Consider the following 57,671-nt stretch of genomic DNA (forward strand, 5'->3'; position numbering starts at 1 on the left):
AATCCGTCCTGCATGCCAAATATGTGGTAATTGACGATCACTGGGCCACCTTGGGCAGCACCAATCTGGATTATCTCAGCCTGTTCCACAACCGGGAAAGCAATTTGATGATTTACGAACCGGAAACCATCGCCACACTGAAACAGCTTTTTGAAAATGATCTGCAACTCTGCCGCCGGGCCAATCCCCGTTTCACACTGTTGCAAAGACTGTTTTTCCCCCTGACCCGGCGCCTGAGGAGGTTGTTTTGAGCAAAAGGACATGTTGACATGAGCTATAAGATCCTGTTCAGCAATATCGGCTACGCCAAAGGCATAGACGGTAGCCTCAAGTCCCATATGCGATATTTTCATCGCCATTTCTATGCAAATATTTCCGTCCAGAAACAGGTGCTCCATCAACTGAAAAATCTGATCGAAACGGAAATGCCCGATCTGTGCTGTTTTGTGGAAATCGACCGGGGGTCTGTTCATTCTGCCCAACTCAATCAGATCCACGAACTGATGGACGAGGAATATACTTATCACGACATTGCAGACAAATATGGCGAAAACAGCCTTCTGGGGCGGCTACCACTTCATGCGGGCAAAAGCAACGCCTTTTTGGCCAAAGCTCCGCTACCGTTTGAACGGCTGTATTTCGGATATGGCCGCAAGCGCCTGATTTATAAACTTATTCTGTCCGAAGACATTCATGTATTTTTTGCCCATTTTTCCTTAAATCAGAAAATACGCCTGCGGCAATTCGAGGAGGTCTATTATCTGGTCCGCGACCTTGACCAGGAGGTGATCCTGCTAGCCGATTTCAATATCCTGAAAGGTTTTCGCGAATTAAACCCGTTATTGGAAACCACGGCGCTCACGGTTCTGAACAAGGAAGAGGAGCCCACCTTCACCTTTCACCGCAAGCGCCACGCTCTGGATCTGTGTCTGTGCACCCCAGGAATTGCAGAACGCGCCGATCTCAAAATCATCCCCCAGCCTTTTTCCGACCATGCCGCCCTACTGCTGAACATTCATGTTCAGACATGAATTCCTTTTTCAGAGACTGGACTTTCATCCGTCAGGACGGATAGACTGCTTGGCGAGACTTTTCCCTCTCATAACAAATACATACAGATAGCATCAAATAAACATGCCAAAACAACATATGCAGACTTCCCCCTACGACATTCTGTTTGAACCGCTCAAGATCGGTCCCAAAACCATCCGCAACCGTTTTTATCAGGTCCCGCACTGCAATGGCATGGGCCACCGCTGGCCCCAGTCCATGGCAGAAATGCGCCGGATCAAGGCCGAAGGCGGCTGGGGCGCGGTCTGTACCGAAGAATGCGAGATTCACCCCTCCAGCGATCTGTCCGGCGGTACATTGATGCGTCTGTGGGATGACAGTGACATCCCGACCCATGCTCTGATGGTGGAAAAAGTCCAGGCCCACGGGGCGTTGGCCGGCCTTCAACTGGTCCATAACGGCTCCGCCGTCAGCAATCTGTTCACTCGTATTCCCCCCTTGGCTCCATCCGCCCGGGCGGCACGTTATTACGACCCTGTGCAGGCCCGCAGTATGGACAAGGCTGACATTCGCGCCCTGCGCCAATGGCACAAAGATGCTGTGAAGCGGGCCATGACCGCCGGTTACGATATCGTTTATGTTTATGCCGGACATAATCTCAGCCTGCTGATGCATTTCCTTTCGCCACGTTATAACCAGCGCACCGACGAATATGGCGGGCCCATGAAAAACCGCGTTCGCCTGCTTCGGGAAATTCTGCAAGACACCAAAGAGCTTGCCGAAGGAAAATGTGCCGTGGCGTTCCGGTTCGCTGTGGACGAACTTTTGGGCCCTGAGGGCCTCAGATGCGAGGAGGAAGGCCGGGAGGTGGTCGAACTTCTGGCGGACCTTCCCGATCTGTGGGATGTGAATGTGTCCGATTGGGCCAATGATTCCCTACCTTCACGATTCGGCCCCGAAGGCCATCAGGAACCTTATATAAAATTTGTCAAACAAGTGACCCGGAAACCTGTAGTCGGCGTCGGGCGTTTTACCTCGCCGGATACAATGGTATCGCAAATCAAACGTGGCGTGCTTGACCTGATCGGCGCCGCCCGGCCGTCCATCGCCGACCCATTCCTGCCCAATAAGATCCGCGACGGCCGCAGCGATGAAATCCGTGAATGTATTGGCTGCAACATCTGCATTACCGGTGACATGCAGGCGGTGCCCTTGCGGTGCACACAGAACCCGACAATGGGCGAAGAGTGGCGCAAGGGCTGGCATCCTGAACGAATCGACCCGGCCGGAAGCAAGGATAACGTGCTAATCGTCGGCAGCGGCCCCGCCGGTCTGGAAGCCGCGCTTGCCCTGTCCAATCGGGGGTATGAAGTCGTGCTGGCGGAGCAGCGGGATATCCTTGGTGGACGCGTGGTGCGCGAGGCCAGGCTGCCGGGACTGGCCAGTTGGCGGCGGGTGGTCGACTATCGCGAATATTTGCTGCAACAAAAGGCCAATGTGCAAATTTATAAAAACAGTCCCCTGAAGGCCCGGGACATTCTGGACTTCGGCTTTAATCACGTGGTTCTGGCAACCGGGTCAAGCTGGCGTAAAGACGGCGTGGGACGGGAAATCCCCTATCCCCTGCCGCTTGGCCAAATGGATGTTCTGGGACCCGATGACCTGATGGATGAAAAATTCCTAGAACAAAAAAAGTTCACGGGCCCGGTGGTGATCTTTGATGATGACCATTATTATATGGCCAGCGTTCTGGCCGAACGGCTGGTGCAACAAAAAGCGGAGGTTATTTTCGTCACGCCGGACTCAAAGGTGGCGGCCTGGACCGAAAACACACTGGAACAGAAACGCATTCAGCGCCGTCTGCTGGAGCTTGGCGTGCGCCTGATTTGCAATCGCACCGTAACAGCTGCGGATCGGGGAACCCTTACCCTTGCCTGTACCTATAGCGGACAGGAGGACGTCCTGGAAGCCGCGCATTTTCTGCCTGTAACCAGCCGCCTTCCACATGACAACCTGTATCATGAACTGCATCAGCAGGCAGACCGGTTTGCCGATCATGGCATCAAGTCGGTAACCCGCATCGGGGACTGCTATGCCCCTGCCTCCATTGCGGCGGCAGTCTATCACGGCCATCTTTACGCCCGGCAATTGGACCATCCCGGTGACCTCTGGACGGATTTCCGACGGGAAAATCGCTGGTCCTGAAGCTTATCCGCTTCAGGCCCTTTCGGGGGTAATTTTCTTCCCCGGTTTTATTTTCTGGGGCTCTATGTCCCGGGTCTGTCTGATTTTCTGGGAGACGTGGCAAAATAACAGCAACGGTGTTGCCAGACCCAGCCCCCAGTGAATATAGCCGGCCCACTGGCGCAAGGTTTCGTCTCCTGCATAATACAGCAAGTACCCGGTGCTGATCAGCACCCCGGCCACAGCCACCATCAGAAAACCTGTCTTGCGGCTGCGCCCGGTTTTCCACCAGCGCTGAATATGCATGCCCCAATACCAGCCAAACAAAATAAGCGCCAACATGGCCAAAAGCCCGTGCAGCTTCATCAGCCACGGCTCAAACGGATGCGGCACCGGGCCAAACATCCCCTCCACGCGGACGAAATAATGAAAAACAAGCCACAGCGCCCCGCTTATAAACAGCAGTGCGACAACGCCGTAAACCTGTTTCCCGAACTGTTTCACGCTAGTCTCCTGTCGCCGTCTGCCCGGTGATTTTCTGATCCAGGACCAGCGCCAGCCGCGCCAGACGTTTCATGGTATTGGTGGAAAGCGTTGCCCCGGAAATTCCATGAATGGTTTTGTCCAGTTTCCGATCTCCTGTCAGGCTCGCCCCCTCGAACTGTTTTCGAAAAGCAGGGTAGCGTACCTCAGCGCCGTGGCTTTCCCGATATATCAATACGGAAATGTCATAAATCCGTCCCCCCTTGACGGTAACACCAGCGGTGATCGGGTAAAGCTTCCCCAGGTCATTCAAGATCCAGACGCTCATATCCTGTTTCTGCCAATACGGAATCCGTAGCGGCGCCGGATATTTAATGATCCCGCCAATAACATCCCGAAGGTCCTGATCCACCCAAAGGGTCCGGGACTCCGGTACCGGCGTTCCCAGCATCCCGGCCACATAGCTGTCGATCTTCTGGAAGACCTGCTCTTCCGCCGTCAGACCGGAAACACCGCCCAGCAGCCACAGCAGAACCACAACCGGGCAACTTTTTATGTGACGTAAGATTTTCTTCTGCATAAACCGCTCTCTTTCAAATCGGTCATATCATTCAGCGGCCTTTCAGGCAATATATTTTAAGAATTAATTGCAAAAAAAAGGAAGACACAATGCCGTGCCTTCCTTCCGTAAAATTGGGACGGCCACCTCCCCCTTACCGAAGGCCGTCCTGACACTCATAGACGTAATTAGAATTGCAGACCGATGCCCAGATTGATGCGGTTGTCTTCCTTAGCCTCGTTGGCAAAATCATCAATCTGATAATCCATTTTCAGCACCACATCCTCATGTGGCCAGTAATTGATACCGATATTGGTCTGTTTATAGGCACTGTCAATCTCGTCCCCGGCTTCATTGTCCCAGACACTATAGCGGGCAAAAACGCCCACGGCGGACTGTTCACCGATGGAGAATTTATAAGACGGCTCCACAAACCAGCCCCGTTGTTTGTCCCGGCCGAAGGCTTCGGGGGCATCTCCGCTCAGATCCCATTGGGCAAACAGCGCCCGCAGACCGAAGGATCCATTGGCTGTTACCTGGCGATTGATATCTGTATGCACCTCGATCAGTGTAGCGGAAGTATCCGTTGCGCCTTGGGTCAGATCATCCTGATATTGCACGGACGCCGCAACCTTGACCCCCGGAAGACCGGCCCAGGTCAGCCGACCCGTAAAAGCAGAATTTTTCCAGTCGGCTTCCGCCACTTTTTGCCGGCCATTACGGATTTTAAAGGCATTTCCCCCTTCTGTTGGGGTCTCCAGGCCGGAGTGCATCATCAGATCATAGGTCACATCATGCCCCAGATTTCCGCTCAGTCTCACACCGGCTTCCCACCACGTAGTGGGAATGATATTTTTTTCCACATTGTTGCGTTCCACGCCATAGAAGGTCGGCGGTTCATGGGTTTCATTCAGGATCCCCACTGGAATAAGCTGTAACCCCACGGCGGCGCGATGGTTCTTGTTGAAATCGAATTCCACATAAGCTTGTTCCAGCTCAACCTCACCCGGTGCATCGTCACCGGCCAGGGAGTGTTCCAGCTCCAGTTCACTGAAGAAACGGATGCTGTCTGTGAATTCATGACCCAGGAACAATACAAAGCGGTGGAAATCAATCTGATCCTTGTCTCCACCGTTATAATGCAGTTCCGCATATCCCCCAAGCGTGGTGCCCTGCTTGCCGCCAGCCTGCTCCTGCACCACCTGCTCCAGGGCTGATCCCGTTGCTTCCACCTTCTGATCGGTGATCGCCACCTGCTTTTGGGTTTCTTCAACCTTTTTCTCAGTCGCAGTTACTTTTTCCGTAGTCTGGCCTACGGCAGCTTTCAGTCTTTCAATTTCCTTTTGTTGCTGCTGGATGATTTCCCACATTTGTTCCGGGCTCGGCATATCCTGTGCCTGAACCCCGGGGACAAACAGCGCCATAGAAAGCGCAACGGCTGATACCGTGGACAGATATTTCATGATTTCCTCCTGATTTTCTTTGAATACGCAGCGTAACTCTTAAAGGCATAATAAAAATGATAAGCATTCTTAAGAATGCCGTGAATATCAGATATGATTTGCATTATCAATATTAAAAAGATAGAAATGAGGAAATTACCAACCTTCGGGATCAGCCCATTTTTCAGTGGACCCATTTTTTCAGTGAGCCGTAAGATGCCTTTATCTTTATCACGACGCCGAACCCTGAAACTGGTTGCCGCTGCGGCAGGACTGGCCTCTGCCCCGATGCGAGCTTTTTCCATCCCTAACAAAACGCGCTATCACCCTGTTTCCTGGAACGGGCGCCTGATGGGCCTTGACGCCTCCATACAGCTTTTCCATCCTGACCGGGCTGAGGGGGAAAAGATTCTTCATGACACCGTAGCCCTGGTGCGCCAGCAGGAAACCCTTTTCAGCCTGTATCAGCCCGGCTCAGCTCTCCGGTGCCTCAACAGCACCGGTTTTCTTGAAAATCCCCCCCCGGATTTCATACGGCTCCTAAGATACGCCCGACGAATAAGCACCCTGACCCGGGGAAAATTTGATGTGACCGTCCAACCGCTTTGGGCGTTCTATCAGAACCATTTTCTTGACCCTTCCCAGACGGAACCACCCCAAAGGGCAGCAATTGACGCTGTTCTGGAACATGTGGGCTATCAGCACCTCTCCCTTGAAGGTCACCTGATACAGCTTACAAAACCCGGCATGGCCCTTACCCTCAATGGTATTGCCCAAGGATTTGTCACCGACATGGCGGCGGCGCATCTGCGGCGTAACGGCCTTGAGCATGTTCTGGTGGATTTTGGTGAATTGCGCGCCCTTGGCCCCCAACCGTATGGTGCAGCCTGGAATATAGGGCTTGAAGATCCGCTGGCTCCCCTGTCCCTCGCAGAAGTCGTCCAGTTGCGCAAAGGTGCCTTGGCGACATCCGGCGGGTATGGCGACAGATTTGATTCGGAAGGCCGGTTTCACCACCTTCTGGACCCCACTACCGGCCTCAGCAGCCACCACTACCGCGCCATCACGGTGCAGGCCCCGACGGCGCTGGAGGCGGATGCCCTATCCACGGCCTTTTACGTCATGTCGCCCGAAGAGATCAAAACCCTGCTGACGCAATACCGCCATCTCACGGTCAGACTGACCTTGCCTGACGGCACCCTGCTGCGGCTGGCGTCCTGAAATTCCTGTCCCTGCCGGCTCCCTAGAGTGAATTGTGAAGAGGTTGACCCATTCTGCCGGTCAGGTCTGGTTCAGGAGCCAGGGGTTTGGCGCAGGCCATACTGGCGGTACGGCCAAGCCAAACCCCGCCGGAACTGGACCAGATCGGCCCGGCCCTTCGGGTTGGCGGCTTGGGGCCGCTCACCTTGTCAGACGCCTGGCCCGATGCCCCGCATCGCCCGGCGCCGTCTTCCGCGTGAGGCGGGCCACAATCCGCCAACAGAATTGAGCCAACCTCTTCACAATTCACTCTATCAGCAAGGGGGGTTATTTCATACTTTTATACGCCGCAAGCGCCCGTTCCCGGGCAGCGGCATGATCCACAATCGGTGCGGGATAGGTTTTACCCAGCACAACACCGGCCTCCATTAACACCTCTCGCGGCGCCCGCCATGGGGCGTGTACATATTTATCCGGCAAGGCCCCAACCTCCGGCACCCAACGCCGCACATACCGCCCATCGGAATCAAATTTTTCTCCCTGCATCACGGGATTGAAAATCCGAAAATACGGGGATGCATCGGCACCGCATCCGGCCACCCATTGCCAGCCAGCCGAATTGTTGGCCAGATCCGCATCCACCAGCGTGTCCCAAAACCAGCGTGCCCCCGCCTGCCAGGGAATAAGAAGGTGTTTGGTCAAAAATGACGCCACGATCATACGCACCCGGTTATGCATAAAACCCGTATGCCACAATTCCCTCATCCCGGCATCCACGATCGGATATCCGGTCTGCCCCTTCTGCCAGCGGCGCAAGGCCTCCTTGTCATCACGCCAGGGGAAATTTACAAATTCCGGGCGAAAGGGACGTTCCGGCAAATGAGAAAAATGGAACAGAAGATACGTGCCAAATTCCCGCCAGCCCAGTTCGCTGCGAAACTTGGTCACTGAGGTGGCGGTATCTGAAAGGTCTTCGAACAGGCGCAGTTTGCGCCAGATGTCGCGAACACTGATTTCCCCGAAATGCAAATGCGCCGAAAGACCGGAAATGGCTCCTGCGTCGGGCCTGTCGCGTTTTGTGGCATAATATGGCAGCCCTTTTTCCAGAAACGCCTCAAAACGTCGTTGGGCCCCCTGCTCCCCCGGGGTCCAGCGCCAGGCCAGCCCCCCGGACCAGTCCGGGGTCCCGGGCAACAGGCGCCAGTCTCCAAGATCATCCGACTTTGGCAGAGAATCAACTGTCCCCAGGTCCGGCACCGGGTATGACGTGGAATCGTCAATTTGCCCGCTGGCCTGACGCCAGTACGGGGTGAAGACTTTATAAGGCGTCCCCTGTCCGGTCAGGATTTCCCACGGTTCGGTGAGCAAAGCACCATTGTGGCTGGTGACGCACAGTCCCTTGTTCAGAAAATAGTTCTTGATCGCCTTGTCCCGGACAACGCTATGGGGGTCATAGCTGCGATTCCAGGCGATGGCCGTCACACCCGTCTTTTCAACCAGATCTTGCAACACCTTAAGCGCCGGGCCCCGGCGCAGGATGAGCCGTGTCCCCTTGCGGGCAAACTGCTGCTGCAGGGAACGCAGGCTGTGATACAGCCACCAGCGGCTGGCCCCGCCCGGACGCCACTCCCCGCACCCCTCTTCATCCAGAATAAATACGGGGATGACAGGCCCCCGCTGTGCCGCCTCGAACAAGGCCGGATTATCATAAAGACGCAGATCCTGCCTAAACCAGACCAGAGTTTTCATGCCGATTTCCATTCGGGGGCCATCTCATGACAATTCACTCTCTGTCGCGCCTAAAACTCATAAAAAACCGCCTATTTCCCCACGGAAAAGGCGGTTCATCACTCTATCGGAATTTTACAAAACCGGGCAAATCAGCTTTTGCCTTCCGCTTTCAGTTGCAGACGGGCCTCTTCAAGAAACTCATCCATCGCCTTCCGCAGGCGATGTTCGGAAATCTCTACGCCTTTGGCCTCGAAGTCTGTCTTGATTTTACGGTAAACATCTTCATGACCGGTTTCCTCAAAATCCGCCTGCACCACTTCCTTGGCATAATTCTGGGCGTCTGCCCCGGAAAGCCCCATCTTCTCTGCGGCCCACAAACCCAGCAATTTATTGCGGCGCATGGCGACCTTGAACTCGAATTCCTCATCCTTGGCGAATTTGTTTTCAAACGCCTTTTCCCGGTCATTGAACTGGGTCATATTTACAAACTCCTGTCTTAAATCCTGTCCTCAGATTGCTGCCCGTTACCGCACATCTTGCTTTCAAGGCGGTCCCGGCCGGCTCAGTATTATTTGGTGCCATATGTACGTCATTCAAAAAAAGGATTCCACCTTATTTTACACCAAAAAACCATGTTTCATTTTCGACGGCCGTTTTCTGCTTTTGGCGCATTGTATTTGACAATTTTATGATATATGTTCGCCACGCTTGATTCTCAAATTTTCAGATTAAGGTTCCCCCATGACGTCTGATGTCCCCAAGGGTGAAAAACTCTACGAAGGCAAAGCCAAAATTCTGTTCCGCGGTCCCGAACCCGGCACGCTCATTCAGTATTTCAAGGATGATGCCACCGCTTTCAACAACCAGAAAAAAGGCACCATTGCCGGCAAAGGCATTATCAACAACCGGATCACCGACCTGATCATGACCCGGCTTGCCGGCATCGGTATCCCGACTCATTATATCAGACGGTTGTCTGATCGGGAACAACTGGTTCACGAAGTCCAGATCGTACCGCTGGAAGTCATTGTGCGCAATATCGCGGCGGGGTCCATGTCCAAAAAGTTCGGCGTGGAGGAAGGCACGCGCCTGGCCCGGCCGCTGGTGGAGTTTTCGCTGAAAAATGATGATCTGGGGGACCCGCTGCTGGCCGAGGAACACATTCTGATTCTGGGGCTGGCGACGGAAGAGGAACTGGACGAAATTTTTGAAATGTCCCTTAAGATTAATGACTTTCTGCGCGGCATGTTTGCGGCCGTGGGCATTGATCTGGTGGATTTCAAACTGGAATACGGGCGTCTTGCCGAAGAAGACGGTTATACGCTCGTTCTTGCTGATGAATTCAGCCCAGACAACTGTCGTCTGTGGGATATGAGAACCGGTGAGAAAATGGACAAGGACCGTTTTCGCCGTGATCTGGGTGGTGAGGTGGAGGCCTATCAGGAAGTGGCCCGCCGCCTGGGGATTTCCCTGGACGCCGGCGACTGAAAAGACCGACTAACATACATGACTTGAGACAGAAAGGGATACATCGTGAAAGCACGTGTATATGTCACCTTGAAAAACGGCGTCCTGGACCCCCAGGGCAAAGCCATCCAGCATGCCCTGACCGCCCTCGGTTTTGAGGGCGTGGATGATGTGCGCCAAGGCAAATTTATCGAACTGGACCTCGCAGACAACGACCAAGAACAGGCCAAGGCCAGGGTCGAGGAGATGTGTCGAAAACTACTCGCCAACACGGTGATTGAAAACTACACCATCGAAATCGACTGACAGAAACAAACTGACGCCCTCTCCTGAGGGCTTTATGCTTCATAAGCCCCGGTCAGGGACGCAGGATAGATTGATTAAAATATGGGAATGCGTCGATGAAAAGCGCTGTTATTGTGTTTCCCGCCTCCAATTGCGATCGCGACATGATCGTGGCACTGGAGAAAATTACGGGTCAAAAACCGCACGTTGTCTGGCATCAGAACAGGGAAATTCCCGATGTGGACCTGATCGCCCTGCCCGGCGGGTTTTCCTTTGGCGACTATCTGCGCTGCGGGGCCATGGCGGCCCGCTCGCCGGCCATGAAGGAAGTGATCAGCAGAGCAGAACAAGGGGTCAATATTATCGGGATCTGCAACGGCTTCCAGATTCTCACCGAAACCGGGCTGCTGCCCGGCGCGCTGATGCGCAACAGAAGCCTGAAATTCATCTGCAAACACGTTCCTCTGAGAGTGGATAACAACGATACCGTCTTCAGCAATGCCTACAAGCAGGGACAGATCATCCGGATCCCTGTAGCCCATCATGACGGCAATTATTTTGCGGATGAGGAAACGTTGAAAAAGCTGGAAGACCAGAATCGCGTTGTTTTCCGGTATGTGGACGAGACGGGCGAGGCCAGTAAAGCCGGCAACCCCAACGGGTCGCAGCATAACATAGCCGGAATCATTAACGAACGCGGCAATGTGTTGGGCATGATGCCGCATCCGGAACGCCTCATTGAAGACGCCCAAGGCGGCACCGACGGCCGCGGTTTCTTCGAAAGCATTCTGAATTCATTAAAATAGGACCCGGGATATGGCGTGGAACAACAATATTGAAATCACCGATGAACTGGTGGCCGAACACGGTCTGACCCAGGAGGAATACAAGCTGGTTCTGGACATTCTGGGCCGCACCCCTACTCTGACGGAACTGGGCATCTTTTCTGTGATGTGGAGCGAACACTGCTCCTACAAATCGTCAAAATTACATTTGAAAAAACTGCCCACCAAGGCCCCCTGGGTGATCCAGGGCCCGGGGGAAAATGCCGGGGTGATTGACATAGGGGATGGCCAGGCCGCCGTTTTCAAAATGGAAAGCCACAACCACCCCTCCTATATCGAACCTTATCAGGGCGCGGCCACCGGCGTGGGCGGAATCCTGCGGGATGTGTTCACCATGGGCGCACGTCCCATCGCCAATATGAACGCCCTGCGCTTTGGCCGGCCGGAACACCCCAAAACCCGCCATCTGTTAAGTGGCGTGGTGGACGGCATTGGCGGCTATGGCAACTGTGTCGGCGTGCCCACAGTGGGCGGGGAAACCAATTTCCACCCCTCCTATGACGGTAATATCCTGGTCAACGCCATGACCGTGGGATTAGCGGATGCGGACAAGATTTTCTATTCCGCGGCCGCTGGCGTCGGGAATCCGGTGGTTTATGTGGGCTCTAAAACCGGTCGCGACGGCATTCACGGCGCCACCATGGCGTCAGCGGAATTTACCGAGGACAGTGAAGAAAAACGCCCCACAGTGCAGGTGGGCGATCCGTTTACGGAAAAACTTCTGATTGAAGCCTGCCTTGAGCTGATGGCCACTGACGCCATCGTCGCGATTCAAGATATGGGCGCGGCGGGATTGACCTCTTCTTCCGTCGAAATGGCTTCCGGTGGCGGCGTGGGCTTTGAGTTGAACCTGGACAAGGTGCCCCAGCGCGAAGAAAACATGACCCCCTATGAAATGATGCTGTCGGAAAGCCAGGAGCGCATGCTGATGGTGCTCAAGCCCGGCCGGGAAGCCGAGGCCGAGGCCATCTTCCGCAAATGGGATCTGGATTTCGCCGTGATTGGCAGAATCACGGACACCGGTAACCTTACCCTGCTGTATAAAGGGGCAGTTGTCGCAGACATCCCGGCTGGACCGCTGGCGGACAAATCGCCGGAATATGACCGGCCGTGGATCAAACAGGATCCTGCGCCTTACCTGCCCCCTGAAAAAATCGCCGCCCCGGATGACCTTGGTGCGGCCCTGATCAAGATGATCGGCTCGCCCAATCTGTGTAGCCGGGCCTGGATCTGGGAACAGTATGATCATCAGGTAATGGCCGATACCATCCAGAAACCGGGCGGCGATGCCGCTGTGGTGCGGGTGCATGGCACCGATAAGGCACTGGCCATTTCCACCGACTGCACCCCACGTTATTGTTATGCGGACCCGGTCGAAGGCGGCAAACAGGCTGTGGCCGAAACCTGGCGCAATATTACCGCTGTTGGCGGCACCCCGCTGGCCATTACCGACTGCATGAATTTCGGCAATCCCGAACGGCCGGAAATCATGGGCCAGTTTGTTGGCTGCATTGAGGGCATGAAGGAGGCCTGTACGATGCTCAACTACCCCGTCGTCTCCGGCAATGTCTCGCTCTATAACGAAACCAACGGTACCGGCATTTACCCGACCCCAGCTATCGGCGGTGTGGGCCTGCTCAAAGACAGCCGCAAAATGGCCACCATTGCCCCCAAAGAAGAAGGCGAAATCCTGATTCTGATTGGTGAAACCAAAGGCCATCTTGGCGCATCGCTTTATCTGGATATCATTGAAGGTCGCGAGGAAGGCGCGCCGCCGCCAGTAGATCTGGAAACAGAAAAGAAAAACGGCGATTTTGTCCGCGCCCAGATTGAAAATGGCACCGTGGAGACCTGTCACGATCTTTCAGACGGCGGGCTATTTGTGGCACTTGCGGAAATGGCCATGGCATCCCGGATGGGCATGGATCTGACCTTAGACCCCGGGGGACTTTCCCTACATGCCTTTGGCTTTGGGGAAGACCAGAGCCGGTATGTGCTGTCCGTTGCTGAAACAAAAGCCGACGCCCTTCTGAAGGCTGCAACACAGGCCGGCGTGAAAGCGCAAAAAATTGGCGTTACCGGCGGTACGGAATTGAAAATCGGCGATGCAGCCACCATATCAGTAGCGGAGCTTCTTGACGCGCACAGCGGCTGGATGCCAAACTATATGGGGCTAGAGTAAGTAACTAGGGATCAAGTGGAGTAACATTCAAATGAGCATGGATGCGGCAGAGATTGAAAGACTGATCAAGGAAGGCATTCCCGACGCCAAAGTCACCATTCAGGATCTGCGCGGTGACGGCGACCATTATGCCGCCCTTGTGGTTTCAAAAGCCTTTGCCGGGAAAAGCCGCGTGCAGCAACATCAGATGGTGTACAAGGCGCTGAAAGGCAAAATGGGCGGGGATCTGCACGCCCTGGCATTGCAAACTTCGGTTGAATAAGCGCCGTCAATCAACAGACGAAAAAGATTTATCAGGAATTTAAACACATGAACAATCCGGTTTTCGCCCGAATTGAAGAAGACATCAAAAACAACGATATCGTGCTGTATATGAAAGGCAGCCCGATGTTCCCCCAATGCGGTTTTTCCGCCGCCGTGGTTGAAGTGCTGAACTATTATAACGTGGATTATGAAGCCTTTGACGTGTTACAGGACCCTGCCCTGCGCGAAGGCATCAAACAGTTCAGCGAATGGCCAACTATCCCGCAGCTTTATGTCAAGGGAGAGTTTGTCGGCGGCTGTGACATTGTGCGCGAAATGGCCGCCAATGGAGAGCTCATCCAGCTCTTTGAACAACACGGCATCCGCCCCAAAAGCTAGCGTAGTTTGCGCATTGAAGACTGCGTCATCTACCATGTTTTAGGTTTTCATTCAGGGTAACATGGATTGCATCGCGTCCCCTCGCGATGGCGAAAAACAACGTCATCGCGATCCCCTGTCATAATCTTGAAAACGGGCGTGGCGATCCATTCTCCTGGTGCCCTGGATTGCCGCATCCTGCGGTTTTATCTAATATCACCCCCAATAATCCGTTCTGACTAATCTGTCTGGCTAATCCATCTGGCTAATCCGTTTTGACTGGCAGCTTCGTCAGGGCGAGGCTGAAAAATTTATTTGGCAACGCCGGTCAATTAAAATACACTTTCGGGGAAGGCTCTTTTTTCATCATTCTTTATATCAGGGCCTTGAACAAAGGGGGTGGAAATTTTGATCGGCTTTGAGGATGTGCAGGATTTTATTTCCGACATCTCGTCCGCTAGAAATGCGGACGAAATTCAGGCCGCTTTCAGCAAAAAAACCGCCCCTCTGGGGTTTGACAAGCATACCTGTCTGAGTGTTGTGGACTGGACCAATCCGCCCCCGGAATCGCTCCTGTTGTTTGCGTTTCCGCAAAAATGGGTCGATTATTATACCGAACAGCGTTATTTCGAACATGATGTTGTGTTGCAGCGAGTTTTTACGACCTCCAAACCCTATATCTGGTCCGATCTTTCTCTGCCCGATAAAATCAATCAGCAGATTTTTTCAGAAGCCAGTGAATTCGGCATCCTTAACGGCATGACCATCCCGATCACGGTGCCGGGACAGCCCCCCTGTACCGTGAACATCGCCGGGGAGAACCTTGATGTGCCCCCTCGGGTGTACCATATCCTGCATATCATGGCCGTTCATTATCATGATGCGGTTCTCACCCTGAAACTGAAAGACCTGAATGCCGATACGCCTGTTCCAAAACTGACCGCACGGGAACGGGAATGCCTGCACTGGGCCGCAGCAGGCAAAAGCGATCAGGATATTGGCGATATCCTTTATATCAGCGCGCGCACGTCTCATTTTCATATTGAAAACGCCAAACGCAAACTCGGCGTCTCCACACGCCAGCAGGCCATCGCCCGCGCCGTATTAAACGGTATTATCCGCCCCTGACCCGCCTAAGACGCACCTCTCAATCCTACACTACAATCATGGGTTAACCTCTACGAGGGAACACACCTGTATATTCTTCGTCAACCTGTCTGCCTAGACAGGTTTCTTGTGCCCCGTCTCTCATCATCATGAACCTCATAACGTTCGGAAAGATAAGAGTTATCAGGATGATCGTCTTGGTTACAAAAGAAAACCGCAGGCAATATGCGGCCCAGCTGCGGCAGATGTATCAGCAACGATATCAAGTTTTTGTCGAAATGCTGAACTGGGATCTGCCCTTGGCCAAGGACGGCCTGGAAATGGATCAATATGATACCAGTGACACGCTTTATCTGCTGAAACTAGATCATAACGGGGAGGTTCTGGGCTCCAAAAGAATGAACCCGACAATGCGCCCCCATCTTATGGTTGATCTGTTCAGCCACCTGGTGGAAGGCGCTGTGCCGCGCGGCAGGAACATCTGGGAAAGCTCCCGCTCCTGTGTTCCTCCTTCACAACAGGACCAGGGGATAATCGGGGAGTTGTTCCTGGGGATGGCCGAAGCGGCCCTGATTTTTCATATCACCCGGATCACCTTTGTGGTCGGGATGAAATTTTACCCGACAGTTCTCCATGCCGGATGGGGGATCACCCCGTTAGGCATTCCCCATAAAGATGATAATGGAGAAGAACTCATTGCCGGAATGTTAATTATTAACCCCAACTCCCTGAACATGATGCGCTGGAAATACAAAGTCACCAGACCCGTTTTGGATACAACGCCGGCCTTGCCGGAAAGAAAGGTAGCTTAACAATGGAACAGAAAATGACTCTTGGCATTCTTATGGGCGAACTTGGTTATGCGCTTGCCCCTCTCAAACCTCTTGACAGAAACATGCTGGTTGCCCGCCTCATCGAAGATGCACAAAGGCTGAAATGCACCTACGAAACCGGCCCGGCATATGAAACAGATATCACGATGGAAAAAGAAACCTGGAGCCGCATCACCGACACCTGTCCCTGATAATGCCCTGATAATGCCCTGATAATGCCCTGATAATGCTATGATTAATCTTTGGCCTGCAAGTGCCTCCCTACAGCACTGGGAAGGGGTGATATACCCCCTTCCCGTTTTTTTCTGCCTGATCTTTTTTGCTGCCCCCTGTCCTTCTCTAAAGGGAAATGGTATTAGACCTAATCCGGGTTAATGATGCCCATTCTGCGCGACGCCTTTCAGGTTGTCCCCCCGGGCCCATTGGAGAAACCTATATGAGAGAGATTGAAACCCCGCGCCTGATCCTGCGCCCTTTCCGCGAGGAGGATATTAACTTCCTTGATGAATTACACAGCGACATGGATGTCATGCGTTATCTGACCGGACGGGTGAGAAGCCACGAGGAAAACCGCGAATTTCTTGACACGGTAATGAACTGGTATGCCACGGAAGGCGTTGGCCTGTATCTGGTGGAACGAAAAGCAGACAGCCGGCCCATCGGACGATGCGGTTTTAACTTTTTTTATGGTTATGAGCAGGACGGTATAGAACATTATGCGTGGGGCCCGCTGTATGACGGACCGGAAGGGCCGGAAAAGCTGGTGAAAAGGGAAATCGGCTATACTTTTGCCAAAAAATTCTGGGGACAGGGGTATGCCTCGGAAGCGGCAACTGCGGTGCGGGATTACGGGTTTGACGCATGCGGTTTTCCGAATATATGTTCCCTGATCATGAAGGAAAACACCGCCTCCGTTGCTGTAGCAAAAAGGATGGGGTTTCGATATGCAGGCGATCTATATGTCCATGGACAGCCGGCGGCAGAATATCGTATGACGCGTAAGGAATGGATGGAATGTCGTAAAGAAGGACACAAAGATCAATGACCTCCCTCCTGAAACTTCTTGCCATAATGGAACGCCTCAGGGATCCGCAAAAGGGATGCGCCTGGGACCGGGAGCAAGATTTCCACAGTATTGCTCCTTACACCATAGAAGAAGCCTATGAAGTGGCCGAGGCCATCGAACAGCAGGACATGGCGGCGCTTAAGGAAGAACTGGGTGATCTTTTGCTGCAAGTGGTTTTCCATGCCCAAATGGCACGAGAGCAGGGCGCCTTTGATTTTGAAGATGTGGCCCGGGGCATCTGCGAAAAAATGATCCGCCGTCATCCCCATGTTTTTGGTTCAGAAAATATCCGCACGGCGGAAGAACAAACCCGGGCCTGGGAAGAGCATAAAGCCAGGGAGCGACAGGAAAAAAATGGATCCCGCCCCTCCAGCGCCCTTGACGGGATCACCCGGGGATTGCCTGCACTGACCCGCGCGGTGAAACTTCAGAAACGGGCCGCACGGGTCGGTTTCGATTGGCCGGAAACCCATCAGGTCCTGGACAAGCTGAATGAGGAAATGGCTGAGCTTTCCGCCGAGCTCGTCAAAAACAAGGCTGAACAAAACCGCGAATTAATTGCCGAGGAATTCGGGGACATGATGTTTGTTTACGCCAATCTGGCCCGACATCTGGACATTGACCCGGAAAGCGCACTCAGATCCGCCAATGCAAAATTTGAACGCCGTTTCCGCCGGATTGAGGAAATCCTGCGCGAACAGGGGAAAAAAGCTGAACACTGCACTCTGGAGGAACTGGATCGTTGCTGGGACCAGGCCAAACAGGAAGAAAAAGACACTTCTGCAAAACCGGCTCTCTCAGAAAAAGCCGGGAAATAAAAGCTCACGCACCTGCCCCCATTGCGCCGGTGTACAGGCCGAAATCAGCCCTTTATCCTGGTCATGAATGGTATAGGCACCGCCGGAAAGATGTTGGCTCACCCCCCCGGCCGCCTGAAAAATAAAGCTGCCCGGCAGGTGATCCCATGGCAAGGTCCGGAAATAGACCGAAAAATGTTTTTTGCCTTCAAGCAGCGCGATATAATCATATCCGGCACAGAAGGCCGGCCGGTTGGCGGCGAATTTTTTCAAATTTTCCCGCGCCGTGTTGCGCATTTTTTCCGGCATGCGCCGAAGATGGGCCGCCGCGATCCATTGCGCGGGATTCTGCGGGGGGGCGGGAAGGTCGACAACTTGCTCATTAAGCAGGGCGCCGCCGCCCCGTTCGGCCATCGCCATTCTCTCCAGGGCCGGTAAATAAATCCATGCCGCGGCAACTTCCCCTTTTTTCAGGGCCGCCATCATCAGGGCAAAGCGCGGGTTGCCCTGAACAAAGTTTTTGGTTCCGTCCACAGGGTCGATCAGAAATGCCAGATCAGCCTGTACAATCTGTCGCAGCAGTTCGGGATTGCGGGAGATACTTTCTTCACCGGCAATCACGGCCGACGGATAACGGGCTCTCAGGCGTCGCGATAGGTGTTTTTCAGTTTCCAGATCCGCGGAAGTGACCAGATCCCCCGAAGACTCCCCGGGGGATTTGTCCTGAATTTCATGAGATTCAAGCCGGCGATAGCGGGTTAAAATCTCCTGATGACTGATTTCTCGGATGTCCTGCGCAATTTCTTCAGGGGCGATCCTTTCCGAAACAATCATCCCGCCATCCTCTCGGCAAGATGCAACCCCTTCTTTTCCAGAAATCCAACGGACTTATCATTAAGTCTCACCCGCACATTGATGTGATCCGGTCCATCAATACGTTCCAAAACTTCCCCGTGCTGGTACAACCACGCAATCTCGGCCCCCTGATCGGGACGGAAGGCCAGGTCGTAAATTTGCTCTCCCTCAGAAAGCAGGTCGGATAAATTCTGCAACAGATCATCACATCCCTCGCCGGTTACGGCCGAAATCAGCGAAATGTTCTTCCGCCAGGCGGCGCTGTTTTCCCGGGCCTGGCGTTCTTCGGGGGGCAGCAAATCAATTTTATTCCAAAGCTCATAAATCGGCCGCTCGGGCCCCTCTTCCACTCCCAGAGATTTCAGAACCTCAATTACATCCTGGCGTTGGTCATCTGTTTCGGGATGGGAAATATCCCGCACATGCAGAATGATATCGGCCTCCACAACTTCCTCCAGCGTCGCCCGGAACGCCGCCACCAGATGGGTAGGCAGGTCGGAAATAAATCCTACCGTGTCTGAAAGGATGATCTTCTTGCCACAGGGAAGCCGCACCTGTCGCATGGTCGGGTCCAGCGTGGCAAAAAGCAAGTCTTCGGCCATAACGTCCGCCCGGGTCAGCCGGTTAAACAAGGTGGACTTGCCTGCATTGGTATACCCCACCAGCGCCACCACAGGAAAAGGCACTTTTTTGCGTCCCTTACGGTGCAATTCCCGGGTCCGGGTAATGGTGGCGAGTTGTCGGCGGATTTTGGCGATCCTTTCGTCGATCATACGGCGGTCAGCTTCGATCTGTTTCTCACCGGGGCCGCCCATGAACCCAAACCCGCCCCGTTGACGTTCAAGGTGGGTCCAGGACCGCACCAGGCGGCTTTTCTGATAAGAGAGGTGAGCAAGCTCCACCTGCAGAGCCCCTTCCCGCGTGTGCGCCCGTTCGCCAAAAATTTCGAGTATCAGCCCGGTGCGATCAATGACCTTGCAGCCTAGGCTTTTTTCCAGATTACGCTGCTGCCCTGGGGACAATTCACAGTCCGCCACCACCAGTTCGATGGCATTATGTTTAATATAGTCCGCCAGTTCCTCCACTTTTCCCCGCCCCAGATAGGTGGCCGGGCGGATGTTCTGAACAGGGATAGCAACGGCCTGACACACATCCAGATCCAGAGCAGCCGCCAGAGAAATGGCTTCTTCCAGTCGCGCGCGAGGCGACCTGGAAGCAACGGGTTTATTCTGTCGGATACGAAGATAGGGATGGAATATCAGAGTATGCGCCCCGGCCGTGTGAGCCGGGAGCGTCAAATCTTTACTGTTCGGATCATCCCAGACGGAACTGTAGCTTTTTTTGCGAAATGTGAGTTCGTCAGAATTAATCCTCTGGGTCATTTAAATACGTCTTACCCATTTCCTTCCGATTCATCGGGATCAAACAGCTGGATCGGGCCACCCGGCATAATGGTAGAAATAGCGTGTTTGTAAACCAGCTGCACATTTGCATCCCGGCGTAAAAGAATACAGAAGTTATCAAACCAGGTGATGATTCCCTGCAGTTTCACACCATTGACCAGGAAAACCGTAATAGGGGTTTTGTTTTTTCTTATGTGGTTCAGAAAAGCATCTTGTAAGTTATGGTTTTTGTCTGACATTTATTTATTTCCATTTATTGTTTTTGGTTCAAGCTTGGTTTCAAAACTTTGAACAGATAAGCGGTCAGGCATAACCCCCTGACCTGGCGGTGATGATAACATACCTCAAACATTCATGAAACCAGCTATCAGTTGCTCCATACGCTTTTTAATTTCTCCAGAATGACGGCATAAAAAGCACCATCAACGCGATCACTTCCAGCCGCCCCATAATCATGATGAGAGAGGTCAGCCACTTCCCCGCCATCGACAGGCTGTGATATCCCACAAAGTCCGGCGCAAAAATGGCCACCAGTCCTCCGGCACTATATAAATTTGCCAGCGAAATTCCCAGACCGGACTGCAACCCCTGCCCCATCATCGCATATCCAAGTGTAGCAAGGGCGATTGCAGATATCACCACGAACAATAGTGTCCAAACAGCATATAAGACCGGTTCCTGGACATTCAAGTCACGCATGCGCACCGGAACGATGCTGTGCGGATGGATCAGACGGCTCAATTCACGGTTGGCGTGTTTGAGCAAAAGATGCACCCGCAATATTTTGAACCCGCCGGCTGTGGAGCCTGTTGTTCCGCCAATAAACAACAAGGCGCTACACAAAATTACAACCGAAAGCGGCATGAGGCCCGCCATATCCGGGGCAAAGCCAGTGGTTGTGGAGACCGAAGCCACCGTAAAGGCCGCCAGACCCACAAGCCGCCACAGGCCGGTCTCCCTAAGCTCCGGGGACATCATAAAAGAAAACAGCAGCAGCAGAAAGCCTACCGCCATGAAATAAAGAAAATAGCGGATTTCCAGGGATTCTTTATAATATCGAACCTTGTGCCCGCCCATAAGGAAGGCCCAGTGATACGTAAAATTCATGGCCGCCAAAAGCATGAACGGAATCAAAATAAATTCTGTCCAGCCTGAAAACGGGTTATCACCTGTGCCACTATGGGTCGTAAACCCGCCGCTTGATAAAGTGGCCATGGCGGTGGTCAACGAGTCAAACAGACCTATTCCGGAAAACAGCAGCAATATTGTGCATATCAGGGTAAGGATCATATACACCTTGCTTAAGGGCACTACGGCATACAGCAAACGCGACCGCAGGCTTCTCCAGCCCCGGTTTCGTACTTCACGGCGTGGCAGCGCACTGTTAAACAGTTCAAGCCCGCCAATTTTTGCCGGCGGCAGAATTGCCACGGCAAGCGTAAAAACGAGTATCCCCCCTTCCCATTGCAGCAGCGCCCGCCAGAACAGCAAGGCACGAGGGACGAGATCCAGATTCACAAGCACCGTTGATCCCGTTGTGGTCAGGGCGGAGGCAGCCTCGAAATACGCATCCGTCAGTTTTGTCAGCAGGCCTGAGGTCATAAACGGCATACTGGCAAATAACGGCAGGCCGGTCCATATGACAATGAGCAGCAGCAGCAGTTCGGCATTGCTGGCTTCCACATCCAGATCCTTAAAGGAAAAGAAAAGCGCCCCCCCGATAAAAATCGTCACCAGCGCACTGATCATGAACGGCATGATCAGCTCATATTCCTCATAATAGGCCGCAACACCTATGGGCACAATTTCACTAAACCCCAGGAGGATCAGAATGTACCCGACAATATTTCCGATCCGTGCAAACATGCTCAGAAATATTCCAGCTTGACGGAGAAAAGTTCCTCGACCTTGCGGATCATGTCCGCTCGGGTAAACATCACGACCGTATCACCGGGTCTGATAACGGTGCCCCCCCGGGGCACAACGACCTGATCATCCTGTACAATGGCGCCGACCACAATGCCCGCCGGCAAACGAATGTCCCGCAACGGCTTACCCACCAATGGCGAAGTATCCAGGGCCACGGCTTCAATCACCTCCGCCCGGCCACCGGCCAGACTGTGCAGGGATCTGATCCGGCCCTTGCGCATATGTTGAAGAATGCCCGATACGGTCGTCTGGCGCGGTTCCACATAGGCATCAATCCCCACAGAAGCTGTCAACGGCCCAAATTCCTGATTGTTAATCAAAGTGATCGCCCAGCTACAGCCTTGTTGCTTGGCCAGGGTGGAAGCCAGAATATTCACTTTGTCATCATTGGTAACCGCAATGATGGTTTCTGTTCCGGCAACATTGGCTTCCCGCTGAATTTCCAGATCCAGAGCATCTCCATGAAGCACGACCGCTTTGGGAAGACGTTCGGCCACAAAAGTGGCCCGTTCCTGATCAAGCTCAATAATCTTGATCTGAATTTTGGGATTTTCCGCTAACAACTGTTCAGCGATAAACAGCCCCACATTCCCGCCGCCGACAATAATGATACGCCGGGCCTCTTCTTCCTCATGGCCGAAAACATTAAGCGCCCGTCGGACATGATTTTTTTCGGCCACGAAATAAATATTATCCCCGGCCAGAAGCTGGTCATCACCACCTGGGACAATCACCTTGTCGGCCCGCAAAATACCGGCCACCAGAATGTTGAGATCCGGGAACAGTTCCGTCAGTTGCCTGAGCGGCGTATCAAGTACCGGGCAGTCTTCGTCCAGACGCACACCAACCACCTGAACCCGGTCCCCCACAAAGGGGATCATGTCAAAGGCGCCCGGCACCTTGAGACGGCGTATGGCGGCCCGCGCCACTTCGATTTCCGGAGAAATAATCACATCAATGGGCAGGTGTTCACGGCTGAAAAGCTCTCGCCAGGTGGGTTGCAAATAATTCTGGGCCCGGACCCGGGCGATTTTTGTTGGAACATCAAACAGGGAATGCGCCACCTGACAGGCCACCATGTTCACCTCGTCAAACAACGTGACCGCGATAATCATATCCGCATCCCGCGCCCCGGCCTGCTCCAGAAGATCGGGATGGGAGGCATATCCGACGATGGCATGCACATCAAGGGAATTGCGGATTTTGCTGATCAGCTCCGGAGACCGGTCTATAACCGTAACGTCGTTATTTTCATTGGCCAGGTGCCGCGCAATGTTAAAGCCGACCTGTCCGGCACCGCATATTATGACTTTCATATCCCTCCACCTTTATTCATGACCCGTGCCATTCCACCCGGCCGCCGGATCAACCAAATTATTTGCGGTCCTGCCCGGTGATGCCCAGGCTTTTTAGTTTTCGATGCAAAGCCGAACGTTCCATACCAACAAATTCGGCCGTTTTCGAGATGTTTCCGTCAAATCGGCTGATTTGAACTTTCAGATATTCCGTTTCAAACTTCTCACGGGCATCCCGGAGTGACAAGGACATGATTTCGTTATGTCGATGAGGGCTGAGAATTTCCATATCAGCAATAATTTCCGCCGGCAACATGTCCACCGTAATAGGCTCATTGTCGGAAGACAGAATCAGAAGACGTTCAATGATGTTGCGCAGCTGACGCACATTTCCTGGCCAATCATGGGCCTGCAACGCGGCCATGGCTTCCGGCGTGATCTGTCGGGGCTGGCGGCCCGTGGCCGCGGAAAGTTGCCCCATAATCTGATGCACCAAGGCCGGAATATCGTCGCGACGCTGTGTCAGGGGCGGCACCATAACCGGCACCACATTCAGACGGTGATACAGGTCTTCGCGAAATCTTTGTTGTTCAATCTCTTCCCGCAGATTGCGGCTGGTGGCACTGACCACGCGCACATTAACATGCACGCGGGTCGTCCCTCCTACCCTCTCGAAACTCTGATCCGTCAGCACACGAAGGATCTTGGCCTGGGTGGTTTGCGGCATGTCCGCCACTTCATCAATAAACAACGTCCCGCCATGGGCTTCTTCAAAAACACCGGTTTTCTTGACAACGCCGTTTTCTTCAGTGCCAAACAGTTCATGCTCCATGGTATCCGGCGACATGCTGGCGGCATTGACCACCACAAATTTGCCATTGGCGCGTTTGGAATGTTTATGGATCAGGCGGGCGACCACCTCTTTGCCGGAGCCCGGCGGACCGGAAATCAGCACCCGGCTCCCGCTCGGCGCCACTTTTTCAATGGTGTTGCGCACTACATTGATAGCGGAAGAATTACCCGTCAGCTCCAGGTCAAAGCCATATCTTTCCTTGAGCTCGGTGTTTTCCCGTCTCAATCGCTCCATTTCCGTGGCTCGCTCGACAAGGATCAGGAGCTTGTCAGTCTCAAAGGGCTTGCTGATAAAGTCATAGGCCCCGCGTTTTATGGCTGAAACCGCAGTTTCAATGTTACCGTGCCCGCTGATAATGATGACTGGCATGTCTTTATGGCGTTGTTTGACAACCTCCAATAACTCCAGCCCGTCAAGACGACTTCCCTGAAGCCAGATATCAAGAATCAGCAACGACGGCCGCCGGGCCTCGATTTCCGCCAGCGCCGTGTCGCTGTCACCCGCAACCCGGGTCTCATAACCTTCATCTTCCAGAATGCCGGCGATCAATTCACGAATGTCAGCTTCGTCGTCAACGATCAGGATATCAAGCGCCATGTACGATCCTCATTTTTTTCGGTTGGGAGGCGATGTCTGCCGCTTCCGTTTCGGAAGCAAAGATCAGTGTTGCCGTGGCCCCGCCTTCCTTGTTATTCACTAGAATCAGATCCCCCCCATGATCCTTCATGATCTTTTTCACAATGGCGAGCCCCAGGCCGGTACCTTTTATCCTTGTGGTAACATAAGGCTCCGTAAGACGATCGATCAGTTCTTCTGGCAACCCCTTGCCATTGTCCATAACACTTACTCTGGTTTCTCCTTCCTCCCCATCGGGAATAAAAATTCTTATCTGTCCTTTGATGGCACTGTTTTCTTCCCGCAACACCTCAATGGCTTCAGCGGCGTTTTTGATCAGATTGGTCAACGCCTGGCCGATCAGTCGGGCATCGCAATTAATCTTCAGATCCTCCTCGGGCAAATCCACCACGAATTCAATATCATGGTGGGCGACCTCCATCAAAAACACCGCTTGGGAAATAATCTGCCGGAGATCTTCGGTCTTCAGAACCGGGGCCGGCATGCGGGCGAAGGAGGAAAATTCGTCCACCATACGCCGCAGGTCCCCCACCTGACGGATAATGGTTTCCGTGCACTGGGTAAAAATCGCCGGATCAGAGGTAATCTGCCGACCATATTTGCGTTTCAGACGTTCCGCCGCCAGTTGAATGGGGGTTAACGGGTTTTTGATTTCATGCGCAATGCGTCGGGCCACATCTGCCCAGGCTGCGGTTCTCTGGGCGGCAACCTGATCCGTAATATCATCAAAGCTCATCACGAACCCCTCCACCTTCTTGTCCTTCATTTCCGCCGTGATGCGTACCAGAAGATTAAGTTTGATATCGTCGCGGTTTATGGTGATCTGGTCCTGTACGGATTTGCTCTTGGTTGTCCGAATTTTTTCGAACAGTTCTGCCGCTTCCGGCATAACATCACGAAGGCGCCGATCCTTGAGATTGCGCGGTTCGGTATTCAAAAGCCGGGCGGCGGAGCGGTTGGGCAGCGTAATAGTGCCATCCGGATCCAGCCCCATAATTCCCGCCGTCACACCGGACAGAACCGTTTCCGTAAACCGGCGGCGTTCATCAAGCTGCATATTGGCCTTTAGCAGGGCCCGCTGTTGCTGTTGTAACTGCCGGGTCATATTGTTGAACGCCTTGGTCAGCCCGCCCAAGTCGTCATATGTATTCTCGATTGGCGCCCGTGCCGACAGATCTCCTCTGCCGACTCTGGCTGAAGTGTCAATCAGATTACCAATCGGTTCCATCAGCTTATTGGCCAGTCCCAGGCCCATCCACACGGCTGCAAACAGGATCAGCAGCGCCACAACGATAAAGGTCAGGTTGAACCATAACCGATATTGAGAAAGATCCTGCAACACCCGCATATAGTCATCCCGGGCAGAAAGTGTCTGATGCACCAGTGTCAGAGCGCGGGTATCAATAAACCGGCTGATATACAGAAACTGATCCAGATAACCGTCCAGCTTTACAAGCGCCCGGATCATGCTGTCATCTTCCTTGCCGGCCAGAAACACCACTTTTCCCTCTGCCGCGGATTCCAAAGCCCTGAGGGGGAAAGGGTCGCTCATCAGGGAAATAGTGGAGCGGGCCCGGGCGGTCACCTGCCCGGTGCGGTCAAAGACAATCACTTCCGACAGGGACAGGATCTGCGCCATACCGGTGAGCGCCTGTTCCAGAAGCTCCGGATTGGAAGACAGGGTAAAAGCCTGGGTATTCAGGTCCTTGGCCATGCCCAGAATGTCTGCTTTGATCACCTTTTTATGTTCGTCAATATAGGCTTCGGCCACCCGCTGGGAATTATCAAGAACCGTCTGCACCTTATCGCTGAACCATGACTGTAGCCCGAACTCAAAAAACAACGCCGAAAAAATCGCCACAATGATGGTGGGGGTGATCGCCACAATGCTGAACAGGGTAATGATCCGGCTGTGCAGTCGCGCGCCGGCAGCACCGGCTTTCTGGGCTGCAAAAAGCCGGACCATCTGCCGAGAGACCAAAGCCCCCAGCACGAGCAGCAACACCAGATTGAACAACAGCAGTCCATAAAGCGTCGTCGGCGTCGGCGCAAATGGCCCCATATTGGAAAAACTGGCATAGGTGATAATGCCCGACAAAAAAGCCCCCAGGGCCAGGGCATAGGCGATTTTGTTGGTCAGCTTGATTCGTTTGGCCCATAAGGCAAAACGGAAAAAAGGCCGCGCATTTCTGGTCCTGCTTGCCTCGCTCATCATATTTCGTGCGGCTTTATCCATAAATTAGTTCTCTGGAACCCAGAGTATCATATTGTTGCATAATTGCAACATCCACAACTTACCCACCCCGCACAACTTCAATTTCCAGTTCCTTGATCTTTTTTCTCAGGGTGTTTCGATTGAGCCCCAAAAGATCAGCCGCCTTGATCTGATTACCCCGCGTCGCCGCCAGGCTCAGCTCAATCAACGGTTTTTCCATCTCCTTCAAGACCCGTCCATAGAGACCGGCCGGTGGCAGTTCATGCGGCGCATGCGCATCAAAATATTTTTTCAGATGCCGGAAAATCGCCTCCTGCAAGGTTTCGTCCCCGAAACTCTCGGATGCCATATCCAGCTTGCTGTCCGGCATGGTGGTCAGTTCTGTCCGGACAATTTCCAGGTTGATCACATCCTCCACATACAGCGCCGCCAAACGATGGGCCAGATTCTCCAGCTCCCGCACGTTGCCGGGCCAGTTATGCTGTTTCAGATAGTTCAGCGCATCATTGTCAATCAGTTTGGGCGGCTGATTGTTTTCCTGGGCATAGCTGTTCAGGAAATGGCGCACCAGATCAGGAATATCTTCCTTGCGCTCCCTGAGCGGTGGAATACGCAAGGGCACCACATTCAGGCGGTAATACAGGTCTTCGCGGAACAGTCCCTGATTGATCAGCTGTTTCAGGTCCCGATGGGTGGCGGCGATAATGCGCACATCCGTTTTAATCGGTCTGTGCCCGCCAACCGTGGTATATTCTCCTTCTTGAAGTACCCTAAGTAGGCGGGTCTGGGCATCTTTGGGCATATCTCCAATTTCATCCAGAAACAGGGTGCCGCCCTGCGCCTGTTCAAAGCGACCGATATTCCGACTGTCAGCGCCGGTAAAAGCCCCTTTTTCATGACCGAACAGTTCACTTTCAATCAATTCCCGTGGAATGGCGGCCATATTCAGTGCGACAAACGGGGCGTTACGACGTTTTCCGAAATCATGCAACGCCCGGGCAACAAGCTCCTTGCCGGTTCCCGACTCTCCCGTAATGGTCACGGTTAGGTCCGTATTCATCAGACGCGCCATGGTGCGATAAACTTCCTGCATGGCCACAGACCGGCCGATTAAAGGTAGATCGTCCGTCTCCTGCGTCTCCGGTCCCGGCGCTTCCACCTTCAGTTTCCGGGCCAGCCCCTTCTGGACCACGGCCTTGACCTCATTCAGGTCAAAAGGCTTGGGCAAATATTCATAAGCCCCCCGCTCCGTTGCCTTGACCGCCGTCAACAGGGTATTCTGGGCACTCATTACAATAATCGGCAAATCCGGGCGAATTTTCTTGATGCGCGGCAACATATCAAGCCCGTTTTCATCCGGCATCACCACATCCGTAATTACCAGATCCCCTTCCCCATTGGCGATCCAGCGCCAGAGGGTAGAGGCGTTACCGGTGACCTGCACATTATATCCTTCCCGTCCCAAAGCCTGGGACAGGACGGTGCGAATGGCTCGGTCGTCATCCGCGATCAATATGTTTTTTGCCGCCATCTTCCATACCCCTTCATGTTCCTAATGAACCGCAATCGGCAGCAGTACCCGAAACAGGGTTTTTCCGGGTTCCGAATCGCATTCGATAATGCCGCCATGATCCCCGACAATCTTCGCCACCAACGCCAGTCCGAGACCGGTGCCGCAGGGTTTTGTTGTCACAAAAGGATCAAAAAGGTGCAGTTTCAGATCTTCCGGAACCCCTGGCCCATTATCAATTACGCAGATTTCCAAAGGCAGATGCAATCGTTCCCGCCCGCCAGGAGCTGTTACCCGCACCCCGTGCCGATAGGCGGTGGTCAGGGTGACTTCGCCGCCTATGGCTGGCGCGGCCTCCGCCGCATTCTTGACCAGATTGAGAAATACCTGAATGAGCTGGGCCCGGTCCCCCACAGTGGCGGGGAGAGACGGGTCATAATATTCGTGAAAACGGACATGTTTGCCAAAACCGTTTTCTGCCAGTTTTTTGACATGTTCCAGTACACTGTGAATGTTTACCTCCACGGGGTCAATCGGCTTGCGGTCAGAGAAGACCTCCATCTGATCCACCAGCGCACAAATCCGGTCCGTTTCTTCACAAATTAACCGGGTGAGTGTTTTTTCCTCCTCCGTGGCGTCCTGTTCCAGGAGCTGGGCCGATCCCCGGATCCCGGACAGCGGGTTTTTAATTTCATGGGCCAGCACCGCGGCCATGCCGGTCACGGACCGGGCCGCCCCCCGATGGAAAAGCTGCTGGTTGATTTTCTGGGCGATACTGCGTTCCTGAAGCTGAATCAGGATCTGGTTCTCATCATCCAGCATCGGGCTTACATGAATATCCACCTTGTGTTCCGGGTTGCGGGGATTGGCCAGCAAAACATCATATTCCGAAATGACCTGGCGGGTCTGGCGACTTTGTTCAATCAGCGAGGCCAGCGGACTGTCAGAAGGCACCAAATCCGTCACCCGTTGCCGCAGCAATACCTTGGCCCCCTGATAAAACAGGGTTTCAGCGGCACTATTGACAAATATGATCTTGTCGTTTTTGTCCACCACAAGAATGCTGTCCGGTAGGGAATCCAGAAGTGCATCCAGATTTACCCCTTTACGGCGTGATTTTTCCGTGGTGGCATGTTTTCCCATCAGGCCGCCATTTCCTCAATCAGAGGATCATAAAAACGATGTATAAGCTCCCGCACCTGCCCCACATCCGCAAGGCTATTAACCAGCTGCCGGAAACTCGCAGAATCCCTTAATCCCTTGGTGTACCAGGAAATATGTTTACGGGCGATTTTCTTACCGGTGTGTTCGCCGTAATGGGCCAGGATCGCCTCATAATGTTCCATAAGGATGTCTTTTTGTACCGATAAAGGCGGATCGGGAAGTTTTTCCCCGGTTTTCAGATAATGGATCACCTGGGAAATAAACCAGGGCCGCCCATAGGTTCCGCGCCCGATCATCACCCCGTCCGCTCCGGACTGGCGCAGCGCCTCTTTCGCGTCTTCTAGGGACGTGATGTCACCATTGGCAATCACCGGAATTTTCACAGCCTCTTTCACCTTGCGAATGAAAGACCAATCGGCGCTCCCCCGATACATCTGGCAGCGGGTTCGGCCATGTACCGTCAACATCTGAATCCCCACGTCCTCGGCAATACGTGCCAGTTCCGGCGCGTTGCGATTCTGGTCGTCCCAACCGGTACGCATTTTCAGCGTCACAGGCACATCCACCGCCTTGACGGTTTTTTCCAGAATCTGCCGGGCCAGACTCAGATCCTTCATCAGCGCGGAACCGGCATATCCATTGACCACTTTTTTGGCCGGGCATCCCATATTGATGTCGATGATCGGCGCCCCCCTGTCTTCATTGATGCGGGCAGCTTCGGCCACCACATCGGGCTCACAGCCGGCAAGCTGGACCGACATCATATATTCATCGCTTTCCGGCGCCGCCATTTTCAGAGTCCGGTCATGAGCCCGGATCAGGGCTTCGCTGGCAATCATCTCAGAGGTGACCAGACCAGCGCCAAAACGTTTGACCAGACGTCGATACGGACGATCCGTCACCCCGGCCATCGGACACAGCAAAACCGGGTCCTCAATCAGTATACTTCCGATTTTCATGATTAAAATCTATGCAACTTCACCAAACACCCCTAGGGTGACCAAAAAATAATCACTTTGAGGCGGAATATACTCGAAAAGCGACGCCGGGTCAAAGGCTGATCCATACAAGAAAATTACAGACAAGGCCCGGATGGGGTGATAGGGTCTGCCTGACTAAAACATCGTCCCATATCCGTCTGAAGATTAGAGGGTTAAGAGAATGAAAATCGCTGCCGTTATCGTCGCCGCCGGGCGGGGGCACCGGCTGGGCGAAAAAATGCCCAAACAATATCTGCCACTTGCCGGCAAGACGATCCTGCGCAGAACCGCAGAAGTTTTTGCCGCACATGATGCCATCAGCCTGATTCAGGTGGTGATCCATCCGGATGATCTGTCGCTGTATCAACAGAGCATAACGGGCCTTGATCTGCCGCCTCCGGTTTTTGGCGGAACAAGCCGTCAGGAATCTGTACGTTATGGCCTTCAGGCACTAAAGGAACACCGACCGGACCTGGTTTTGATCCATGATGCCGCCCGGCCTTTTCTGTCCCATGAGCTGGTTAACCGGGTCATTGCTGCCGCCCGGGATCATGGCGCTGCCCTGCCGGCGCTGGCGGTGACGGATACGCTGAAGCGGGCCCGCGACAAGACCGTTGAGGCCACAATAGACCGTAACCACCTCTGGCGCGCCCAAACACCGCAGGCGTTTCGTTTTGATCTCATTTTAGACTCCCATGACAAACTGGTCACGCATAACCTGACCGATGATGCGGCCCTGGTGGAGAGCATGGGGCATCCGGTGCATATAGTGACCGGGGAAGAGCGAAATTTCAAAATCACCACAGCAGAGGATCTTGCCAAAGCGGAACGGATGATGCGCAGCAACCTTACCGATGTCAGAACGGGGTACGGCTTTGACGTGCACGCCTTCGAGTCCAAAGGAGAGGCCGTTATTCTGGGCGGTATCTCCATCCCGTTTGACAAAAAACTGAAAGGTCATTCGGATGCGGATGTGGCCCTGCATGCGCTGACCGATGCCATACTCGGCGCCATTGCTGCGGGGGATATTGGTGATCATTTCCCCCCCGGAGAGGATCGCTGGAAAGGCGCCCCCTCGAAGATTTTTCTCAAAGAGGCCATGCGGCTTGTAAGCGAAAAAGGCGGGATCATCGCCCATCTGGACCTGACGCTGATTTGCGAAGCGCCAAAAATCGGTCCACATCGGGAGGCCATGCGTCAATCCATCGCCTCGATCTGCGGTCTCGACCTGTCTCGCATCAGCATCAAGGCGACCACCACCGAAAAACTCGGCTTTACCGGTCGCGCGGAAGGCATCGCCGCCCAGGCCGTTGCCACGGTTCGACTGCCGGAAGAGTGCCCATGAACACTTCCCTGAAAAATTGGCCCAATTCTCCGCTGCACCCGGCCTTTATGCTTTCCACATGGTTTTTCAGCGGTCTGTTGCCCAAGGCACCGGGCACCTGGGGCAGCCTCGCCGCCCTGCCCTTCGCCTGGTTGTTATGGACTTACGGTGGATATTGGGCGATGGCTCTTGGTATCGCCGGTGTTTTCCTGCTCGGTCTTTGGGCGACAGGTAAATATATGCAGCTCAGCGGCACACAGGATCCGGAAGAAGTGGTCATTGACGAGGTCGCAGGGGTCTGGATTACCTGTCTCGCCTTACCCCTTTCGCCCGAAATCAAGGATTACGTTCTGGCCTTTATCCTGTTTCGGCTGTTTGATATTCTGAAACCCTGGCCCATCCGGATCTTTGACCGGCGGCATTCGGCCTTTGGGGTGATGATGGATGACGTGGTTGCCGGCATTATGGCCGCCGCCATATTATGGGGAGTCACACAATATGTTTGATGAAGAATTGCTCGATCTGGCCCGCAACGTTCTGACCCGGGCGCGAGAGCGGAATATTCATCTGGCCACGGCGGAATCCTGCACCGGCGGCCTAGTCATGGGGTGCCTGACGGAAATTGCCGGATCTTCAGACGTCGTTGATCGGGGGTTTATCACCTATACCAATCGGGCCAAGGCCGAAATACTTGGGGTTTCCATTGACACCCTTAGCCGGTATGGTGCGGTAAGCGAGGTCTGCGCGCGGGAAATGGCCGAGGGCGCCGTGCGCAAATCCGCCTCGACCATTGCCGTGGCAGTGACTGGCATCGCCGGACCCGGCGGCGGTACGACAGATAAACCCGTGGGGCTTGTGCATATGGCGGCCCACCGGCGGGGCGGCATCACCCGGCACGAAGAACACCGTTTCGGCGATATCGGGCGGGAGCAAGTGCGCCGTGAAACCATTGCTGCCGCCCTGAAACTTGTTTTGAGTATTATGACCTGAGTTGTTCACTGGAAAGTGTCAAATAATTTTACACCTTCCCCTTTCTTGTGACGAAACTTCTTGGGAAAAAGGCGAGTTTCTGCGGTTTTTCCGGAATGGCATGGCTTTTGCTTAGAGAACCGCGAAGTTCGAAACATCTGTAATAAATATATAGTAGGGTTTAAAATGAAAGTCCTTTCCTTAAAATCACTGCGCCGTCTGGTCATGCTTTCTCTAATCGGTTTTGCCAATTTATGGGTCGTCCAGTCCGCGTCGGCTCTGGTTCTGGATATCGGTACGCCGGGCAGCGGCGGCTGCTGCAGTTTCGGCACCCGCGGCTACTGGTTCGTCGCACCCACCGATTTCACCCTGACAAAACTGAGCCTGCCCAACGAGACCGTGACCGACAGCACCATTGAAGTGCTGAAGTTCAATGTCACCCCGCCCGAGTTTTCTGCAACAACCAATGATTTCACCTCTCTGGGCTATTGGGAAGATGTCGCCTCTGTGGCCACCTCCCTGTCTTTTTCCGCCGGGGATATTGTGGGCATTCTGGGCTGGGCCGACGGGAAAACAACTTACCGCGACAGTTCAGGGGATTACAATACAACACTGGGGGGTGAAGCCTTGGCCCTGTCACGTCTCGGCTTCCAGGATCTGGGGCAGGCCTATGATGTTTGGGCCGAAAGCAATGGGTCTATCGGTATGATTTTCATGGAATATGAACTCACACAGGTTCCCGAGCCTGCACCGCTGGCGCTTGTGGGGCTGGGACTTTTGGGCCTGGGTCTGGTTAGAAAACGCCGGAACTGATTGAAAATTCCCGAACAGATATCCTCAAAGGGCCTCCTGATTTTTCAGGGGGCCTTTTATTATTCAGGAAGCTTTTTATTATTAAGAACAGGCTCGGGTCCCTTCGCCATACAGTTCATTGGCGCGGGTTTCAAAGGCGTTGATCATTTTATGTACAGCCTCTGTAAACAGGCCGCCGACCATTTTTTCAAACAGCTTGTTCTTAAATTCAAAATCCACCAGAAATGTGACTTCGCTACCGCCATCGTCGGTCGGCTTGAATTCCCAGCTGTTTACCAGATATTTCAGGGGGCCCTTGACATATTCGACCTCAATCCGGTTTTCCTTGAGCTGAACATGAGACGTAAAACGCTCACGGAACATCTTAAAGCCAATGATGAGATCCGCATAAAAGCTGCCCGGTTTGCGGTTATAAATGCGCGTACCCTGACACCAGGGCAGAAAATTCTGGTATTCGCCCACATTGGCAACCAGCTCATACATCTGGTCCACCCGATACGGTAATTTGCGCTGATCGGTGAATTTGGGCATGGGATATATGGCCGGTTTAAGAGGATTGATTGGGGTTCAGGCGCACCATTTCCTCAATATCAACCGGCGCATCAGTGGACTCGAGGGATCCCGTCCCCTCGCGGGCGAGTTTTTCCGCGCGGGCCGCTTTCAGTTTTTCAAAATCCTCGCCCGCATGGTGCGAAGACCGCGTGAGCGGAGAAGAGGAAACCATGAGGAACCCCTTGGCCCGGGCCATTTTGGCGTAAGCTGCAAACTGATCCGGTGTAATGAATTCTTCAACCGCAGCATGGCGCGGGGTGGGCTGAAGATATTGACCAATGGTGATAAAGTCGATCCCCGCCGAACGCATATCGTCCATCACCTGATGCACTTCCTGCCGGCTTTCACCAAGCCCCACCATAATGCCCGATTTGGTAAAAATGGTGGGATCCGCCTGTTTCACCTTGTCCAGCAGGCGCAGGGAATGATAGTAGCGTGCCCCCGGACGGATCCGCGGGTACAATCTGGGCACGGTTTCCAGATTGTGGTTAAACACGTCCGGTTTGGCCTCGATAACTTTTTCCAAAGCCCCCGGTTTGTTGCGGAAATCAGGCGTGAGGATTTCGATGGTGGTCTCGGGAGCTTCTTCCCTGAGCCGCCGGATTACCTTGACAAACTGATCCGCCCCCCCGTCCGGCAGATCATCCCGATCTACGGAAGTGATAACAATATGGTTGAGCCCCATCTTCCCGGCCGCAATAGCCACATTGTCCGGCTCAAACGGATCCACCGGATTCCCCTTGCCGGTTTTGATATTACAGAACGCGCAGGCCCGGGTGCACGTATCCCCCAGGATCATCACAGTGGCGTGTTTTTTCTGCCAGCATTCACCGATATTGGGGCAGGCCGCCTCTTCACAAACCGTGTGGAGACTGAGATCCCGCATCATTTTGCGGGTCTCGTGATACCCCTTGGAGACCGGCGCTTTCACCCGGATCCAGTCCGGTTTGCGCAGACGGTTTGCATTATCCCTCAAGGTTGTGACTTTTTTGCGTTCTGTACTCACAGTCCTGCTTTCTTCAAGAATTTAAGTCCGCCCTAAAAATTAAGTCCGCCCTAAAAATGGAGAGCTTTGCCATAGGCGTCAAGTACTGATTCATGCATCATTTCAGAAAGTGTTGGATGCGGGAAGACAGTATGCATCAGTTCGCTTTCCGTGGTTTCCAGGGTTCGCGCCACGGCATATCCCTGAATAAGTTCGGTCACTTCCGCCCCTACCATATGCGCGCCCAGCAATTCCCCGGTTTTTTCATCAAAGACGGTTTTAATCATGCCTTCGGCTTCCCCAAGGGCAATAGCCTTGCCATTGCCGATGAAAGGAAAGCGTCCCACTTTGACCGTATAGCCCTTTTCCTTGGCGGCCTTTTCCGTAAGCCCCACGCTTGCCACCTGCGGCCGGCAATAGGTGCACCCCGGAATATTGGACTTATCCAGGGGGTGCAGGTCCCTAATTTCCTTATGTCCCTCATCGCGTGCAATTTTTTCCACGGCGATAACCCCTTCATGACTGGCCTTGTGGGCAAGCCAGGGTGCCCCGGTGAGATCGCCAATGGCATAAATTCCCTTGATCCCGGTATATCCCCATTCATCGGTCACCACATGACCTTTTTCGACCTTGATGCCATTTTCTTCCAGCCCCATATTTTCAACATTGCCGGTGATCCCGATCGCCAGAATCACCCGGTCCACTTCCAGGGTCTGTGGCCTGCCTTTTTTGTCTTCGATGGTACAGACCACGGACTTTTTCTTTTTATCCAGCTTGGTCACCGAAGCGCTGGTGATCAGTTTCATGCCCTGATCCTTGAAAGACTTGGCGGCAAAGGCAGAAATTTCCTCATCTTCCACTGGCAGAATACGGTCCAGCATTTCCACCACCGTGACATCCGCCCCCAGTTCATTATAGAAACTGGCGAATTCAATACCAATGGCCCCCGAGCCGATCACCAGAAGGGACTTCGGCATTTCTTTCGGGGTCATGGCGTGTTTATAGGTCCAGACCAGTTCCCCGTCTGCCTTTAGATGCGGCAATTCCCGCGCCCGGGCCCCGGTGGCAAGAATGATGTGCCTGGCCTCCACATCAGCCACGGCCTTCCCGTCTTTTTCCACCTTCAGCTTGCCGGGCTTTTCCAGCCGGGCAAAACCGTCAATTACCGCAATTTTATTCTTTTTCATCAAGTGCTTGACGCCGGAATTGAGCTGGCCGGCAATTTTGCGGCTGCGTTTGACCACCTGCGATAGGTCAAAATCGACATTTTCCGCACTCAAGCCGAAGTCCGCAGCGTGTTTCATAGTGTGAAAAACTTCAGCTGACCTCAACAACGCTTTGGTCGGAATGCAACCCCAGTTAAGACAGATCCCGCCCAAATGTTCCCGTTCGATAACGGCAGTTTGATATCCCAGTTGCGCGGCCCGGATGGCCGCCACATATCCGCCGGGACCGCCGCCCACCACCACAATATCAAATTTTTGCTGAGACACAGGCTCCTCCTCTTACAACAGCATGGCGGTCGGGGTTTCCAGATAGGTCTTCAGCGCCTGAAGGAATCTGGCCCCCACGGCCCCGTCAATGGCCCGATGATCACAGGCAAGGTTCAGCGACATGAGGGTAGCGACGCTGAGCTCGCCATTTTTCACCACCGGGCGCTGCTCTCCCATGCCAACGGCCAGAATAGCGGCCTGCGGCGGGTTGATGACGGCCTGAAACTGCTTGATGCCGAACATGCCCAGATTGGAAACGGAAAAGGTGCCGCCCTGATACTCTTCAGGGGCAAGTTTGCCTTCCCGGGCTTTTGCCGCAAGCGCCTTGCTTTCTTCGGAAATCTGTTGGAGCCCTTTTTGATCCGCCCCCCGGATCACCGGGGTCACCAGGCCGCCGTCAATGGCCACTGCTACAGATATGTCCGCTCTCTCGAACTGGCGCATGACGTTCCCGGCAAATTGTACATTGGCCTCGGGCACTTTTCTAAGCGCCAGCGCACAGGCCCGGATGATGAAGTCATTGACCGAAATCTTATACTCATCACTCATGCTGTTAAGTTGTTTGCGGGCGGCCAAAAGATTGTCCAGTTCCACATCAATGTGCAGATAAAAATGCGGCACGGTCTGTTTGGATTCCGTAAGACGCTTGGCAATGGTTTTACGCATGCCGGAAAGCTTGATTTCCCGATATGGCGCATCACCTTCAAGGTCCGCTCCCGCCGCTACTGCTGCTGCCGGTTTCTCAGCGGGAGTGAACGCTTCCACATCCCGTTTGACAATGCGCCCGCGCGGCCCGGAGCCCTTGATGTCCGCAAGGTCATACCCTTTTTGTTGGGCCAGCCGTCGCGCCAAGGGAGAAGCAAAAATCCGTTCTCCCTTCCCCTCACCCTTATGAGTTTTATTTTCTTCTGACGCTTTCTCCGGCTGGGACGAAACGGCTTTTACATTATCAAGGCTTTCTTGAGTAGCCCGATCTTCCTGTTTCGGGGTTTCTTCTGCAGCCGGCATTTGACCGGTCGATGCAGCGGGTGTGTAATCGTCAAGAACAGACCGATCTTCTCCCTCTTCCAGAAGCAGCGCAATCACCTCGCCGACTTTGACATCTTCAGTGCCTTCCGCTACCAGGAGCTTGCCCACAACCCCTTCATCAATACCCTCAAATTCCATGGTGGCTTTATCGGTTTCGATTTCGGCAAGGATGGTGCCGCTTTCCACGGCGTCCCCTTCCTTTACCGTCCATTTGGCCAATGTCCCGCTTTCCATTGTCGGGGACAGGGCCGGCATACGAATTTCAATAGGCATGTTTCCTCTCCCCTTTGATTAATCCCTGTAACAGACAGCCTTGGCGGCCTTGACCACGCTGTCCACGGAAACCAGCGCCAGCTTTTCCAGATTGGCGGCATAGGGCATGGGCACATCCGCATCGGTGCAGCGCATCACTGGTGCGTCCAGATAGTCAAAAGCCTCTTCCATAAGACGGGCAGAAAGTTCCGCCGTCACCCCGCAGGTGGCCCAGCCTTCATCCACACACACAGCCCGGTTGGTTTTTTTCACCGATTTGATGACCGTGTCGATATCCATCGGGCGGATAGTTCTGAGGTCCACGACTTCAGCACTAATGCCGTCTTCTGCCAGGCGGTCTGCGGCCTCCAACGCCACTTTCATGCCGATGCTGTAGCTGATCAGGGTGACATCATCACCTTTCCGCGCCACTTTTGCCTTACCGATGGGCACCGTATAGTCCTCCACATCCGGCACCTCGAAACTCTGACCATATAGAATTTCATTTTCCAGAAAAATTACCGGATTGGGATTGCGGATCGCGGATTTCAGCAAGCCCTTGGCATCCGCCGCGCTATAGGGAGAGACCACGATCAGCCCTGGAACATGTGCATACCAGGCGGCATAGTTTTGCGAATGCTGGGCCGCGACGCGTGCCGCCGCACCGTTGGGACCACGAAATACAATGGGACAGCGTATTTGCCCTCCGGACATATAGTTTGTCTTGCCCGCGGAATTGACAATCTGGTCAATGGCCTGCATGGCAAAATTGAACGTCATGAATTCCACAATTGGCCTGAGCCCCGCCATTGCCGCGCCCACGCCAAGACCGGCAAAACCATGTTCGGTGATCGGCGTATCAATCACCCGCCGGGCCCCGAATTCATCCAGCAACCCTTGAGTCACCTTATAGGCCCCCTGATATTCGGCGACCTCTTCCCCCATCACAAAAACCCGCTCATCGGCGCGCATTTCCTCGGCCATGGCGTCCCGAAGCGCTTCGCGCACCGTCATGGTGGTAAAGGTGGTGCCTTCGGGCAATTCCTCTTCTTCAGGGACTGGCGGAGCTGGCGCCGTCAATACAGATGCCTCAGCGTTCTTTTCTTTTGCCTCTTTCCCGGAAGAGCCTGCCGCCTGTTGCTCTTTTTGCGTTGAGCTCTCCGGCATTGAACTTTCTGGCATTGAACTTTCTGGCATTGAAGAAGAGGTCCCATTGATTTCTTCCAGGGCGGACCGATCTTCCCCGTCTTCCAAAAGCACGGCAATCAGGGTGCCGACCTTGATGTCTTCACTGCCTTCATCAACCAGAATTTTCCCGACGATCCCTTCTTCATCGGTTTCCAGTTCCATGGTGGCCTTGTCGGTTTCGATTTCCGCCAGCACATCACCGGCGGAGACCCTGTCTCCTTCCTTAACGTTCCATTTGGCAATGGTGCCGGATTCCATTGTGGGCGACATGGCGGGGAGTAAAATCTCTACGGTCATCTCTGACGTCCTTTAATTTTGATTTTTATTCAGCAACCAAAACGTCCGTGTAAAGCTCGGAAGGATCCGGCTCGGGACTTTCCTGAGCAAAGGTGGCGGCTTCAGCGACAATCGCCTTGATTTCCTTGTCCACCTCTTTCAGCTCCTCCTCTGTCATGTGCTTGCCATCCAGCAGACGCTGTTTGACCTGATCAATCGGATCATGTTCGGCACGCATTTTCTGTACTTCCTCTTTGGAACGGTATTTGGCCGGATCAGACATGGAATGTCCCCGATACCGATAAGTCTTCATTTCCAGGAGAATAGGCCCCTTGCCACTGCGGGCCCATGCCACGGCCCGGTCTGCGGCTTCTTTCACAGCCAGTACATTCATGCCGTCTACCGCTTCGCCCGGGATGTTGAAGCTTTCTCCCCGGCGATACAACTCCACCTGTGATGAAGAGCGCTTGACCGAAGTGCCCATGGCATACTGGTTGTTTTCGATCACAAAAACTACCGGCAAATGCCAGAGTTCAGCCATATTGAAGGTTTCATAAACCTGCCCCTGATTGACAGCGCCGTCACCAAAATACACGACCGACACATGGTCCGTGTCGCGGTATTTATGGGCAAAGGCAAGGCCTGCCCCAATCGGAACCTGGGCCCCGACAATGCCGTGTCCCCCGTAAAACCCGTGTTCCACACTGAACATATGCATGGAACCGCCTTTCCCCTTGGAAATACCGTCCCGACGCCCGGTCAGTTCCGCCAGGATCACCTTGGGATCAATACCGCAGGCCAACATATGCGCATGATCGCGATAACTGGTGATCACCGTATCGCCTTCTTTCAGCGCAGCCTGCATGCCGGTCACAACCGCTTCCTGCCCAATATAAAGATGGCAGAAGCCGCCAATCAGGCCCATGCCGTACATTTGGCCGGCCTTTTCCTCGAACCGGCGCATCAGAAGCATGTCTCGATAATAATTTTTCAGTTCTTCTGGGCTGGCCTTATATTCTTTGGGTTTCACCGTCTTTCGGCGGGCGGCCGGCTTACGGGAGGAAGTGGAAGATGTTGTTCTTTTTGCCATGATCCTTTGCCTAATAATTTCCACACACTGTTTATGCAGGTCCCTCTGCGAACTCAGATACTCTATAATTGTTAAAAGTAATTGAAAAACAACAGAAAAATAGAATTAACTTTATAATGGTTAATTCTATTGCAATTGCGAACATGCCCGCATCAAAATCTAAGCGATTGTAAACTATGGAGGAAATTTTCACCCAAAATGAAATCGGAAATAAAATTACAAATCAGGTTTAATTTGAGGAATTTTCCAAAATGATGATCTCGTCGGTGTGGCTATAGCCCAGATAGCGCCGCGAAAGTTCCTCCAGATAATCCGGATCCACATGCTCCGGGCGCAGCAGGCGAACATGCGCCTCGAGCCTTTCACGTTGTTTGTGAATGGCGTTATATTGTTGTTCCAAAAGCTGAATATCCTGCTTGAGCTGAAAATGCGCCTTAAGCCCGTTATTGCCGTTCAGGGCATGAAAACCAAAATACACAAGCACCAGGAAACTGACCAGCGGGATGGCCATTTTGCGAAAGCGAAAGGATATGTCTTGCATCTTTTTCATACCCTTAGCGAATCACAAGTGATTCGCCCGGTCAAGATATTTTTTGCAGGTTAGCAAAAAGGCCGTCCAGGACGGCCTTTTTACGTCACAAAGAGATCTGTAAAGAAGTCTGGCTGACTTATGGTTCAGCGTAGGATGCTTTTGCCGGCATAGGTTGCCGCTTCACCCAAGGCTTCCTCGATCCGGATCAGCTGATTGTATTTGGCCAGCCGGTCGGACCGTGCCAGAGAACCGGTCTTGATCTGCCCGCAATTGGTGGCCACTGCCAGATCGGCGATGGTAGCGTCTTCCGTTTCGCCGGACCGGTGGGACATCACAGCCGTATAGGATGAGCGATGCGCCAGTTCCACCGCATCAAAGGTTTCACTCAGCGAACCGATTTGGTTCACCTTGACAAGAATGGAGTTGGCGACGCCCTTCTCAATACCCTCGGCAAGGCGGGCAGGATTGGTCACAAACAGGTCATCCCCCACCAGCTGCACCTTATCACCAACAAGGTCGGTGAGGATTTTCCAGCCGTCCCAATCGTCTTCCGCCATACCGTCTTCGATGGACAGGATCGGGAAGCGTTTTGTCAAATCCGCCAGATATTCCGCCATACCCTGGGAATCCAGTGTTTTGCCCTCACCGGCGAGCACATATTTGCCGTTCTTGTAAAACTCGGTGGAGGCTGCATCCAGTGCCAGCATGATGTCCTCTTCGGGTTTGTAACCGGCGGCCTCAACGGCCTGCATGATAAAGGACAACGCCTCTTCGGTGCCTTTCAGATTGGGGGCAAATCCCCCTTCATCCCCAACCCCGGTGTTGTGGCCGGCATCCGAGAGTTTTTTCTTAAGATGATGGAAGATTTCCGCGCCCATGCGCACCGCATCGCGGATATTGCCGGCGGAAACCGGCATGATCATGAATTCCTGAATATCAATAGGGTTGTCGGCATGTTCGCCGCCATTGATGATGTTCATCATCGGCACCGGCAGCACCCGGGCCGAAGGTCCGCCCAGATATTTATAAAGGGGCAACACTGCTTCGTCGGCGGCGGCTTTGGCCACCGCCAGGCTAACTCCCAGAATGGCATTGGCGCCAAGACGCGCTTTGTTGGGCGTCCCGTCCAGATCATTCAGAACACGATCAATGATGACCTGTTCTTCTGCATCCATGCCCAGCAACGCATCATAAATTTCGCCATTAACGGCCTCTACGGCCTTGAGAACCCCTTTGCCAAGGTAACGATCCCCGCCGTCTCTGAGTTCCACAGCTTCATGCGCCCCAGTGGACGCTCCGGAAGGAACCGCCGCCCGGCCGAAAGCCCCGGTTTCCAGGGTTACATCCACTTCAACGGTCGGATTGCCGCGACTGTCCAGAATTTCGCGGCCGGTGATGTCAATAATTGCAGTCATTTTTTCCTCTGTCGTCTCAGCATTAAATCTGGGGGAATTATACCAATCGGGATTGTTCCACTGCCGCCTTGATAAAGGCCGCAAACAATGGATGCGGTTCAAACGGTTTGGATTTCAGTTCGGGATGGAACTGCACCCCGACATACCAGGGGTGATCGACGATTTCGACAATTTCCGGCAGCTTGCCATCCGGGGACAATCCGGAAAATTTCAGGCCGGCGGCTTCCAACCGTTCCCGGTAGTTGATATTCACCTCATAGCGGTGACGATGCCGTTCCGAAATTGCTTCGGAGCCGTAGGCTTCATAGGCCTTGGTGCCCTTGTGAATTCTTGCCTTATAGGCCCCAAGCCGCATGGTGCCGCCCAGATCGTCATCCTTGGAACGGGTTTCCTTACCCTGTTCCGTTTCCCATTCGGTCATAAGTCCCACAACAGGTTCTTCGGTCGGACCAAATTCCGTTGAGCTGGCTTGTTCGATACCGGCCAGGTTACGGGCGGCTTCAATACAGGCCATTTGCATGCCAAAACAAATCCCAAAATAGGGAATTTTATGTTCGCGGGCAAATTGGGCCGCCGCAATCTTGCCTTCGGCGCCGCGTTCCCCGAACCCGCCCGGCACCAGAATGCCGTGAACATGTTCCAGATGGGACGCCACATCTCCCTGGGTAAAGATTTTGGCGTCAAACCATTCGATATTCACCTTCACATTATTGGCGAACCCGCCATGAACCAGCGCCTCGATCAGGGACTTATACGCATCCTTGAGTTCGGTGTATTTGCCCACAACAGCAATGGTCACCTCACCTTCCGGGTTGTTCACGTGATCGACAATCTCGTGCCAGCGGGCCAGATCCGGCCGGGTTGAGGCAGGATCAATACCAAAGGCCGCTAAAACTTCATCATCCAATCCTTCGGCATGGTAATTCAGCGGCACTTCGTAAATGCTTGAAGCATCGAGCGCCTGAATGACGGCGCTTTCCCGCACATTACAAAACAGGGCAATTTTGCGCCGTTCGGAATCGGGAATTTCATGTTCTGAGCGGCAGACCAGAACATCCGGCTGAATACCGATACTGCGCAGTTCCTTAACACTGTGCTGGGTCGGTTTGGTTTTCAACTCTCCGGCTGCCTCAAGGAACGGCACCAGTGTCACATGCACAAAGATCGCCCGCTCACGGCCCAGTTCATTACCAAGCTGGCGGATGGCCTCCATAAAGGGCAGGCTTTCAATATCCCCGATGGTGCCGCCAATCTCGCACAGGACAAAGTCTGTATCCGGCTCCACATCCGATGTGGCAAATTCCTTAATCGCATCCGTCACATGAGGAATAACTTGCACGGTCGCGCCCAGATAATCGCCACGACGTTCCTTTTCAATAATCTGCTGATAGATTCGTCCGGATGTCACATTATCGCTCTGACGGCTGGCCACACCGGTAAATCGTTCATAATGGCCCAGGTCCAGATCGGTCTCCGCGCCGTCATCGGTGACAAAAACCTCACCATGCTGGTACGGACTCATGGTGCCCGGGTCAACATTAAGATAAGGGTCCAGCTTGCGCAGTCTGACTTTATATCCCCGGGACTGAAGTAAGGCGCCCAAAGCTGCGGACAGGAGGCCCTTCCCTAAAGAAGAAACAACACCTCCGGTAATGAAAATATAGCGGGTCATAGGTAATTAATAATCCCGAACAGTCTGAATTATTTATAACAACAAAAGACCTGCGACACAGGAAGTTGGCACAGGCCCTGCTTTGTTTAGCGCAGTATTTATCGCGTTTTATTTACAGACATATGCCCGTCGGCATCATACCGTTGCCACACGGAAGATATGTCTTTTGTCGTTTTAATCTGTTACCGGCACTTCAGGCAGTTTGGGCAGTTCCGTTTCCGGCTGTTCGGCCTCTACGGCCGGCGGCTGATCCAGAACGGAGCCATCGTCTCCATCCTCCTTGGCCAGGATCGCCAACACAAGGCTGGTGATAAAAAACGCTCCTGCCAGAACGGCCGTTGTTCGGGTCAACAGATTAGCCGCTGAACGGCTTGAAATCAACCCGGTTGGTCCGCCGCCAATTCCCAAAGCCCCACCTTCGGATTGCTGCAACAAAATCGTGACAACCAAGGCTATGGCCAATATCAGATGGATCACAAGAATAACTTCTTGCATTGTCTAAACTCTTTTTTGTTTGAATACCTGTTCTCTTAATACCCCACGGCTTTTACTCCAAAGAGCCTGCCATGGCCAGATTTTTTTCCATTCTTTTGTATCCCTCAACCATAAGCCTGGAGAATGCCATAAAAACTCTCTGCTTTAAGGCTTGCTCCGCCGACCAACGCACCATTGACATTCTCAACGGCCATCAGTTCCGCAGCATTATCTGGCTTGACAGAGCCTCCATAAAGAATGCGTACTTCATCTCCGCTTTCTCCAAAACGTTCTTTAAGCACGCTCCGTATAGCGGCATGAACCTCGGCCACATCCGCTGCTGTAGGGGTTTTCCCCGTGCCAATGGCCCAGACCGGCTCATAGGCGATGATGGTGTTGATCGCTTCCGCTTCCTCGGGCAAAGACGCCACCACCTGCTCCGTGACCACCGCAAGGGTCTGCCCATTGTCTCGTTCCGCTTCGGTTTCCCCCACACAGATGATGGCTACAAGTCCTTCGCGCTGAGCAGCAGAAGCCTTGGCCCTGACCATATCATTGTCTTCCCCGTGGTCGCTGCGCCGCTCGGAATGGCCAACAATTACATGACTGCACCCCAGGTCCTTCAACATTTCGGCGGAAATATCACCAGTATGCGCCCCGGCGCGGGCCGTATGACAGTCCTGTCCGCCAATCGCGATGGAACTACCCTTAGTGGCTTCAATAGCATGTGCAAGCAGGGTTGCCGGCGGACAGACCAGCACATCGCAATGAACGTTTTTTTCACTGATCAGCTTTTGCAGATCCTCAATTTCCTGAACGCTGGCCTTCAGGCCGTTCATTTTCCAGTTGCCCGCAACAAGCGCTTTGGGAGCCGCCATTGATAAAACCCTTCTTTCTTTACAAAAGATCTAAACCAAAGATGTTCAAAATTTATTGTTCCCTAGCAGAATTGGTTCGGGATTTCCACTGCCATCACTATTTTTATCCCTCAGAAAGGCGAAAAAGCGGCAAGTGCGTGGTGTTTGGTATTGCGGACCGACAGGGAGGTCATTATCATGCCGGAAAATTCCCTTCCTCCGGAACATCAGACCGGAATTTTGGGCCAGAATTTTAGGCCAGAATTTTGGGCCAGAATTTTGGGCCGGATTTTTGGGCCGGAATTTAGGAGCAGAAGCTTTGAGGCGGACCATTGAGCAGAAAGTTTCGACTCCAAATTAAAGGTAAGGGACAAAATTTCAGGGACACGCATTTATTCCTGTAGAAACGAGAAATAATAAACCACACTCATAAACAACCATCACAGGCAACAAAACAGGTTCTGTATTCATGTTACAATTTCTTCGCAGCGGTCTTTCTTCTTTCTTGACCATGGTTCTTCTGGGACTTCTTGTCGCCAGCTTTGCCCTTTGGGGTATTGGCCGGGACATTTTTGCTACCAGCAGCAATATTGTCGCCGAAGTCGGAGACCAGAAAATCAGTGCGCAGGATTTCGCCCGTGAATTTCAGGTGGCCTATCAGCAGCAGCAACAACGTCTGGGCGGCGAATTAACCCGTTCCATGGCCATCTCTCTGGGGCTAGGCCAGCAAACCCTGATGAATCAGGTCAACCGCACGGCCTTTATCGAAGCCGCCCGGCAGATGGGCCTGCGCATCACCGATGAACAACTCCGGGAATTCATATACGATCTGGACGTGTTCAAGAATGATTTTGGCCAGTTTCAGAAATATTATTTTGAACTGGCCGCCCGCAATCAGGGGCTGGACCCCAAGGAACTCGAAGAACTACTCCGCGAAGATCTGTTACGCCAGGAATTTCTAACCACCCTTGTCGGCCCGCTGACCCTGCCACGCCCCATGTTGGAAAGCATTTACAAATTTGAACGTGAAACCAGAACCGCTGAGATGCTAATTGTTTCTGCCTCCACGATAACAGACATTGAGTCCCCAACGGAAGAACAGCTCAAGGCGTATTATGATGAGCACTCCTACCAATATATGGCGCCGGAATATCGCAAACTGGCTTACATCTCCATAAAGCCTGAACAATATATGGATGACATCGCTGTACCGGAGGATGAACTTAAAGAGGAATACAACCTCCGCCAAGGGGAATATAGCGAAGCCGAAACCAGGGACATTAGACAAATCGTTCTCGACAGTCAGGAAGCCGCCGCTGCAGCGTATCAGGACCTTAAGGCCGGCAAGTCCTTCGTGGATGTTCTTTCCACACACAGCGATCTGAGCGAAGCGGATTCTCGGATCGGGGAACAGAGTCGCACGGATCTTGAAGAAACCTATGGCCCGGAGGTGGCTGAGGCCGTCTTTGCGCTCGACGAGGGAGGTTTTACCTCACCCCAGGAAACCGCCTTTGGCTGGTATATTTTCGAAGTTCGGAAAATTCAGGAAGGCAGCGCCAAGGCCTTTGAAGAGGTGCGGGCTGAACTGGAAAAAGAGCTGAAACGTCAACATGCTCTCGACAAGGTGTATGAAGTCACCAATAAAGTCGAAGATGAACTGGCTGGTGGCGTCCCACTGACGGAAATTGCTGAAACCCTGAATCTGACGTTGGTGAACATCGGGCCAACCGATAGTAATGGTTTCGCTCCCACTGGGCAGCCCGTCCAAAACCTGCCTGGTTTTGATGGTTTTCTTGCCCGTGCCTTCGAACAGGACCCCGGCACCGAACCGGTGCTGGAAGAAAGCAGCGGGGATGTTTTTTATGTGCTAAACGTCACTGACGTGCAGCCTTCTCAACTGCGCCCCTTTGAGGAGGTTCGCGGGGCTGTAGAGGAGGCTTGGATTCGGGAAGACCGCAATCGCAAGGCCGAAGAGCTGGCCAGCCGGCTCAAGGCGGATGTGGAAAGCGGCAAGAAACTGAAGGATCTGGCAGCAGCTTATGACTCCGCGACCTATCAGCAGGTGACTATTGCCCGGAATGACCAAAGCGGCACGCTGTCTACTGATCTTCATCAGGCCATTTTCACCACCGCCCCGGGGGCCCTGGAACTGAAACCCGCGGCCAGTAATGACGGGTATGTGCTGTTTCAGGTCACCGCCCGCGACTTCCCCGATGATATTCCTGAAAATCTTGATCAACTGGCGGAAAACATTATTGGCATTTATCAGTCTGAAGTTCTTTCTGCCTACCGGAATTATCTGACCGAAGCCCTACCGGTGAAAATCAACGAACGAACGGCCAAAGCCGTTCTGGACCAGATGAGCGCTTCGGAAGAGCAATAACGTCTCGGCCTGGCCGGAAAATTAGTAGAAGAAAACTAGCAGAAGAAAACTAGCCGAACAGGAAGCATAAAGGACCCAGGCATGTCTGTCTCTCCGGATTTTGAACAGTTCAAGCAGGCTTATGAAACTGGCAGAGCACAGCTTGTCTGGTCCACTTTGGTGGCGGATCTGGAAACACCGGTTTCTGCCTTTATCAAGCTGGCCGCCGATGATCCCTACAGCAGTCTGCTGGAGTCCGTGGAAGGCGGTGCGATTCGGGGACGTTATACCTTTATCGGCCTGAAGCCGGATATCATCTGGCGCTGTTTTGGCAACAGGGCGGAAATTAACCGTCGGGCCCTCACCCAAGCCCAGGATGAAAGTACTTACGAAAGCCTGCCTGGTGATGCGCTGGACAGCCTGCGCCGCCTGTTTGCGGAGTCCCGCATTGACCTGCCCCAGGGCATGCCGCCATCTGCCGCTGGCCTGATCGGGTATATGGGCTATGACATGGTGCGGCTAATGGAAAATCTGCCTGAACCCAATGAAGATGCCCTTGGCCTGCCCGATAGCATTTTTGTACGTCCCACCATCATGGTGGTTTTTGATAATGTGACCGACGAGCTCAGCATTGTCACACCGGTCCGGCCTGACAACCGTCTGGACGCCCAAACCGCTTACCGGCGGGCAGTAGAACGATTGGCAGACATCGAAGCGGCCCTGGAAAAACCCGTGCCGCTCAGGGGCCGGCAGATCCAGTTCCCGGGCCAGCCCCTGCCCCAGGCGGTCTCCAATACCGGAAAAGAACGCTATAAGGACATGGTGGCCCGGGCTAAGGAGTACATCCGGGCCGGGGACATTTTTCAGGTGGTGTTGTCGCAGCGGTTTTCCACCCCTTTTGATTTACCGCCCTTTGCGTTGTACCGGGCCTTGCGGCGCACCAATCCGTCTCCTTTTCTGTATTTCCTGAAATTTGGAGATTTTTCTGTGATCGGCTCCAGCCCGGAAATCCTTGTCCGGTTGCGCGACGGCGAGGTCACGGTGCGCCCCATTGCCGGCACCCGGCCGCGCGGCAAAACCCCGCGGGAAGACCAAGCACTGGCCGAGGACCTGTTGTCGGACCCCAAGGAGCTGGCTGAACATTTGATGCTGCTGGATCTGGGCCGCAATGATGTGGGCCGGGTATCCAAGGTGGGCACAGTCGATGTCACCCAGAAAATGATCATCGAATATTATTCCCACGTGATGCATATCGTTTCCGACGTGCGCGGCGAAATCGCCCCGGAATATGATGCGCTGAAAGCACTCGCCGCCGGTTTTCCCGCCGGTACGGTTAGCGGTGCGCCCAAGGTGCGGGCCATGGAGATCATCGACGAACTGGAAGTTGAAAAACGCGGCATCTATGCCGGCGGCGTGGGCTATTTTTCCGCCGATGGCAGCATGGACACCTGTATTGTACTGCGCACTGCCATTGTCAAGGACGGCATGATGCATGTTCAGGCCGGCGCCGGCATCGTCGCTGACAGCGACCCCGATAGCGAATATGCGGAATGTGAGGCCAAGGCCCGTGCCCTGTTCCGCGCTGCCGAAGTGGCCTTAAGCTTCGCCGGAGAGGCAAAAAAGGGGCAGTAACCAGACTTTCCCTATCCCCAATCTGTTTCCCCTACTCCGCCAATATATCAGTCCTGTTATGTACCAAAAGGTTCCGGCGGGCCTTCTCGCGCACCACATAGGACAGGGGCACCAGGGCGATGCCTTTCTGCTCCAGAGTCGGCAGCCAGCGTTTCAGCGCCTCAATTGTTTCCCCATAGGGATGACCGATACCAACTGCGATGCCGTGGCGATGGGCGTAATCCTCCAGCTTGTCCAACTGCCCCAGGATATAATCCACATCCTGACGGTTATCCAGAAACACATCCCGGCTCACATGTGGCACCCCCTTTCGTGCTGCCTGCTCCGCCAGGCGGGACCGGCTGGTGGTTCGTGAATCCAGCACCAGAAGCCCCTCTTTTTTCAGCCGCCCGACCACGGCCGCCACGGCCGCCTCATCTTCGGTAAAAGCGCTGCCCATATGGTTATTGATTCCCACATATCCCTCAAACTGCGACAGGTTATAATCCAGTCGCGAAAGAAGTTCTTCCTCACTCAACCGGCTTTCCAGGGCCTGTGGTCCGGGAGAAGCCGCCCCTTTCGGCTGCATCGGCATGTGAATCATCAGTTCGTGCCCCCTGCGCCGGGCGAGCGCCGTCTGGTGGCGCAATTCCGTAGCATAAGGCAGAAATGCCAGCGTTAGGCGCGGGTCCAGATCAATGATCTGTCGGGTGTTGTTCTTGCGGATACCCAAATCGTCAATAACAATAGCGATAACGGGTTGGCCCGTCACCAAGCCAACGGGCCGGACTGCATTCTTTTCCCAGGTCGGTTGCTCCCGAACGGAGGGATGTTCCCTGTCCTGTTCCTGCTCCGGCTGTAATGGGAAGGGAGAAGACAATGGGGAATAAGACGGCGGCAGGCTGACCACGGCTTCGACTTCCGCATGACCTTCTTCGTATGTGAACGGATAGGTCACGGGATCGGAGAAGTTTTTTTGCGCCACGACCGGCGGATCTGTCTTCTCTGAAGATTCCCGGCTCAGGGTCAGAATAATGCCGCCAAACGCAAACCCCACAAAAAGCATATAAATGCCGATCAGAATCCTGTGGCGCTGCTGCCATAAGACTCTGGCGGAACAAAAACGCCCCCACTGACGCCACAGCTTCCGCCCCGATATCCCATTCTCCTGTTTCCGGGACGCCAGTTTCCTGATCTGAGCACTTAACGACACACTGCTTCCTTTTGTTTTATTTTATTTCTTTGTATTTTATTTTTACGCGGCAGGGCAATTATGCCGTCCCGACCGGTCAATTACAAATATCTTGTTGTTGTGCTTTATGGAAATCCTTTATAGAGTAGCCGGTAAATCACAATGAGCATTCCATAGCAAAAAGACGAGACTGACCCCGAAACATGAGCGACCTGTTTGAGACTGCCACTGTCACCGCCGAATATTCAGCAAAGGATATTGAGGTACTGGAGGGGCTGGAGCCCGTCCGTATGCGTCCCGGCATGTATATTGGGGGAACGGATGAACGGGCGCTTCATCATCTGGTGGCCGAGGTTCTGGACAATTCCATGGACGAGGCCGTGGCCGGACATGCCAGTCGTATCGAAGTAGAGCTGCATGAGAATGGCGCCGTTTCCATCACCGATAACGGCCGCGGCATCCCCATTGACCCCCATCCCAAATATAAGGATCGCTCGGCATTGGAGGTTATTCTGACCACCCTGCATTCCGGCGGAAAATTCAACAGCAAGGCATATGAGACCTCCGGCGGTCTTCACGGGGTGGGGATTTCGGTGGTCAACGCCTTGTCGGAAAAAATGTCGGTGGAGGTCGCGCGCGACAAACAAGTCTGGCGCCAGGATTATTCCCGCGGCCATGCCGTGAGCGGGCTGGAGAATATTGGCGCGACCAGCAACCGGCGTGGCACCAAAGTGACTTTTCTGCCCGATCCGGAAATTTTCGGGGAAAATGCCCAGCTCAAGCCCGCGCGCCTGTACCAAATGGCCAAATCCAAGGCTTATCTGTTCCGTGGCGTAGAAATCCGCTGGCAGTGTGCACCGGTTCTGCTGAAAGATGGCGACGAAACCCCGCAGAAAGATACACTCCATTTTCCCGGCGGGCTGAATGATTATCTAACCACCGCATTGGAAAAAAGAAGTAAGGTCACGGCGGAAAATTTTCATGGCAAGGCGCCCCTGCCCGACGGGATGGGACAGGTGGAATGGGCCATTGCATGGCCGGAATATGGCGACGGCAATATCCGCTCCTACTGTAACACCGTGCCCACGCCCCAGGGCGGCACCCATGAAGCCGGGATTCGTGCCGCACTGCTTAAAGGGATCAAAGCCTATGGGGAACTTGTCGGGAATAAAAAAGCTGCGGCCATTACGGGAGAAGACATTTTCACCAGCTCCTGCGCGCTGATTTCCGTGTTTATCAAAAATCCACAATTTCAGGGACAAACCAAGGACAAGCTCACCAACCCCGAAGCCTCGCGGCTGGTGGAGCTGGCGGTGCGGGACCATTTCGACCACTGGCTGAGTGGCGCTCCCGACATGGCCAATGATCTTCTGGCCTGGACCCTGGAACGGGTTGAAGAACGCCTGCGCCGCAAACAGGAAAAAGACGTCAAACGTCAGACCGCTACCAGCCGGCGCAAGCTGCGTCTGCCCGGCAAATTGGCCGATTGCAGCCAGGACGCGGCAAAGGGCACCGAAATCTATATTGTGGAGGGCGACTCCGCCGGCGGGTCCGCGAAACAAGCCCGGGACCGCCGGACTCAGGCCATCTTACCGATTCGCGGAAAAATTCTTAATGTGGCCAGCGCCACCCGGGACAAAATCAGGGCCAACCAGGAAATCGGCGATATCAACCAGGCCTTGGGATGCGGATCGGGGGATAAATACCGGGAAGAGGATCTGCGTTATGAAAAGGTTATCATCATGACAGACGCTGATGTGGATGGGGCCCATATCGCAACACTATTGATAACCTATTTCTATCAGGAAATGCCCGAACTGATCAAAAACGGTCATCTTTACCTGGCGCAGCCGCCGCTCTATCGTATCGCCCAAGGCGGCAAGGTGCTGTATGCTCGGGACGATGCCCATAAAGATGAACTGATTACCCGGGACTTTTCAGGCCGCGGCAAGATTGAGGTCAGCCGCTTCAAGGGGCTAGGAGAAATGCCGCCGGCCCAGTTGCGCGAAACCACCATGACTCCCGGCAAACGAACCCTGTTGCGGGTCATCATCCCGGAAGGAGCGCGGCTCGCCACATCTGAAAAAGTTGATCAGCTCATGGGCAAAAAACCGGAACTGAGGTTTCAGTTCATTCAAGAAAACGCCCCGAGGGCCAAAGAGCTGGATATTTAGTTGTATTTTGGCACATTTTAAGCATTATTTTTCCGGAATATGGAGAGGAAAGATTGACATCCGGCAAGTTTTCCCTATTCTCCGCCTCGGAAAGCAATAGCAGGATATTAAGCGAACTAGATGAGTTTTGAATATTTAGGTCTCAGTGACGAACTCCTTTCCGCTCTCAAAGATGCGGGATATTCCGAGCCGACCCCGATCCAGGCCAAGGCCATTCCCAGCGTCCTTCAGGGACGTGACATTCTGGGCATTGCCCAGACCGGCACCGGGAAGACGGCTTCTTTCACGTTACCGATGATCGACATTCTTTCTCAAGGGCGCGCCCGGGCGCGCATGCCCCGGTCGCTGATCCTGGAACCTACACGGGAACTGGCCGCCCAGGTGGCCGAAAGTTTTGAAAAATACGGCAAAAACTCTAAACTGACCATGGCGCTGCTGATCGGCGGGGTAGCCTTTGCCGATCAGGAAAGGCTGCTGGATCGCGGTGTGGATGTTCTGATCGCCACGCCCGGGCGGCTTCTCGACCATGTAGAACGCGGCCGCGTGATGCTGACGGGCACAGAAGTCCTCGTGGTGGACGAAGCGGACCGTATGCTGGATATGGGGTTTATTCCCGATGTGGAGCGGATCTGCAAGCTGATGCCACAGACTTTGCAGACCCTGTTCTTTTCGGCCACCATGCCCAAGGAAATCAAGCAGCTCACGGACCAGTTCCTGAAAAACCCGAAAACGATCGAGGTTAGTCCGCCAAGCTCCACTGCCTCCACCATTACCCAAAAACTGGTTCCCGTTGCTGCCCATGACAAGGTCAAACGCCAGGCATTACGCCATCTGCTGCGCGGAGAGGACGTTAAGAACGGCATCATTTTCTGTAACCGGAAAAAAGAAGTCAAAGTCGTCTGCAAGTCCCTGAAAATACATGGCTTCAGCGTCGGGGAACTGCATGGCGATCTGCCCCAGGAAACCCGTATGGAGATTCTGTCCCAGTTCAAGGGAGGCGAGATACAGTTTCTGGTGGCCAGCGACGTAGCCGCTCGGGGACTGGATATCCCCTCGGTCAGTCATGTCTTCAACTTTGATATTCCCACAAACCCTGAAGATTATGTGCATCGTATCGGTCGTACCGGTCGGGCCGGCAAAGAAGGACATGCCTTCACCCTTTCCACTCCCCGGGATAAAAAATATCTGGACGCGCTGATTAAATTCCTGGGCAAGGAAATCGAGGAAGAAATCTACCCCGAATTCCAAAACAAGCCGGAAGAACGCAAAAAAACGTCCGCTCCCCGGAAAGAGCGAAAAACCCGGGATGACCATAGCCCCCGCCAGAGTAAAAAGAAAAAATCCTCCCGGCGAGATGCCGCGGAAAAGGATGAGCCCGTCATTGGCATGGGTGATCATATCCCCGCCTTTCTCCTGCGGGACGGTTAACCCCGTCCCTCTGCATCGCTGCCTGTTTACCTCTTTCTATTTGTCTTCTGCCCGACTTGCTTAACCTGTTTTTAACCCTGATCATTAGGGGTTCATTAGGAAAAAAACGCTATCGTTTTAGGCGCAAGGATGGAGCATCCCGCAGCAAGAGAAAAATAAAAACAGGCTGGAACCGTAATGTCATTTATCCAAGACCGTGACGATATTGAATTCATTCGTGAAACCTCAGACAAAGCCCTGGATATGATGGCGGCCCATAATATTGTGCCGCTGCCTATGAATTATCACATCTGGTACACTTATTCTTCCGGGGAAGACCTGGCGCTGTCTCAGCTGATCGACGGCATGGTGGCAAAGAATAAGAATTTCAGCCGCGAAGTTTGTGAAAATCTCTATGAGCGTTTCTTTTCCGGCCAGGCCGCCCAGTCGGCCGTTACCGAAGCCGGCCAGTCCATTCAGAAAGAACTGGCAAAAATCGCCCAGACGCTCAAGGAAAGTGGCGATTCAACCTCTGCATTCAGTATTTCCCTGAAAGACCACCTGGGCAGTCTCGCCAAAATCGACGGCGGCAGGGAATTGATGGAAATTCTTGCAGCAATCGTCCAGGACACCAAAACCATGCAGGAAAAAAACCTGAAAATGGAAGCGGAATTGAAAGCATCCAGTCAGGAAATACAAAAACTGCAAAATAACCTGAAAGCGGTCCAGCAGGAAAATCTGACGGATATGCTGACCAATATCGGCAATCGGAAATGTTTCGAGGAAAAATTTGACGAGGCGTTCAAGCGGTGTAGCGCCAGCGGCGAAAATATGTGTCTGGTGATCGGCGATATAGACTTTTTCAAAAGATTTAATGATACTTGGGGGCATAGTGTTGGCGACCAAATTCTGAAAGCTGTTGCCCATGTCATGAAACTGCGGGTTGGCGACAACGGTACTCCTGCGCGTTATGGCGGAGAGGAATTTGTCATCGTTTTGCCCGGACTATCCCTGGATGAAGCCACTGCCTTGGCCAATGCCATTCGCGAGTCCGTCGCCATGCGATCCATGAAACGTAAAAGCACGGGCGAACGTCTTGGCAAAATCACAGTTTCTTTCGGCATTGCCCAACTGCGCAAAGGGGACAGCAAAAGCCATATTCTGGAACGCGCCGACAATGCCCTGTATCTGGCCAAAAATTCCGGGCGAAACTGCGTAAAAACCGAACGGGACCTGGAAACGGTGCACAAAGAATCCGCCACGCCCCGATCTGCCTGACATATGTTCCATAAATGTTCTTGACTTTCCTTTCGGAACAAAATAGAACATTAAAAGAACATGGAGGGACGAAATGGATATTCTTCTTTATATCGTGAGCCTGGCTTTTCTTCCGTTGATGGGGTTGTGCATTTTCAGCGGCCTTGGTGACATCATCCGCGAACTCCACGCCTTTTATGAGACGCGGCCCCCACGGCGGTCTGCTCCCTCCCTGTTCTTGAGCACACCGGCAAGATCGCCCTCACCGTTGGGCGGAAATTTATGAGGTTGCGTTCTTCCCTGGCTTCAGGCGGTCATATATTTTCAGTTCATAGGAAATGCACCACTCAATCATCTGCCGGTACAGCATTTCCACAAACTCCTCCTGCGCGCCGGTTTTGCGGGCATGAGCCACCACCTTTTGCACCACATCCTCAATACGTTCTTCGTCCCGCACCTTGTTTCTGTGATCCTTGATCTCCGCGGCGCGTTCCATATATCCCAGTCTCAGGCACAGGACTTCCACTAAATGACGATCAAGGGCATCTATTTCCTTGCGCAATTCTGCCATCGTCGCGCAAGCTTTAGGGGGCCTGACCTGACTGGTCAGTTCATTCAGAGACAATTTCAATTCACTCATCAGAACAGATATTCCAAAATTTGTGTTGCCCTAAGGCATTAAAGAAAAATTTCATCAGCGTTCGGTAAAGATCACCAGACAGCCGATTTTTCTTTCTTCTAGCCGCTGACAGACCTCTCTGGCAAGAGGCCTGTCCTCGATTTCATGGACAAATAGCCGATAAAACTGTTTTTCGCCATCAGGCGAAAACGCCCGAATCAATGGGGTATACTCCTTCAGGGTTGCCGCAGCATTCTTTACAAGACGGCGCCATTCGGCCCGGGCCATTTCCTCGCTGATGAATGAGCCAATCTGCACCCGATACACTTTCCCCCTTTTTTTGGAGGCCACAGGATTCGACTCATCGGTTTCTTCATTCCCCGCTTCCGCAACCTTGTTGTGAGCGGGGATGTCCGGCTCCAAATTCCCCGAACTGGCGTTATCTTCGGCAGGAGAGCGGTTTGTCTGGGCTACCGGAGCAGCAGAAACAGACCCGGTGTTGTTTTCGGTGGCTTGGCCTTGCATCAGCGATTTTTCACGTCCTTCTTCCGCGAGAATTTCTCTAAGACGTTTTTTCTTGGGATCAACAGGCTCTTGAGTGGCTGGTGAGGACATCGCTGTCGTCACCCGTTCCGCCTCCTCATGCTCTGTCCCGGATTTCGGGAAATAGGTTTTTCCCAGGAAAATCGCCTGCGCCCGCTGGTTCGACTCAAGTTCCTTAAGCCAGGCATAGCGTTGCATTTTCAGGGCAAGCTGTTCTTCATCCATAAAACTGGCGGCCATGTTCCGTGCCTGGTTCTCTTCCCCCGACAACACATAGGCCATGACCAGATTTTCGCGAGCTTTCATATTCCCTGGCTCCTGGGTTACCGCTTTACTGAGCAGCCGCAGCCCCGGCGCATATTGTCCCTGAATGGTGAAAGACAGGCCCAGATTATTCAGCAGGGAAATATTATCCGGCACGATAGCCAGCCCCTTACCATAGGTAAGCTGTGCCTTTTCATGTTGTCCGAGAAGATCATAAGCCAGGCCCAAAATATTATACACCCGGTAATTGCCGGGGGATCTGGCACTGACCTGTTTCAGATATTCAAGAGCCTCTTCCGGCTCGTTTTTCATCACCAGCATCTGCCCAAGCCCCAGCATTGCCTCAGGATTCTGCGGATCCTGTTGCAATATACTGCGATACATGGCAATGGCTGCATCCACGGCTCCCAAGGACTGATAGGTTTTGGCAAGGCCCGACCGGGCCCCCAGATGTTCCGGATTTTCACTGACCGCACGTTGATAAAGACGCAACGCATTGCCATAATCCCCGGCCTGAGCAAAACTTTCTGCCATAGTCACCAGAGATTCCGGCGAAAAGGCCAGCTCTCCGTCCACTCTTTTGGGACCGCTTGCTGCGCAGCCGGACAATATCAAAGAAAAACCCGCCAGAAAAACCAGGGCCGTGACTTTCATGTTCCTTATCCCCG

The 57,671-nt window shown here is 53.5% G+C and carries 54 protein-coding genes (1 of these 54 only partly in view); 25 read left to right on the forward strand and 29 right to left on the reverse strand.

Annotated features, from left to right (window positions below):
• From FE788_RS07360 to FE788_RS07370, 3 genes are all read left to right on the forward strand, one after another.
• Positions 1 to 251, forward strand: the end of a protein-coding gene (locus tag FE788_RS07360; RefSeq protein WP_168190320.1) for a phospholipase D-like domain-containing protein. The gene continues 763 nt to the left of window position 1, outside the view; 251 of the gene's 1,014 nt are visible here — the last part of the coding sequence; its start codon lies beyond the left edge, outside the window; the stop codon is at positions 249 to 251.
• A gap of 18 nt (positions 252 to 269) precedes the next feature.
• Positions 270 to 1,031, forward strand: coding sequence for an endonuclease/exonuclease/phosphatase family protein (locus FE788_RS07365; protein WP_138380020.1), 762 nt, complete (start codon positions 270 to 272; stop codon positions 1,029 to 1,031).
• Positions 1,032 to 1,134: 103 nt separating this feature from the next.
• Positions 1,135 to 3,216, forward strand: a complete 2,082-nt coding sequence (locus FE788_RS07370; RefSeq protein ID WP_138380021.1) for an oxidoreductase — start codon at positions 1,135 to 1,137, stop codon at positions 3,214 to 3,216.
• Between the two features lie 12 nt (positions 3,217 to 3,228).
• Here FE788_RS07370 and FE788_RS07375 read toward each other — a convergent pair whose 3' ends face one another.
• The 3 genes from FE788_RS07375 to FE788_RS07385 all read right to left on the reverse strand — a co-directional run bounded on the left by FE788_RS07375 (position 3,229) and on the right by FE788_RS07385 (position 5,700).
• Complete coding sequence (locus FE788_RS07375; RefSeq protein ID WP_138380022.1) at positions 3,229 to 3,699, reverse strand: hypothetical protein; 471 nt, start codon at positions 3,697 to 3,699, stop codon at positions 3,229 to 3,231.
• Between the two features lies 1 nt (position 3,700).
• Positions 3,701 to 4,258: an FMN-binding protein gene (locus tag FE788_RS07380; RefSeq protein WP_138380023.1), complete on the reverse strand. Its 558-nt coding sequence runs from the start codon at positions 4,256 to 4,258 to the stop codon at positions 3,701 to 3,703.
• 167 nt (positions 4,259 to 4,425) lie between these two features.
• Positions 4,426 to 5,700, reverse strand: coding sequence for a porin (locus tag FE788_RS07385; protein ID WP_138380024.1), 1,275 nt, complete (start codon positions 5,698 to 5,700; stop codon positions 4,426 to 4,428).
• A gap of 195 nt (positions 5,701 to 5,895) precedes the next feature.
• Here FE788_RS07385 and FE788_RS07390 point away from each other — a divergent pair, with 195 nt between their 5' ends.
• A complete protein-coding gene (locus FE788_RS07390) occupies positions 5,896 to 6,900 on the forward strand; it encodes an FAD:protein FMN transferase (protein WP_168190321.1) in 1,005 nt (334 codons plus the stop codon).
• Positions 6,901 to 6,986: 86 nt separating this feature from the next.
• Positions 6,987 to 7,139, forward strand: coding sequence for a hypothetical protein (locus FE788_RS14085; RefSeq protein WP_168190261.1), 153 nt, complete (start codon positions 6,987 to 6,989; stop codon positions 7,137 to 7,139).
• A 67-nt stretch (positions 7,140 to 7,206) separates the two neighbouring features.
• On the opposite strand, the gene FE788_RS07395 is transcribed toward FE788_RS14085, so the two are convergent.
• Entirely contained in the window at positions 7,207 to 8,628 is a 1,422-nt protein-coding gene (locus tag FE788_RS07395) for a cryptochrome/photolyase family protein (protein ID WP_138380026.1), read from the reverse strand.
• Between the two features lie 131 nt (positions 8,629 to 8,759).
• The gene (locus FE788_RS07400) at positions 8,760 to 9,089 is read right to left on the reverse strand and encodes a DUF1476 domain-containing protein (protein WP_138380027.1); all 330 of its coding nucleotides are present in this window, start codon (positions 9,087 to 9,089) and stop codon (positions 8,760 to 8,762) included.
• A 262-nt stretch (positions 9,090 to 9,351) separates the two neighbouring features.
• Here FE788_RS07400 and purC point away from each other — a divergent pair, with 262 nt between their 5' ends.
• The 11 genes from purC to mazG all read left to right on the forward strand — a co-directional run bounded on the left by purC (position 9,352) and on the right by mazG (position 17,834).
• Positions 9,352 to 10,098, forward strand: coding sequence for a phosphoribosylaminoimidazolesuccinocarboxamide synthase (purC, locus tag FE788_RS07405; RefSeq protein ID WP_138380028.1), 747 nt, complete (start codon positions 9,352 to 9,354; stop codon positions 10,096 to 10,098).
• A gap of 45 nt (positions 10,099 to 10,143) precedes the next feature.
• The gene (purS, locus tag FE788_RS07410; RefSeq protein ID WP_138380029.1) at positions 10,144 to 10,383 is read left to right on the forward strand and encodes a phosphoribosylformylglycinamidine synthase subunit PurS; all 240 of its coding nucleotides are present in this window, start codon (positions 10,144 to 10,146) and stop codon (positions 10,381 to 10,383) included.
• A 95-nt stretch (positions 10,384 to 10,478) separates the two neighbouring features.
• Entirely contained in the window at positions 10,479 to 11,168 is a 690-nt protein-coding gene (gene purQ, locus FE788_RS07415) for a phosphoribosylformylglycinamidine synthase subunit PurQ (RefSeq protein ID WP_138380030.1), read from the forward strand.
• A gap of 10 nt (positions 11,169 to 11,178) precedes the next feature.
• The gene (gene purL / locus FE788_RS07420; RefSeq protein WP_138380031.1) at positions 11,179 to 13,389 is read left to right on the forward strand and encodes a phosphoribosylformylglycinamidine synthase subunit PurL; all 2,211 of its coding nucleotides are present in this window, start codon (positions 11,179 to 11,181) and stop codon (positions 13,387 to 13,389) included.
• Positions 13,390 to 13,420: 31 nt separating this feature from the next.
• Positions 13,421 to 13,651 (forward strand): BolA family protein, encoded by a 231-nt coding sequence (locus FE788_RS07425; RefSeq protein ID WP_138380032.1) that lies wholly within the window; start codon positions 13,421 to 13,423, stop codon positions 13,649 to 13,651.
• Between the two features lie 47 nt (positions 13,652 to 13,698).
• On the forward strand, positions 13,699 to 14,031 hold the full coding sequence (grxD, locus tag FE788_RS07430; RefSeq protein WP_138380033.1) for a Grx4 family monothiol glutaredoxin: 333 nt from the start codon (positions 13,699 to 13,701) through the stop codon (positions 14,029 to 14,031).
• A 378-nt stretch (positions 14,032 to 14,409) separates the two neighbouring features.
• Complete coding sequence (locus tag FE788_RS07435) at positions 14,410 to 15,138, forward strand: helix-turn-helix transcriptional regulator (RefSeq protein WP_138380034.1); 729 nt, start codon at positions 14,410 to 14,412, stop codon at positions 15,136 to 15,138.
• A gap of 176 nt (positions 15,139 to 15,314) precedes the next feature.
• A complete protein-coding gene (locus FE788_RS07440; protein ID WP_168190322.1) occupies positions 15,315 to 15,929 on the forward strand; it encodes an acyl-homoserine-lactone synthase in 615 nt (204 codons plus the stop codon).
• Positions 15,930 to 15,931: 2 nt separating this feature from the next.
• Positions 15,932 to 16,141 carry a hypothetical protein gene (locus FE788_RS07445; protein WP_138380036.1) on the forward strand — a complete coding sequence of 70 codons (210 nt, stop codon included), beginning with the start codon at positions 15,932 to 15,934 and terminating at the stop codon, positions 16,139 to 16,141.
• Between the two features lie 245 nt (positions 16,142 to 16,386).
• Complete coding sequence (locus tag FE788_RS07450) at positions 16,387 to 16,995, forward strand: GNAT family N-acetyltransferase (protein WP_168190323.1); 609 nt, start codon at positions 16,387 to 16,389, stop codon at positions 16,993 to 16,995.
• On the forward strand, positions 16,992 to 17,834 hold the full coding sequence (mazG, locus tag FE788_RS07455; protein ID WP_138380038.1) for a nucleoside triphosphate pyrophosphohydrolase: 843 nt from the start codon (positions 16,992 to 16,994) through the stop codon (positions 17,832 to 17,834). The genes FE788_RS07450 and mazG overlap by 4 nt, the downstream gene beginning before the upstream one ends.
• Here the strand turns inward: mazG and FE788_RS07460 are convergent.
• The 10 genes from FE788_RS07460 to dusB all read right to left on the reverse strand — a co-directional run bounded on the left by FE788_RS07460 (position 17,814) and on the right by dusB (position 30,632).
• Positions 17,814 to 18,647, reverse strand: coding sequence for an inositol monophosphatase family protein (locus tag FE788_RS07460; RefSeq protein WP_138380039.1), 834 nt, complete (start codon positions 18,645 to 18,647; stop codon positions 17,814 to 17,816). The genes mazG and FE788_RS07460 overlap by 21 nt on opposite strands.
• Positions 18,644 to 20,050, reverse strand: a complete 1,407-nt coding sequence (hflX, locus tag FE788_RS07465; RefSeq protein WP_138380040.1) for a GTPase HflX — start codon at positions 20,048 to 20,050, stop codon at positions 18,644 to 18,646. The genes FE788_RS07460 and hflX overlap by 4 nt, the downstream gene beginning before the upstream one ends.
• A gap of 11 nt (positions 20,051 to 20,061) precedes the next feature.
• Positions 20,062 to 20,310, reverse strand: a complete 249-nt coding sequence (gene hfq, locus FE788_RS07470) for an RNA chaperone Hfq (protein ID WP_138380041.1) — start codon at positions 20,308 to 20,310, stop codon at positions 20,062 to 20,064.
• A 148-nt stretch (positions 20,311 to 20,458) separates the two neighbouring features.
• Positions 20,459 to 21,937, reverse strand: coding sequence for a TrkH family potassium uptake protein (locus FE788_RS07475; RefSeq protein WP_138380042.1), 1,479 nt, complete (start codon positions 21,935 to 21,937; stop codon positions 20,459 to 20,461).
• Between the two features lie 2 nt (positions 21,938 to 21,939).
• Positions 21,940 to 23,316 (reverse strand): Trk system potassium transporter TrkA, encoded by a 1,377-nt coding sequence (gene trkA, locus FE788_RS07480; RefSeq protein WP_138380043.1) that lies wholly within the window; start codon positions 23,314 to 23,316, stop codon positions 21,940 to 21,942.
• A gap of 58 nt (positions 23,317 to 23,374) precedes the next feature.
• Entirely contained in the window at positions 23,375 to 24,745 is a 1,371-nt protein-coding gene (ntrX, locus tag FE788_RS07485; RefSeq protein WP_138380044.1) for a nitrogen assimilation response regulator NtrX, read from the reverse strand.
• Positions 24,735 to 27,020 (reverse strand): sensor histidine kinase NtrY-like, encoded by a 2,286-nt coding sequence (locus FE788_RS07490; RefSeq protein ID WP_138380045.1) that lies wholly within the window; start codon positions 27,018 to 27,020, stop codon positions 24,735 to 24,737. Before FE788_RS07490 ends, ntrX begins: the two co-directional genes overlap by 11 nt.
• A gap of 58 nt (positions 27,021 to 27,078) precedes the next feature.
• A complete protein-coding gene (ntrC, locus tag FE788_RS07495) occupies positions 27,079 to 28,530 on the reverse strand; it encodes a nitrogen regulation protein NR(I) (protein WP_138380046.1) in 1,452 nt (483 codons plus the stop codon).
• A gap of 21 nt (positions 28,531 to 28,551) precedes the next feature.
• Positions 28,552 to 29,652 (reverse strand): two-component system sensor histidine kinase NtrB, encoded by a 1,101-nt coding sequence (locus FE788_RS07500; RefSeq protein ID WP_138380047.1) that lies wholly within the window; start codon positions 29,650 to 29,652, stop codon positions 28,552 to 28,554.
• Entirely contained in the window at positions 29,652 to 30,632 is a 981-nt protein-coding gene (dusB, locus tag FE788_RS07505; protein ID WP_138380048.1) for a tRNA dihydrouridine synthase DusB, read from the reverse strand. Before dusB ends, FE788_RS07500 begins: the two co-directional genes overlap by 1 nt.
• 202 nt (positions 30,633 to 30,834) lie before the next feature.
• Here dusB and FE788_RS07510 point away from each other — a divergent pair, with 202 nt between their 5' ends.
• From FE788_RS07510 to FE788_RS07525, 4 genes are all read left to right on the forward strand, one after another.
• The gene (locus tag FE788_RS07510; RefSeq protein WP_138380049.1) at positions 30,835 to 31,998 is read left to right on the forward strand and encodes a bifunctional 2-C-methyl-D-erythritol 4-phosphate cytidylyltransferase/2-C-methyl-D-erythritol 2,4-cyclodiphosphate synthase; all 1,164 of its coding nucleotides are present in this window, start codon (positions 30,835 to 30,837) and stop codon (positions 31,996 to 31,998) included.
• A complete protein-coding gene (locus FE788_RS07515) occupies positions 31,995 to 32,483 on the forward strand; it encodes a phosphatidylglycerophosphatase A family protein (RefSeq protein ID WP_138380050.1) in 489 nt (162 codons plus the stop codon). The genes FE788_RS07510 and FE788_RS07515 overlap by 4 nt, the downstream gene beginning before the upstream one ends.
• Positions 32,476 to 32,967 (forward strand): CinA family protein, encoded by a 492-nt coding sequence (locus FE788_RS07520; RefSeq protein WP_138380051.1) that lies wholly within the window; start codon positions 32,476 to 32,478, stop codon positions 32,965 to 32,967. The genes FE788_RS07515 and FE788_RS07520 overlap by 8 nt, the downstream gene beginning before the upstream one ends.
• A 165-nt stretch (positions 32,968 to 33,132) precedes the next feature.
• Positions 33,133 to 33,759, forward strand: a complete 627-nt coding sequence (locus FE788_RS07525; RefSeq protein ID WP_138380052.1) for a PEP-CTERM sorting domain-containing protein — start codon at positions 33,133 to 33,135, stop codon at positions 33,757 to 33,759.
• A gap of 81 nt (positions 33,760 to 33,840) precedes the next feature.
• Here the strand turns inward: FE788_RS07525 and FE788_RS07530 are convergent, their stop codons facing one another.
• The 11 genes from FE788_RS07530 to tpiA form a co-directional block, all read right to left on the reverse strand.
• Positions 33,841 to 34,290, reverse strand: coding sequence for a type II toxin-antitoxin system RatA family toxin (locus FE788_RS07530; RefSeq protein ID WP_138380053.1), 450 nt, complete (start codon positions 34,288 to 34,290; stop codon positions 33,841 to 33,843).
• Between the two features lie 16 nt (positions 34,291 to 34,306).
• Positions 34,307 to 35,317: a lipoyl synthase gene (gene lipA, locus FE788_RS07535; protein WP_138380054.1), complete on the reverse strand. Its 1,011-nt coding sequence runs from the start codon at positions 35,315 to 35,317 to the stop codon at positions 34,307 to 34,309.
• A gap of 50 nt (positions 35,318 to 35,367) precedes the next feature.
• Complete coding sequence (gene lpdA, locus FE788_RS07540; protein ID WP_138380055.1) at positions 35,368 to 36,789, reverse strand: dihydrolipoyl dehydrogenase; 1,422 nt, start codon at positions 36,787 to 36,789, stop codon at positions 35,368 to 35,370.
• A gap of 12 nt (positions 36,790 to 36,801) precedes the next feature.
• Positions 36,802 to 38,091: a pyruvate dehydrogenase complex dihydrolipoamide acetyltransferase gene (locus tag FE788_RS07545; RefSeq protein ID WP_138380056.1), complete on the reverse strand. Its 1,290-nt coding sequence runs from the start codon at positions 38,089 to 38,091 to the stop codon at positions 36,802 to 36,804.
• An 18-nt stretch (positions 38,092 to 38,109) separates the two neighbouring features.
• Positions 38,110 to 39,555, reverse strand: coding sequence for a pyruvate dehydrogenase complex E1 component subunit beta (locus FE788_RS07550; protein WP_138380057.1), 1,446 nt, complete (start codon positions 39,553 to 39,555; stop codon positions 38,110 to 38,112).
• Positions 39,556 to 39,580: 25 nt separating this feature from the next.
• Positions 39,581 to 40,624 carry a pyruvate dehydrogenase (acetyl-transferring) E1 component subunit alpha gene (gene pdhA, locus FE788_RS07555; RefSeq protein WP_138380058.1) on the reverse strand — a complete coding sequence of 348 codons (1,044 nt, stop codon included), beginning with the start codon at positions 40,622 to 40,624 and terminating at the stop codon, positions 39,581 to 39,583.
• A 229-nt stretch (positions 40,625 to 40,853) separates the two neighbouring features.
• On the reverse strand, positions 40,854 to 41,165 hold the full coding sequence (locus tag FE788_RS07560) for an FtsB family cell division protein (protein WP_168190324.1): 312 nt from the start codon (positions 41,163 to 41,165) through the stop codon (positions 40,854 to 40,856).
• Positions 41,166 to 41,299: 134 nt separating this feature from the next.
• A complete protein-coding gene (gene eno / locus FE788_RS07565; protein ID WP_138380060.1) occupies positions 41,300 to 42,571 on the reverse strand; it encodes a phosphopyruvate hydratase in 1,272 nt (423 codons plus the stop codon).
• Between the two features lie 37 nt (positions 42,572 to 42,608).
• On the reverse strand, positions 42,609 to 44,243 hold the full coding sequence (locus FE788_RS07570) for a CTP synthase (RefSeq protein ID WP_138380061.1): 1,635 nt from the start codon (positions 44,241 to 44,243) through the stop codon (positions 42,609 to 42,611).
• Between the two features lie 174 nt (positions 44,244 to 44,417).
• Positions 44,418 to 44,738, reverse strand: coding sequence for a preprotein translocase subunit SecG (gene secG, locus FE788_RS07575; protein ID WP_138380062.1), 321 nt, complete (start codon positions 44,736 to 44,738; stop codon positions 44,418 to 44,420).
• Between the two features lie 104 nt (positions 44,739 to 44,842).
• Complete coding sequence (gene tpiA / locus FE788_RS07580; protein WP_138380063.1) at positions 44,843 to 45,595, reverse strand: triose-phosphate isomerase; 753 nt, start codon at positions 45,593 to 45,595, stop codon at positions 44,843 to 44,845.
• Positions 45,596 to 46,043: 448 nt separating this feature from the next.
• Here tpiA and FE788_RS07585 point away from each other — a divergent pair, with 448 nt between their 5' ends.
• On the forward strand, positions 46,044 to 47,957 hold the full coding sequence (locus tag FE788_RS07585) for a peptidyl-prolyl cis-trans isomerase (RefSeq protein WP_138380064.1): 1,914 nt from the start codon (positions 46,044 to 46,046) through the stop codon (positions 47,955 to 47,957).
• Positions 47,958 to 48,038: 81 nt separating this feature from the next.
• Complete coding sequence (trpE, locus tag FE788_RS07590) at positions 48,039 to 49,568, forward strand: anthranilate synthase component I (RefSeq protein WP_138380065.1); 1,530 nt, start codon at positions 48,039 to 48,041, stop codon at positions 49,566 to 49,568.
• Positions 49,569 to 49,599: 31 nt separating this feature from the next.
• Here trpE and FE788_RS07595 read toward each other — a convergent pair whose 3' ends face one another.
• The gene (locus tag FE788_RS07595; protein ID WP_138380066.1) at positions 49,600 to 50,760 is read right to left on the reverse strand and encodes a divergent polysaccharide deacetylase family protein; all 1,161 of its coding nucleotides are present in this window, start codon (positions 50,758 to 50,760) and stop codon (positions 49,600 to 49,602) included.
• A 182-nt stretch (positions 50,761 to 50,942) separates the two neighbouring features.
• Here FE788_RS07595 and parE point away from each other — a divergent pair, with 182 nt between their 5' ends.
• From parE to FE788_RS07610, 3 genes are all read left to right on the forward strand, one after another.
• Positions 50,943 to 52,913 carry a DNA topoisomerase IV subunit B gene (gene parE / locus FE788_RS07600; protein ID WP_138380067.1) on the forward strand — a complete coding sequence of 657 codons (1,971 nt, stop codon included), beginning with the start codon at positions 50,943 to 50,945 and terminating at the stop codon, positions 52,911 to 52,913.
• Positions 52,914 to 53,033: 120 nt separating this feature from the next.
• Complete coding sequence (locus FE788_RS07605; protein ID WP_138380068.1) at positions 53,034 to 54,341, forward strand: DEAD/DEAH box helicase; 1,308 nt, start codon at positions 53,034 to 53,036, stop codon at positions 54,339 to 54,341.
• A gap of 177 nt (positions 54,342 to 54,518) precedes the next feature.
• Positions 54,519 to 55,598: a GGDEF domain-containing protein gene (locus FE788_RS07610; protein WP_138380069.1), complete on the forward strand. Its 1,080-nt coding sequence runs from the start codon at positions 54,519 to 54,521 to the stop codon at positions 55,596 to 55,598.
• A 259-nt stretch (positions 55,599 to 55,857) separates the two neighbouring features.
• Here FE788_RS07610 and FE788_RS07615 read toward each other — a convergent pair whose 3' ends face one another.
• Together FE788_RS07615 and FE788_RS07620 are read right to left on the reverse strand one after the other, a co-directional pair.
• Positions 55,858 to 56,217: a chorismate mutase gene (locus tag FE788_RS07615; protein WP_138380070.1), complete on the reverse strand. Its 360-nt coding sequence runs from the start codon at positions 56,215 to 56,217 to the stop codon at positions 55,858 to 55,860.
• 54 nt (positions 56,218 to 56,271) lie between these two features.
• The gene (locus FE788_RS07620) at positions 56,272 to 57,657 is read right to left on the reverse strand and encodes an SPOR domain-containing protein (protein ID WP_168190325.1); all 1,386 of its coding nucleotides are present in this window, start codon (positions 57,655 to 57,657) and stop codon (positions 56,272 to 56,274) included.
• Between the last annotated feature and the right edge of the window lie 14 nt (positions 57,658 to 57,671).

Origin of the sequence: Luteithermobacter gelatinilyticus (genome assembly GCF_005849285.1) — a bacterium.
Classification (GTDB): Bacteria; Pseudomonadota; Alphaproteobacteria; order Sphingomonadales; family Emcibacteraceae; genus Luteithermobacter; species Luteithermobacter gelatinilyticus.

What these genes read in the sequence shown, in the direction of transcription:
- FE788_RS07425 (WP_138380032.1), top strand. Translation starts at nt 13,421, where the DNA reads ATGAGCATGGATGCGGCAGAGATTGAAAGACTGATCAAGGAAGGCATT.
- FE788_RS07615 (WP_138380070.1), bottom strand. Translation starts at nt 56,217, where the DNA reads ATGAGTGAATTGAAATTGTCTCTGAATGAACTGACCAGTCAGGTCAGG.
- purQ (WP_138380030.1), top strand. Translation starts at nt 10,479, where the DNA reads ATGAAAAGCGCTGTTATTGTGTTTCCCGCCTCCAATTGCGATCGCGAC.
- eno (WP_138380060.1), bottom strand. Translation starts at nt 42,571, where the DNA reads ATGACTGCAATTATTGACATCACCGGCCGCGAAATTCTGGACAGTCGC.
- hflX (WP_138380040.1), bottom strand. Translation starts at nt 20,050, where the DNA reads ATGACCCAGAGGATTAATTCTGACGAACTCACATTTCGCAAAAAAAGC.
- FE788_RS07380 (WP_138380023.1), bottom strand. Translation starts at nt 4,258, where the DNA reads ATGCAGAAGAAAATCTTACGTCACATAAAAAGTTGCCCGGTTGTGGTT.
- FE788_RS07510 (WP_138380049.1), top strand. Translation starts at nt 30,835, where the DNA reads ATGAAAATCGCTGCCGTTATCGTCGCCGCCGGGCGGGGGCACCGGCTG.
- FE788_RS07570 (WP_138380061.1), bottom strand. Translation starts at nt 44,243, where the DNA reads ATGACCCGCTATATTTTCATTACCGGAGGTGTTGTTTCTTCTTTAGGG.
- FE788_RS07445 (WP_138380036.1), top strand. Translation starts at nt 15,932, where the DNA reads ATGGAACAGAAAATGACTCTTGGCATTCTTATGGGCGAACTTGGTTAT.
- FE788_RS07370 (WP_138380021.1), top strand. Translation starts at nt 1,135, where the DNA reads ATGCCAAAACAACATATGCAGACTTCCCCCTACGACATTCTGTTTGAA.
- secG (WP_138380062.1), bottom strand. Translation starts at nt 44,738, where the DNA reads ATGCAAGAAGTTATTCTTGTGATCCATCTGATATTGGCCATAGCCTTG.
- dusB (WP_138380048.1), bottom strand. Translation starts at nt 30,632, where the DNA reads ATGAAAATCGGAAGTATACTGATTGAGGACCCGGTTTTGCTGTGTCCG.
- FE788_RS07460 (WP_138380039.1), bottom strand. Translation starts at nt 18,647, where the DNA reads ATGATTGTTTCGGAAAGGATCGCCCCTGAAGAAATTGCGCAGGACATC.
- FE788_RS07400 (WP_138380027.1), bottom strand. Translation starts at nt 9,089, where the DNA reads ATGACCCAGTTCAATGACCGGGAAAAGGCGTTTGAAAACAAATTCGCC.
- FE788_RS07550 (WP_138380057.1), bottom strand. Translation starts at nt 39,555, where the DNA reads ATGACCGTAGAGATTTTACTCCCCGCCATGTCGCCCACAATGGAATCC.
- FE788_RS07490 (WP_138380045.1), bottom strand. Translation starts at nt 27,020, where the DNA reads ATGGATAAAGCCGCACGAAATATGATGAGCGAGGCAAGCAGGACCAGA.
- FE788_RS07585 (WP_138380064.1), top strand. Translation starts at nt 46,044, where the DNA reads ATGTTACAATTTCTTCGCAGCGGTCTTTCTTCTTTCTTGACCATGGTT.
- parE (WP_138380067.1), top strand. Translation starts at nt 50,943, where the DNA reads ATGAGCGACCTGTTTGAGACTGCCACTGTCACCGCCGAATATTCAGCA.
- ntrX (WP_138380044.1), bottom strand. Translation starts at nt 24,745, where the DNA reads ATGGCGCTTGATATCCTGATCGTTGACGACGAAGCTGACATTCGTGAA.
- FE788_RS07395 (WP_138380026.1), bottom strand. Translation starts at nt 8,628, where the DNA reads ATGAAAACTCTGGTCTGGTTTAGGCAGGATCTGCGTCTTTATGATAAT.
- tpiA (WP_138380063.1), bottom strand. Translation starts at nt 45,595, where the DNA reads ATGGCGGCTCCCAAAGCGCTTGTTGCGGGCAACTGGAAAATGAACGGC.
- FE788_RS07385 (WP_138380024.1), bottom strand. Translation starts at nt 5,700, where the DNA reads ATGAAATATCTGTCCACGGTATCAGCCGTTGCGCTTTCTATGGCGCTG.
- FE788_RS07605 (WP_138380068.1), top strand. Translation starts at nt 53,034, where the DNA reads ATGAGTTTTGAATATTTAGGTCTCAGTGACGAACTCCTTTCCGCTCTC.
- FE788_RS07560 (WP_168190324.1), bottom strand. Translation starts at nt 41,165, where the DNA reads ATGCAAGACATATCCTTTCGCTTTCGCAAAATGGCCATCCCGCTGGTC.
- purL (WP_138380031.1), top strand. Translation starts at nt 11,179, where the DNA reads ATGGCGTGGAACAACAATATTGAAATCACCGATGAACTGGTGGCCGAA.
- FE788_RS07525 (WP_138380052.1), top strand. Translation starts at nt 33,133, where the DNA reads ATGAAAGTCCTTTCCTTAAAATCACTGCGCCGTCTGGTCATGCTTTCT.
- trpE (WP_138380065.1), top strand. Translation starts at nt 48,039, where the DNA reads ATGTCTGTCTCTCCGGATTTTGAACAGTTCAAGCAGGCTTATGAAACT.
- FE788_RS07620 (WP_168190325.1), bottom strand. Translation starts at nt 57,657, where the DNA reads ATGAAAGTCACGGCCCTGGTTTTTCTGGCGGGTTTTTCTTTGATATTG.
- pdhA (WP_138380058.1), bottom strand. Translation starts at nt 40,624, where the DNA reads ATGGCAAAAAGAACAACATCTTCCACTTCCTCCCGTAAGCCGGCCGCC.
- FE788_RS07515 (WP_138380050.1), top strand. Translation starts at nt 31,995, where the DNA reads ATGAACACTTCCCTGAAAAATTGGCCCAATTCTCCGCTGCACCCGGCC.
- FE788_RS07500 (WP_138380047.1), bottom strand. Translation starts at nt 29,652, where the DNA reads ATGGGAAAACATGCCACCACGGAAAAATCACGCCGTAAAGGGGTAAAT.
- trkA (WP_138380043.1), bottom strand. Translation starts at nt 23,316, where the DNA reads ATGAAAGTCATAATATGCGGTGCCGGACAGGTCGGCTTTAACATTGCG.
- FE788_RS07520 (WP_138380051.1), top strand. Translation starts at nt 32,476, where the DNA reads ATGTTTGATGAAGAATTGCTCGATCTGGCCCGCAACGTTCTGACCCGG.
- FE788_RS07530 (WP_138380053.1), bottom strand. Translation starts at nt 34,290, where the DNA reads ATGCCCAAATTCACCGATCAGCGCAAATTACCGTATCGGGTGGACCAG.
- grxD (WP_138380033.1), top strand. Translation starts at nt 13,699, where the DNA reads ATGAACAATCCGGTTTTCGCCCGAATTGAAGAAGACATCAAAAACAAC.
- FE788_RS07545 (WP_138380056.1), bottom strand. Translation starts at nt 38,091, where the DNA reads ATGCCTATTGAAATTCGTATGCCGGCCCTGTCCCCGACAATGGAAAGC.
- FE788_RS07365 (WP_138380020.1), top strand. Translation starts at nt 270, where the DNA reads ATGAGCTATAAGATCCTGTTCAGCAATATCGGCTACGCCAAAGGCATA.
- FE788_RS07450 (WP_168190323.1), top strand. Translation starts at nt 16,387, where the DNA reads ATGAGAGAGATTGAAACCCCGCGCCTGATCCTGCGCCCTTTCCGCGAG.
- ntrC (WP_138380046.1), bottom strand. Translation starts at nt 28,530, where the DNA reads ATGGCGGCAAAAAACATATTGATCGCGGATGACGACCGAGCCATTCGC.
- FE788_RS07475 (WP_138380042.1), bottom strand. Translation starts at nt 21,937, where the DNA reads ATGTTTGCACGGATCGGAAATATTGTCGGGTACATTCTGATCCTCCTG.
- FE788_RS07390 (WP_168190321.1), top strand. Translation starts at nt 5,896, where the DNA reads ATGCCTTTATCTTTATCACGACGCCGAACCCTGAAACTGGTTGCCGCT.
- mazG (WP_138380038.1), top strand. Translation starts at nt 16,992, where the DNA reads ATGACCTCCCTCCTGAAACTTCTTGCCATAATGGAACGCCTCAGGGAT.
- hfq (WP_138380041.1), bottom strand. Translation starts at nt 20,310, where the DNA reads ATGTCAGACAAAAACCATAACTTACAAGATGCTTTTCTGAACCACATA.
- FE788_RS07610 (WP_138380069.1), top strand. Translation starts at nt 54,519, where the DNA reads ATGTCATTTATCCAAGACCGTGACGATATTGAATTCATTCGTGAAACC.
- purC (WP_138380028.1), top strand. Translation starts at nt 9,352, where the DNA reads ATGACGTCTGATGTCCCCAAGGGTGAAAAACTCTACGAAGGCAAAGCC.